Origin of the sequence: Hymenobacter sp. CRA2 (assembly GCF_002007105.1) — a bacterium.
Taxonomy (GTDB): domain Bacteria; phylum Bacteroidota; class Bacteroidia; order Cytophagales; family Hymenobacteraceae; genus Solirubrum.
Genome location: NZ_MVBC01000001.1, coordinates 461,374 through 518,150, shown reverse-complemented (window position 1 = coordinate 518,150; position 56,777 = coordinate 461,374). Strand labels below are relative to the sequence as shown.

General features: G+C 63.7%; 52 protein-coding genes (2 of these 52 only partly in view). 26 read left to right on the top strand and 26 right to left on the bottom strand.

The features are described from left to right. From B0919_RS02025 to B0919_RS02015, 3 genes are all read left to right on the top strand, one after another. Positions 1–269 carry the 3' end of a S9 family peptidase gene (locus B0919_RS02025; RefSeq protein WP_078010519.1) on the top strand. The gene continues 2,005 nt to the left of window position 1, outside the view, so the window shows 269 of its 2,274 coding nt (coding positions 2,006–2,274); its start codon lies off the left edge, out of view; its stop codon occupies positions 267–269. Positions 270–441: 172 nt separating this feature from the next. Next, a complete protein-coding gene (locus tag B0919_RS02020) occupies positions 442–1,608 on the top strand; it encodes a hypothetical protein (RefSeq protein ID WP_078010518.1) in 1,167 nt (388 codons plus the stop codon). A gap of 62 nt (positions 1,609–1,670) precedes the next feature. Continuing rightward, positions 1,671–2,948 (top strand): hypothetical protein, encoded by a 1,278-nt coding sequence (locus tag B0919_RS02015; protein WP_139361845.1) that lies wholly within the window; start codon positions 1,671–1,673, stop codon positions 2,946–2,948. A 24-nt stretch (positions 2,949–2,972) separates the two neighbouring features. Here the strand turns inward: B0919_RS02015 and B0919_RS02010 are convergent, their stop codons facing one another. Next, complete coding sequence (locus B0919_RS02010) at positions 2,973–4,415, bottom strand: aldehyde dehydrogenase (protein WP_078010516.1); 1,443 nt, start codon at positions 4,413–4,415, stop codon at positions 2,973–2,975. A gap of 458 nt (positions 4,416–4,873) precedes the next feature. Between B0919_RS02010 and B0919_RS02005 the strand changes: the two genes are divergently transcribed. Both B0919_RS02005 and B0919_RS02000 read left to right on the top strand, forming a co-directional pair. Beyond that, on the top strand, positions 4,874–5,983 hold the full coding sequence (locus tag B0919_RS02005) for a PIG-L family deacetylase (RefSeq protein ID WP_176132808.1): 1,110 nt from the start codon (positions 4,874–4,876) through the stop codon (positions 5,981–5,983). 46 nt (positions 5,984–6,029) lie between these two features. Beyond that, positions 6,030–7,895, top strand: a complete 1,866-nt coding sequence (locus tag B0919_RS02000) for a hypothetical protein (protein ID WP_078010514.1) — start codon at positions 6,030–6,032, stop codon at positions 7,893–7,895. A 12-nt stretch (positions 7,896–7,907) separates the two neighbouring features. Here B0919_RS02000 and B0919_RS01995 read toward each other — a convergent pair whose 3' ends face one another. The 4 genes from B0919_RS01995 to B0919_RS01980 form a co-directional block, all read right to left on the bottom strand. Next, the gene (locus B0919_RS01995) at positions 7,908–8,618 is read right to left on the bottom strand and encodes a glycosyltransferase (protein WP_078010513.1); all 711 of its coding nucleotides are present in this window, start codon (positions 8,616–8,618) and stop codon (positions 7,908–7,910) included. Positions 8,619–8,770: 152 nt separating this feature from the next. Further along, positions 8,771–10,315, bottom strand: coding sequence for a DUF2079 domain-containing protein (locus B0919_RS01990; protein ID WP_078010512.1), 1,545 nt, complete (start codon positions 10,313–10,315; stop codon positions 8,771–8,773). A gap of 6 nt (positions 10,316–10,321) precedes the next feature. Next, positions 10,322–11,269 (bottom strand): glycosyltransferase family 2 protein, encoded by a 948-nt coding sequence (locus B0919_RS01985; RefSeq protein ID WP_078010511.1) that lies wholly within the window; start codon positions 11,267–11,269, stop codon positions 10,322–10,324. Between the two features lie 56 nt (positions 11,270–11,325). After that, a complete protein-coding gene (locus tag B0919_RS01980) occupies positions 11,326–12,834 on the bottom strand; it encodes an ArnT family glycosyltransferase (RefSeq protein ID WP_078010510.1) in 1,509 nt (502 codons plus the stop codon). A 270-nt stretch (positions 12,835–13,104) separates the two neighbouring features. Between B0919_RS01980 and B0919_RS01975 the strand changes: the two genes are divergently transcribed. From B0919_RS01975 to B0919_RS01955, 5 genes are all read left to right on the top strand, one after another. Next, positions 13,105–14,406 (top strand): hypothetical protein, encoded by a 1,302-nt coding sequence (locus tag B0919_RS01975; RefSeq protein ID WP_078010509.1) that lies wholly within the window; start codon positions 13,105–13,107, stop codon positions 14,404–14,406. 70 nt (positions 14,407–14,476) lie between these two features. Then, on the top strand, positions 14,477–15,013 hold the full coding sequence (locus B0919_RS01970) for a hypothetical protein (RefSeq protein ID WP_078010508.1): 537 nt from the start codon (positions 14,477–14,479) through the stop codon (positions 15,011–15,013). Positions 15,014–15,119: 106 nt separating this feature from the next. After that, positions 15,120–16,982, top strand: a complete 1,863-nt coding sequence (locus tag B0919_RS01965) for a hypothetical protein (protein WP_078010507.1) — start codon at positions 15,120–15,122, stop codon at positions 16,980–16,982. A 42-nt stretch (positions 16,983–17,024) separates the two neighbouring features. Further along, entirely contained in the window at positions 17,025–18,332 is a 1,308-nt protein-coding gene (locus B0919_RS01960; RefSeq protein WP_078010506.1) for a hypothetical protein, read from the top strand. Between the two features lie 93 nt (positions 18,333–18,425). Further along, positions 18,426–19,007 carry a hypothetical protein gene (locus B0919_RS01955; protein WP_078010505.1) on the top strand — a complete coding sequence of 194 codons (582 nt, stop codon included), beginning with the start codon at positions 18,426–18,428 and terminating at the stop codon, positions 19,005–19,007. A gap of 72 nt (positions 19,008–19,079) precedes the next feature. Here the strand turns inward: B0919_RS01955 and B0919_RS01950 are convergent, their stop codons facing one another. Both B0919_RS01950 and B0919_RS01945 read right to left on the bottom strand, forming a co-directional pair. Then, complete coding sequence (locus B0919_RS01950; RefSeq protein ID WP_078010504.1) at positions 19,080–19,805, bottom strand: glycosyltransferase family 2 protein; 726 nt, start codon at positions 19,803–19,805, stop codon at positions 19,080–19,082. Between the two features lie 86 nt (positions 19,806–19,891). Beyond that, on the bottom strand, positions 19,892–20,683 hold the full coding sequence (locus tag B0919_RS01945) for an SDR family oxidoreductase (RefSeq protein ID WP_078010503.1): 792 nt from the start codon (positions 20,681–20,683) through the stop codon (positions 19,892–19,894). Positions 20,684–20,846: 163 nt separating this feature from the next. Between B0919_RS01945 and B0919_RS01940 the strand changes: the two genes are divergently transcribed. From B0919_RS01940 to B0919_RS01910, 7 genes are all read left to right on the top strand, one after another. Next, entirely contained in the window at positions 20,847–21,398 is a 552-nt protein-coding gene (locus tag B0919_RS01940) for a 3-hydroxyanthranilate 3,4-dioxygenase (protein ID WP_078010502.1), read from the top strand. A gap of 51 nt (positions 21,399–21,449) precedes the next feature. Continuing rightward, positions 21,450–21,839: a GxxExxY protein gene (locus B0919_RS01935; RefSeq protein WP_078010501.1), complete on the top strand. Its 390-nt coding sequence runs from the start codon at positions 21,450–21,452 to the stop codon at positions 21,837–21,839. A gap of 101 nt (positions 21,840–21,940) precedes the next feature. Further along, positions 21,941–22,987 carry an amidohydrolase family protein gene (locus tag B0919_RS01930; RefSeq protein ID WP_078010500.1) on the top strand — a complete coding sequence of 349 codons (1,047 nt, stop codon included), beginning with the start codon at positions 21,941–21,943 and terminating at the stop codon, positions 22,985–22,987. 126 nt (positions 22,988–23,113) lie between these two features. Further along, positions 23,114–24,397: a hypothetical protein gene (locus tag B0919_RS01925; protein ID WP_078010499.1), complete on the top strand. Its 1,284-nt coding sequence runs from the start codon at positions 23,114–23,116 to the stop codon at positions 24,395–24,397. 36 nt (positions 24,398–24,433) lie between these two features. Further along, a complete protein-coding gene (gene kynU / locus B0919_RS01920; protein ID WP_078010498.1) occupies positions 24,434–25,738 on the top strand; it encodes a kynureninase in 1,305 nt (434 codons plus the stop codon). Between the two features lie 88 nt (positions 25,739–25,826). Then, the gene (locus B0919_RS01915) at positions 25,827–26,480 is read left to right on the top strand and encodes a hypothetical protein (protein ID WP_078010497.1); all 654 of its coding nucleotides are present in this window, start codon (positions 25,827–25,829) and stop codon (positions 26,478–26,480) included. A gap of 2 nt (positions 26,481–26,482) precedes the next feature. Then, the gene (locus B0919_RS01910) at positions 26,483–27,082 is read left to right on the top strand and encodes an alpha-ketoglutarate-dependent dioxygenase AlkB family protein (RefSeq protein ID WP_078010496.1); all 600 of its coding nucleotides are present in this window, start codon (positions 26,483–26,485) and stop codon (positions 27,080–27,082) included. Between the two features lie 93 nt (positions 27,083–27,175). On the opposite strand, the gene B0919_RS01905 is transcribed toward B0919_RS01910, so the two are convergent. Further along, a complete protein-coding gene (locus B0919_RS01905) occupies positions 27,176–29,806 on the bottom strand; it encodes a TonB-dependent receptor (RefSeq protein WP_078010495.1) in 2,631 nt (876 codons plus the stop codon). A gap of 178 nt (positions 29,807–29,984) precedes the next feature. Further along, positions 29,985–30,185: a hypothetical protein gene (locus B0919_RS24530; protein ID WP_139361844.1), complete on the bottom strand. Its 201-nt coding sequence runs from the start codon at positions 30,183–30,185 to the stop codon at positions 29,985–29,987. Between the two features lie 238 nt (positions 30,186–30,423). On the opposite strand from B0919_RS24530, the gene B0919_RS01900 reads away from it, so the two are divergent. After that, positions 30,424–31,803 (top strand): FAD-dependent oxidoreductase, encoded by a 1,380-nt coding sequence (locus B0919_RS01900; RefSeq protein WP_078010494.1) that lies wholly within the window; start codon positions 30,424–30,426, stop codon positions 31,801–31,803. Between the two features lie 14 nt (positions 31,804–31,817). Here the strand turns inward: B0919_RS01900 and B0919_RS01895 are convergent, their stop codons facing one another. Both B0919_RS01895 and rpoN read right to left on the bottom strand, forming a co-directional pair. Continuing rightward, positions 31,818–32,456, bottom strand: a complete 639-nt coding sequence (locus B0919_RS01895; protein ID WP_139361843.1) for a hypothetical protein — start codon at positions 32,454–32,456, stop codon at positions 31,818–31,820. A 546-nt stretch (positions 32,457–33,002) separates the two neighbouring features. After that, positions 33,003–34,580 (bottom strand): RNA polymerase factor sigma-54, encoded by a 1,578-nt coding sequence (gene rpoN / locus B0919_RS01890; protein WP_078010492.1) that lies wholly within the window; start codon positions 34,578–34,580, stop codon positions 33,003–33,005. Between the two features lie 254 nt (positions 34,581–34,834). Between rpoN and asnS the strand changes: the two genes are divergently transcribed. After that, complete coding sequence (gene asnS / locus B0919_RS01885; RefSeq protein ID WP_078010491.1) at positions 34,835–36,229, top strand: asparagine--tRNA ligase; 1,395 nt, start codon at positions 34,835–34,837, stop codon at positions 36,227–36,229. Between the two features lie 55 nt (positions 36,230–36,284). Here the strand turns inward: asnS and B0919_RS24525 are convergent, their stop codons facing one another. Both B0919_RS24525 and B0919_RS01875 read right to left on the bottom strand, forming a co-directional pair. Beyond that, on the bottom strand, positions 36,285–36,803 hold the full coding sequence (locus B0919_RS24525; protein WP_176132807.1) for a DUF3592 domain-containing protein: 519 nt from the start codon (positions 36,801–36,803) through the stop codon (positions 36,285–36,287). A 10-nt stretch (positions 36,804–36,813) separates the two neighbouring features. After that, positions 36,814–37,059, bottom strand: a complete 246-nt coding sequence (locus tag B0919_RS01875) for a hypothetical protein (RefSeq protein ID WP_139361841.1) — start codon at positions 37,057–37,059, stop codon at positions 36,814–36,816. Positions 37,060–37,139: 80 nt separating this feature from the next. Here B0919_RS01875 and B0919_RS25095 point away from each other — a divergent pair, with 80 nt between their 5' ends. Further along, a complete protein-coding gene (locus B0919_RS25095; RefSeq protein ID WP_176132806.1) occupies positions 37,140–37,298 on the top strand; it encodes a hypothetical protein in 159 nt (52 codons plus the stop codon). An 86-nt stretch (positions 37,299–37,384) separates the two neighbouring features. On the opposite strand, the gene B0919_RS01870 is transcribed toward B0919_RS25095, so the two are convergent. From B0919_RS01870 to B0919_RS01860, 3 genes are all read right to left on the bottom strand, one after another. After that, the gene (locus B0919_RS01870; RefSeq protein WP_139361840.1) at positions 37,385–38,101 is read right to left on the bottom strand and encodes a hypothetical protein; all 717 of its coding nucleotides are present in this window, start codon (positions 38,099–38,101) and stop codon (positions 37,385–37,387) included. Between the two features lie 136 nt (positions 38,102–38,237). Continuing rightward, a complete protein-coding gene (locus tag B0919_RS01865; RefSeq protein ID WP_078010487.1) occupies positions 38,238–39,560 on the bottom strand; it encodes an alginate O-acetyltransferase AlgX-related protein in 1,323 nt (440 codons plus the stop codon). Between the two features lie 4 nt (positions 39,561–39,564). Beyond that, positions 39,565–40,986 (bottom strand): MBOAT family O-acyltransferase, encoded by a 1,422-nt coding sequence (locus tag B0919_RS01860; protein WP_078010486.1) that lies wholly within the window; start codon positions 40,984–40,986, stop codon positions 39,565–39,567. Positions 40,987–41,131: 145 nt separating this feature from the next. Here B0919_RS01860 and B0919_RS01855 point away from each other — a divergent pair, with 145 nt between their 5' ends. Continuing rightward, entirely contained in the window at positions 41,132–41,776 is a 645-nt protein-coding gene (locus B0919_RS01855; protein ID WP_139361839.1) for an SH3 domain-containing protein, read from the top strand. A gap of 75 nt (positions 41,777–41,851) precedes the next feature. Here the strand turns inward: B0919_RS01855 and B0919_RS01850 are convergent, their stop codons facing one another. Continuing rightward, positions 41,852–42,343: a hypothetical protein gene (locus B0919_RS01850; protein WP_078010484.1), complete on the bottom strand. Its 492-nt coding sequence runs from the start codon at positions 42,341–42,343 to the stop codon at positions 41,852–41,854. Positions 42,344–42,613: 270 nt separating this feature from the next. Between B0919_RS01850 and uvrA the strand changes: the two genes are divergently transcribed. After that, a complete protein-coding gene (uvrA, locus tag B0919_RS01845) occupies positions 42,614–45,679 on the top strand; it encodes an excinuclease ABC subunit UvrA (RefSeq protein WP_254846447.1) in 3,066 nt (1,021 codons plus the stop codon). A 136-nt stretch (positions 45,680–45,815) separates the two neighbouring features. Further along, positions 45,816–46,235, top strand: a complete 420-nt coding sequence (locus tag B0919_RS01840) for a hypothetical protein (protein WP_139361838.1) — start codon at positions 45,816–45,818, stop codon at positions 46,233–46,235. Between the two features lies 1 nt (position 46,236). Here the strand turns inward: B0919_RS01840 and B0919_RS01835 are convergent, their stop codons facing one another. The 5 genes from B0919_RS01835 to B0919_RS01815 all read right to left on the bottom strand — a co-directional run bounded on the left by B0919_RS01835 (position 46,237) and on the right by B0919_RS01815 (position 49,317). Next, positions 46,237–46,974, bottom strand: coding sequence for a TMEM175 family protein (locus tag B0919_RS01835; protein ID WP_078010482.1), 738 nt, complete (start codon positions 46,972–46,974; stop codon positions 46,237–46,239). A gap of 92 nt (positions 46,975–47,066) precedes the next feature. Next, a complete protein-coding gene (locus B0919_RS01830) occupies positions 47,067–47,660 on the bottom strand; it encodes a DUF4142 domain-containing protein (protein ID WP_078010481.1) in 594 nt (197 codons plus the stop codon). 55 nt (positions 47,661–47,715) lie between these two features. Continuing rightward, positions 47,716–48,405, bottom strand: a complete 690-nt coding sequence (locus B0919_RS01825; RefSeq protein WP_078010480.1) for a DUF4142 domain-containing protein — start codon at positions 48,403–48,405, stop codon at positions 47,716–47,718. Positions 48,406–48,459: 54 nt separating this feature from the next. Next, entirely contained in the window at positions 48,460–48,702 is a 243-nt protein-coding gene (locus B0919_RS01820; protein WP_078010479.1) for a hypothetical protein, read from the bottom strand. A 39-nt stretch (positions 48,703–48,741) separates the two neighbouring features. Continuing rightward, positions 48,742–49,317, bottom strand: a complete 576-nt coding sequence (locus tag B0919_RS01815; RefSeq protein WP_078010478.1) for a DUF4142 domain-containing protein — start codon at positions 49,315–49,317, stop codon at positions 48,742–48,744. 200 nt (positions 49,318–49,517) lie between these two features. On the opposite strand from B0919_RS01815, the gene B0919_RS01810 reads away from it, so the two are divergent. Then, entirely contained in the window at positions 49,518–50,363 is an 846-nt protein-coding gene (locus B0919_RS01810; protein WP_078010477.1) for a hypothetical protein, read from the top strand. Between the two features lie 281 nt (positions 50,364–50,644). Here the strand turns inward: B0919_RS01810 and B0919_RS01805 are convergent, their stop codons facing one another. Further along, complete coding sequence (locus B0919_RS01805; RefSeq protein ID WP_078010476.1) at positions 50,645–51,787, bottom strand: serine protease; 1,143 nt, start codon at positions 51,785–51,787, stop codon at positions 50,645–50,647. Between the two features lie 51 nt (positions 51,788–51,838). After that, on the bottom strand, positions 51,839–52,426 hold the full coding sequence (locus B0919_RS01800; RefSeq protein ID WP_078010475.1) for an RNA polymerase sigma factor: 588 nt from the start codon (positions 52,424–52,426) through the stop codon (positions 51,839–51,841). Positions 52,427–52,564: 138 nt separating this feature from the next. On the opposite strand from B0919_RS01800, the gene B0919_RS01795 reads away from it, so the two are divergent. Next, a complete protein-coding gene (locus B0919_RS01795) occupies positions 52,565–52,798 on the top strand; it encodes a hypothetical protein (RefSeq protein ID WP_078010474.1) in 234 nt (77 codons plus the stop codon). A gap of 152 nt (positions 52,799–52,950) precedes the next feature. Then, positions 52,951–53,151 carry a hypothetical protein gene (locus B0919_RS01790; protein ID WP_139361837.1) on the top strand — a complete coding sequence of 67 codons (201 nt, stop codon included), beginning with the start codon at positions 52,951–52,953 and terminating at the stop codon, positions 53,149–53,151. Positions 53,152–53,169: 18 nt separating this feature from the next. On the opposite strand, the gene B0919_RS01785 is transcribed toward B0919_RS01790, so the two are convergent. Continuing rightward, on the bottom strand, positions 53,170–54,975 hold the full coding sequence (locus B0919_RS01785) for a hypothetical protein (RefSeq protein WP_078010472.1): 1,806 nt from the start codon (positions 54,973–54,975) through the stop codon (positions 53,170–53,172). 1 nt (position 54,976) lies between these two features. Continuing rightward, positions 54,977–56,777, bottom strand: partial view of a hypothetical protein gene (locus B0919_RS01780; RefSeq protein ID WP_139361836.1) — the 3' portion only. The gene runs 404 nt beyond the window's last position; 1,801 of the gene's 2,205 nt are visible here — the last part of the coding sequence; its start codon lies beyond the right edge, outside the window; it ends in the stop codon at positions 54,977–54,979.

Sequence of the window (56,777 nt, the reverse complement as noted above, 5' to 3'; positions counted from 1 at the left end):
AAACCCCGCAGGAAAATGCCGCCGGCTACGACGAAAACTCGCCGGTGCAGTTTGCCAACCTGCTGAAGGGCAAGTTTCTGCTGGTGCACGGCACCGGCGACGACAACGTGCACTTCCAGAACTCGGTGGCCTTTACCGACGCGCTCATCAAGGCCAACAAGGACTTCGAGCAGCTGTACTACCCCAACCGCAACCACGGCATCTACGGCGGCAATACCCGCCTGCACCTGTTCCGGCAGATGACTAACTTCTTGCTGCAGAACTTGTAAGCCGCCGCTAAGTCAGAAAAAAGCCCGTCATTCGGTTTGAGCTTCGGAGCCGTGCGCCCAATGAGGGCCGTGGCCGGTGCCCGACCAAATGGCGGGCTTTGCTATGGTGGCGAATAAGAAAATGACCTAAGTATCGTTCAGCGAGGCTGATTCTGCGTAGAAACCCGTCGATATGCGCCCGTTCCGACTGACCCCGGTGCTGCTGGGTGGCTTGCTGCTGGCTACGGCCGGTGGCTGCCAGCGCGAAAGCGCCACCCGCACCGAAGCCGCCGCTCCGCGTCCCTCGACGCTCACCGATGAAACCGCCTGGGCGGATTCGGCCGCGCCATTGCCGGCTAGCAAGCGTGACTGGCACCGCCTCGCGCGCCGCACCAACGCCAACGCCCCACTTATTCGCTACCGCGCCGTGCGGCGGCCGGCGGCCCTGGCCGCCGAGCTGTCCGCGCCCAGCGAAGCCCGCCTGTTCGACCTTACGCTGAAAGCCAGCGAGTTTTTCCGCATCGACCCCACCCAGCCCGCCGAAGTGCGCGGGCGTGAAGGGACCGTAATTCGTTTGGCGGCCAACGCTCTGGTGGATCAGCAGCAGCGGCCGGTGCAGGAACCGGTGTGGGTCGAGCTAAAAGAGTGTTTTACGCTGCCCGAGCTGCTGCTTTCCGACTGCATCAGCGTGGGCGCCGGGGGCGAACCAATGCAAACCGGCGGCGTGCTGCTGGTACGGGCCACCACCGGCCACGGACAGGCTTTGCGGCTGGCCAGCGGCTACGCCGTGGAGCTGGAGCTGCCCGATGAGCAGCGCCGCGGCGCCCACCAGCTCTACCACAGCCCCGACCGGCAGCACTGGGCCGCATTGCCCGTGGAGGCCCAGCCGGAAAGTGGCCCAGCTTACGCGCAGGCCTCTACCGGCGGGAGCAGCATCATCGGGGCAGCAGCTGAAAGCAGTGCTACCGGCAGCTCCAACCTGTTGTCGTCGGCGGCTGGCGTGCCGGCCGAAAACGCCCTGCGCAGCGCCGAGCTGGGCTGGCTGACCTGCCTGCGCAGCTGGCATCCGGCCGGTGAAGCGGCCCTGGTGGTGCCCGCCGAGGTCGACGAGCATACGTCGGTGCGGCTGGTATACCCCGAGGCCGGCGTCATCATCCCCGGCACACCGCAGGCCGATGGCTACGCCTTTGCCGGGGTGCCGGCGCAGCTACGCGCCGTGGTGGTGGGGCTGCGCTATTTCAACGGCAGCGCCTACCTGGCCGTGCAGGAGCTGCAGCCCGGGGCTGCCGAAGTGCCCGCGCTGGAGTTTCGCGAAGCCGAGCTGGCTGACATCGAGCAGGCCCTGGAGCAGCTGCGCTAACGGCGCGGCCGTCCGCCGCAAACCGGTATTTTGCGCGCCGAACCGCACCGGTTCTGCGCGCTATGCCCATTCCCGTTTCTGCTCCTCGCCGCTGGGTACCTCTGCTGGTGTGGCTTGCTGCCGCTGCCGAGCTGTACTGGACCACGTTTGGTCGCAACAGCGCTGGACCGTACTGGAGCCCCATCTGGTTGCTGATCAGTGGCCTGCTGCTAGCCATGGGCGCGGCCGGCTACGTGCCGGGCTATCAGCTTAGGTGGCCGACGCGCCGGACGGTGCCGGCTACACGCTGGGGCCTGGCAGTGGCTGCCGTGTTGGGCAGCATAGCGCTGTCGGCGGGTGTGGTAGGGCGCACCATCGAGCGGCTGCCCGCCGCCGACCTGCTGCGCACCTCCGACATCGTGCCGGCGCTCAAGCTTTATGTGGGGCGCCTGCTGAACGGCGAACAGGTCTACGCGCCGCTGGATCTGGGCACTTACACCTCGCTGCCCAATTATCCGCCCATGCACTGGCTGCCCTTCGTGCCGGCCGAGCTGCTGGGCGTAGACTACCGCTGGTGGGCTATGGGGGCCTTTTGGCTCGCGCTGCTGCTCTACCAATTGCTGCTCGCCCGGCTGCCCATGCCGTGGCCCGAGCGGCTGCTGAAGCTGGTACTGCCCGTGCTGGCGGTGCATTTCATGGTGCTGATTGAGCGGGCCCTGGCGGGGCAGACGATTGAGCCGCTGGTATTTGGCTACTATGCGGCTCTGTGTGCAGCGCTGCTGCACCGCTCAGTACCGGCCCGCGCGCTGGCCTTGGTAGCCTGCGTACTTTCGCGCTACTCGCTGGCGCTGTGGCTGCCGCTCTACGCCGTGCTGCTGTGGCACGAAAGCCCCCGCCGGGCCGGGCAAACAGTCGCGCTGAGTATGGGGGTGGCCGTGTTGCTGCTGGTCCTGTTTCTGTGGCCCGACCCCTCTTCGTTCATCGCGGCCCAACTCGAAAATTTCAACATCGCCCACGCGGAATGGGCCGCACCCGTGGTGCCGCAGCTCGGCGGGCCGCAACACCTCTATAAGGGCGTGGGCCTAGCGCCGTGGTGGCACCGCGCCGCCGGCTCCGACATCGATGGTGCTATCCAAAGCCTGCAGTACTGGCACTTCGCCGTGTGCACGCTCGTGCCGCTGCTCTTTGGGCTGTGGTGGTGGCCCCGGCGGCTCCGGCTCGATACGCGCTTGGTGGCGCTGATCAGCCTGAAGGCCTACCTGGTCGTCTTCTATGCCTTTATCGTGGTGCCGTTTCCGTACCTGGGCCTACTGAATCTGGTGGTTTCCTGGTTTGTGCTGATGCTCATCAGCGGCCGCTAAGTAGCGGTTCGGCTGAGAACCAGGCTACAGCTTGATGGTAATGCTCTGCGGCTCGGTGAAAAAGCGCAGGGCTTCGAGGCCACCTTCGCGCCCCACGCCCGAGCTTTTCATGCCGCCGAAGGGCGTACGCAGGTCGCGGTGCAGCCAGGTGTTCACCCACACAATGCCCGATTGCAGGGCGTGAGCCACGCGGTGGGCCCGGTTCAGGTCGCGCGTCCAGATGGTGGCGGCCAGGCCGTAGTCGGTGCCGTTGGCCCAGCGCAGGGCTTCCTCCTCGGTGTCGAAAGGCGTGAGCGTCACCACCGGGCCGAAGATTTCCTCGCGGTTGACGCGGCAGTCCGGGCCGAGGCCCTCAAACACTGTGGGCTGCAGAAAATACCCGTCGGCGCAACGTCCCTCCAGCTGCACGCGCCGCCCGCCGGCCAGCAACGTGCCGCCTTCCAGGTGGGCCAGCTCGATGTAGCTCAGTACTTTCTGGAGGTGGGCCTCGCTCACTAGCGCACCCTGCCGGCTGCCGGCTGCCTGCGGGTCGCCCACGGTGAGCTGGGCTACGCCGGCCAGGAATTCCGTTTTGAACGCCTCGTAGATGCTGCGCTCCACGAAAATGCGCGAACCGCACAGGCAGATCTGGCCCTGGTTGGCGAAGGAGCTGCGCAGGCTGGTTTGCACGGCTTCGGCCAGGTTGCAGTCGGCAAAAATGATATTGGGGTTTTTGCCGCCTAGCTCCAATGACAATTTCTTGAACATCGGCGCGGCCGTGCGGGCAATATGCTCGCCGGTCTTGGTGCCGCCCGTGAAGCTGATGGCTTTGATGGCCGGGTGCTCCACAATGGCCTGCCCGGCACCCGGCCCCGTGCCGTGTACGATGTTGAGCACGCCCGCCGGTAGCCCCGCCTCGATGCACAACTCGCTGAGCAGGTAGGCCGTGTAGGGCGTGATTTCGGAGGGCTTAGCTACCACGCAGCAGCCCGCTGCCAGGGCCGGCGCAATCTTCCAGGTGAACAGGTACAGCGGCAGGTTCCAGGGCGAAATGCAGCCCACCACGCCCAGCGGGTGGCGCACCGTGTAGTTCAGCGCCACGCCTTCCTGAAAGTGCGTTTCGGACGCAAAATGCTGGGCGGCCGTGCCGAAGAAGGCGAAGTTGCTGGCCGCCCGCGGAATGTCCACCGCCTGCGCCAGGGTCACGGGCTTGCCGTTGTCCTGACTTTCCGCGGCCGCCAGCCGGTCCAGGTCCCGCTCGATCAGCTCCGCGACGCGCACCAGCAGGCGGCCCCGGTCTTCGGCGGGCAGCAAGCGCCAAGCCGGCAGTGCAGCTTCCGCCGCGGCCACGGCCCGCGCTATGTCGTTGGCGTCGGAATCGGGTATGTGGCTGAATACCTGTCCGGTAGCTGGTTCTATGTTAGGCAGGTAGCGCCCGGCGGCCGGAGCCACCAGCTCGCCGCCGATGTAGTTGCGCAAGTGAAGCATGACGCTAAAGCGGGGTAGGTGGGAAACGTAAAGCTAGAAGGCGCTGCCGCTAGTCTGGTTACTGCGGAAGGGGAATACAAGAACCAGAAGATAATTTCAGATAGGAATAAGTGTGATAAGCAGCTGAGAGAATGGGTTTAAGCAAAAATATGCAAATAGCTGCTCGACGCTTGGCCCGTTTAAGTTATATTCGCAAATGCATCTGCAAGTGCTCGGTTTCCCTGACCGAAAGTACGCCGATCTGCCAGGAGGCTTCACGGAGTCTACAGAAACGGATAGCGAATTTTAGGGAAGCCACGCTTCAGTAACGGTCTCGCCTCTTGCATTTTCGACACGCCTCCCAGGTGCCTATGGGTCAGCTTTTACTCCGTCTCTGTTTTTGCTGGGTTTTGCTAGGCAGCTGCTTTGGGCCGTTGTACGGTCAGAATGCGCCCGCCGCGACGCCGCCGCCCTCGTCAGTGTTCATCACTGCTCACCAGGACGACTGGCAGCTGTTTATGGGCAGCCGCGCCTACGACAACGTGCAGCACCAGGCCAAAGTGGTGTTTATCATCATTACGGCGGGCCAGGCCAACGAGCCCGGCGATGCATGGTGGCAGGCCCGGGAGGTGGGCTGCCTGAACTCGGTGCGCACCGCCTGCGGGCAGCAGCAGAATACCAATCTGCCGCCGGCCTGCATCACGACGGTAAACGTGCGCGGGCACCAGCTGGCCGCTTCCTACTTCCGCAACACGGTGGTGTATTTCCTGCGCCTGCCCGATGGAGGCACCAACGGCCAGGGCTTCGCCCGCTGCAACTTCCAGACGTTGCGGAAGTTCCGGGCCGGGCAGTGCAGCACGCTGTCGAGCATCGACGGCGCCACTACCTATTCGTCCTGGAATGATCTGACGAGCACCATTCGCGCCATCGTTCAGCAGGAAATACGCGCCAACAGCCCCCTGTGGGTGCACAGCCCCAATCCCGATGTGCAGCGCAACCCCTACGACCACCCCGACCACGTCACGACCGGCTCCATAACCGACGAGGCCACCCGCAACCTGGAATGCCGCCGGGTGCTGTACATGGGCTACCACAGCTCGCACAAACCCGCCAACCTGAATCCGGTCCAGACGGCCAACCAAACGGCCTTATTCGCGGCTTACTGCCGCGGGCTTACCGAATCGGGGCAGCCCTCGGCCTGGCAGCCCGACCACTTGTGCTGGCTGGGGCGGCAGTACAGCTACCTGCGCCACGAAGCGCAGCAACAGGTAACGGCCGCCAATGCCGCGCAAATGCGCATTGACAGCCTGGCCAACGCCACCAAGCAGCTCACCCTGGCTACGCCGGCGCCCAACCCGTTCGACATGTCCAGCATGCTGGCGTACGAGCTGCCGAAGGCTGGCGCCGTCACGCTGCGCCTCTACGACATGCGCGGGCAGCTGATTCAGACGCTGGTGCAGGCCGAGCAGCGCCCCGGCCACTACGAAGTCTGGCTCGATGTAAATCAGTTTCCGGCCAGCGGCACCTATATCTGCCGCCTGCAGGTGGGGCAGGAGCACCGCGAGCAGCGCGTGCAGATCGTGCGCTAGACTGGCGCCGCGCGGCGTAACTTGCAGCGGCTGTATATCTATTCGTATGCTTGAGTTTTTCCGCCGCAAGCCCAGTGCTTTCGGCCTGACGCTAACAGCGGCGCTGCTTCAGGTGGTGCTGCTGTTTCGTGCTTTCGGGCCCTTGTTCACGGCCCCCGGGCAGTACCTGTTCGTCGAAGAAGCCGACGGGGCCAAGAATTACTACACCTTCCAGGCCTACTTGCAGCAACCCTGGGAGCGGGGCCTGCGCTGGTTCGAAGGCATGAACTACCCTTTCGGGGAGTACATCTTCTACACCGATAACAGCCCCCTGCTGGCCACCGCTGTCAAGCTGTTTTCGCACTACATCTACGACGTGACGCCCTACGGGCTGGACGTGTACCACGGCCTGATTCTTAGCGGCATGGTGCTGAGCACGGTGCTGCTGATGAGCCTGCTACGGCCGCTGGTGCGCTGGTGGGGGCTGGCGCTGGTGTTCAGCGTGCTGCTGCCCTGGCTCAGCCCGCAGCTTTGCCGCCTTACCGGCGGGCACTTCAACCTGGCTCTGAGCTGGGTGGTGCTGCTGGGCATCTGGGGCACGTACCAGCTCTACACCCGCACCGAAGCCGGCCTTTCCATCCGCCAGCCGGTCGTGCTAACGGCCGTGGGGCTGACGCTGGCTGGCTTTATCCATCTGTACTACCTGCCCATTGTGGGCCTGTACACGGGGAGCTTCCTGGCGTGGTGGCTGCTGCGCAGCGGGCGGTGGCGGCAGTGGCGCCTGCTGCTGGCTTCGGCGGCCGTTACGGGGCTGCCGGTGGTCATCTGCTACGCCACGGTGCGCCTGCTCGATGGGTATTTCAAGCTGCGGCTGAGCACGCCCACCGGATTCAACTATGCCCCGTGGCGGCTGGCCCTGCCCGCGCTGGTGCAGGCCTATCCGTACGACAAGGTGCGCTTTCTGGTGGAGCCGGAAACGCCCGTTTCCTACGAATCGAAGATGTACCTCGGGGCCTTCGTGCTCTTCGGCGGATTGCTCTTGCTCGTGGCCGTGCTGAGCCGGCCGGCACGGTGGCGGCAGCGCTGGCACGACTGGCAAAGCACCACCGGCGGCCGCTGGGCCATGCGGGCCTTGGGTGCGGGGGCCGTGGGGCTGTTTGCCGCCATGGGCACGCGCTACGCCATGGGTGGCGACTGGTACTTCAACAACTACCTGAGCGCCTTCGTCTACCTGCAGAAAATCAGCGGCAGCATTGCCCACTTCCGCGCGTTTGCCCGCTTCAACTGGCCGTTTTTCTGGGCCGTGAACCTGGGCGCCGTGCTGGCCCTGGATTATTGGCTGAGCACGAGCCGCCCGTGGTGGCGCTGGGGCGTGGTAGTGGCGCTGGTGCTGCTGGCCTGGCTCGACACGCGCGACACGCTCAAGGCCTACCGCAAGGGGCTGCTGCCGAATACCATGACCAACATCAGCCGCCAGCCCGAACTCACGCAGCTGCTGCAGGCGGTGGATGCGCGTCAGTACCAGGCCATTCTGTCGATTCCTTACTTCCACGTGGGCAGCGAAGACATGGACCTGACCGTGGACGACGACAATCAGCACAGCCTGCGCAGCTACCAGCTGGCGCTGCGGACGGGCCTGCCGCTGATGGCTTCCAAAATGTCGCGCACCGCCCCGGCGCAGGCGCAGGCGCTGGCTTCGTTGTTTGAAGGCAGCGCCCCGGCGCCGGAGCTGCTGGCGAAGCTGCGGGGGCAGTCCATCCTGGTGTTCTATGACGAGGCCGCCTACAACGGCGCCCGCACGCCGGTGGCGCTGCAGACGCACGAGCGGCCGCGCCGCCTGCTGGCCGCCGCCCCTGGTTTTATCAGCCGCAATCAATTGCCTTTGGTCGCCCAGGTAGGCACGCTGCGCTTGTACCGCTGGGACGTGAAGTAAGGCCCAACTGATTTACTGCCAGACCAGGCGCCAGAGGTTGCGGCTTTCGGCCAGCAGCACCTTGGTATTGAGCGGCGAAAGCACCACGCCGGGCTTCAGCGAAACCGGAATGGGCTGAACACGCACGGCCGGCTGCCGCGAGGCCAGCAGCAGCAGCTCCAGGTCGAACAGGTAGCGGTCGGTGGTGGTGCGCAGGAACTGCTCCCGGCCGGTGGCGTCGAAGCCTTTCAGCCCGCACTGGGTATCGTCGATGGGCAGGCGCAGCAGGTGCCGGGTGAAGCGGCGCAGCAGCAGCGACACGCGCCGCCGGGCCGCGGGCACCTGGGCGTAATACGCGGCGTCGCGCACGCCCACGGCCAGGTTGCAGGCACCGGTGCGCAAGGCCGCGTAGAGCGTGGCCATGCTGTATTCCTGGTAAGGAAAGTCGATGTCGGTAAACAGGCACAACGCCTCCTGCACCTGGCTCACGCCGTGGCGCAGGGCATATCCCTTGCCGCAGTTGGTGGGGTAGGAGAGGTAGGTGAACTGCGGTACTTCCCGGCGCAGCAAGTCTATATCGGCCTCGGCAATGCCGCGGCTGGAGCCGTCGTTGACGAGGTACAGGTGCACCTGCGTGCCGTTGGGCAGCTCCTGCCGCAGGCGTTCCATACTCGCCACGACGTTGGCCGCCCAATCGGTGGGCGGATTATAACAGGGCAGCACAAGGGCCAGATCGGCGGGCATGGGTGGGAAGAAGGAACCGCGCGGCGCGGTTGGGGAGGTTGGTGTGAAGAGCCTCGGCAAAGGCTGGCGCTACTGAGCCAGCGGAGCATACCGCTGGCTCAGTAGCGGCCCCAAAGGCCAGAGCGAAAGGTCAAAAATACGCGGTCGAAGCGTTATAGTTGAAACGGCAGCACCTCGTCGGGGCGGGCGGCGGGGCGCGTGCGCTCCAGCACCAGCAGTTGCGCGTCTTCGTAGCGCACGCGGAAGTCGCCGCGGGTACGCAGCATCTCGATGGCCTGCAGGTAGCCGGCGGGCGTCATCGGCCACGGCGACTTATCGGTCTTCAGCAGGGCCACTAGCTGGGCGTCGCGCAGAATGGGGAAGTGGTAAAGCTTGGCGCGGTTGGTCAGCCACGGAGCCAGGTTGGTTTGGGCGCTCAGCGGTACGTCGGCCGGAATCCGGCGCAGGGCGGCGTGCAGGCGCGGCGCGTCGAGGCCCCAGGTCGAGCGGTAGTGCTTGCCCAGCAGGAAGTTGGTGGTTTCGCGCTGATACCATTTGCTTTGGCGCGTGTACAGCGTCGCGACGGTGACGGCCGCGGCCAGCGCCAAGGTGCCGATTAAATACAGCCGTTGCCGCTGCGCATGTAACTGCGCCGCCAGCTCGGCCACAGCCAGGGCCAGCACCGGCGCCAACTCGATGGAGTACTGCCCGTTGATGCCCCACAGGCCGTAGTCGTTGGACAGGAGCTTCTGCGCCAGAATGGGCGCCAGCATCAGGGCGTACCAGGGCCGCAGCAGCGCCGCCACGCCGCCCGAAAGCAGCAGCACGGCCCACAGCTCCAGCTTCACGTAGTTGTAGAACGCCTCGCCGGTGATGTTGAGGAACAGGCTCTGCCAGAGCAGGCTAGGGTGAGTCAGCGTATTCCAGACGGCCGCGGGCAGCGTAGACCCCAGGTGCTGATAGCGCACCACTTGCTGAAACGGGCGGTGCTCCACGTCCAGCGCCGGCATGAGGTACTTCGTGACCACCACGAAGTACAGGGCCGCCAGCACCGCGCCGAGTACCGCACGCCCTGCCACGGCGCCGTGGCGGTAGTGCTTCCAGGCCAGCGCCAACATGATGCAGATGGCCCAAAGCGCCAGGTTTTCCTTGCTGATCAGCAGTAGGCCAAAGGCCAGCGCCGCCGGCAGCCAGCGCCGCCGCTCAAACCAGTACACCAGCCACGGTAAGGCCATGGCGCCCACCACGTTGTCGTGGTAATCGAAACCGAGGGCGGAATAAATGGCCCACAAACTGAAGAAGTAGGCCAGCACCAGGTTGGCCAACCCGGGACGAAGGCCCTGCGCCCGCGCAAAGCAGTACACGCCCCAGCCGCCGAGCAGCAAGGCCCCGATTTGCACCACCAGCATCGTCCAAGAGCCCAGTAGCCAATATAAGGGCGACACCAGGGCCGGAATCAGCGTGAAGTGCGCGAAGAGGAAGTTGGTCGGCGGCGAATCCACCAGCAAGGTGCTGGTGTGCCCGCGCAGGTGGGCGTAGTCGCGCAGGGCGTGGGTGGTGAGGCCCAGATCCAGCGCGGCGGTGCGAAACAGATAGTGGTTGACGAGCGAAACGGCGCTGTAAATCAGCGCGAAGCCGGCAAACAGGCCCGCGCGCCAGCGCAGGGCCCGGCGGTTGTCGGCGGCCGAAACCGGAGTAGGGCGGAGTAGGGTACTCACTAGCCGTTAGCGCAGTTCCCGCTCCGCCGTCGTCGGAATGTTGGTTTCGGAGATGATGTAGAGCGGGCGGTGGCGCACGTTGGCACTCAGGCGGGACAGGTACTCGCCGATGATGCCGACGGCAATCAGCTGCACGCCGCCCAGAAACAGGATGCTCACCATCAGCGAAGCCCAGCCGGGCTGATAGTCGCGGGTGATAAACCGCTCGAACAGGGTGTAGAGCAGCACCAGGAAGGCAATGCCCGACACGGTAAAGCCCATGATGGTAGCGGCCTTCAGCGGCACGTCGGAGAAGGCCGTGATGCCGTCCAGCGCCAGCTTGATCATCTTGCGGTAGGTGTAGCCGGTTTCGCCGCCGGCGCGCTGGGCCCGGTCGTACTCCACGTAGGTCTGCCGGTAGCCGATCCACGAAATCTGCCCGCGCAGAAACTTGTTCTGCTCCGGCATCTGCTTCAGGGCATGCACCACCTTGCGCGAGATGATGCGGAAGTCGCCCGTGTCGACGGGGATGGAAATATTGGTGATGCTGGCCAGGATGCGGTAGAACAGCTTGGCCGTGAAGAGCTTCATGGCGCTTTCGCCCTCGCGGCGGCGGCGCTTGGCGTACACCACCTCGTAGCCGTCCTGCATTTTGCGGTACAGCTCCGGAATCAGCTCCGGCGGGTCCTGCAGGTCGGCATCGATGATGGCCACGGCCTGGCCCGTCGACAGGTCCAGCCCGGCCGTCACGGCAATCTGGTGACCAAAGTTGCGGCTGAAGTCGATGTAGCGCACGTCGTGGTGCGCCGTGGCCAGCTCGTGAATCAGCGCCAGCGACCGGTCGCGCGAACCGTCGTTGATGAAGATGTACTCGCAGCTAACGCCCATCTGATCGATGACGCCGCGCAGGCGGCTGTACAGCGTCGGGATGTTAGCCTCTTCGTTGTAAATGGGAATGATGACGGACAGGTCCACGAGCAGGCAGGGTGAGAGTAGCAAAGCTCCGAAAAAGACGCAAGACTGGCTGCGCCTCAGCGTGCGGTTTTGATGAGCACCGTGGAGCAGGGCGCATCCTCGTAGAGCGGCTCGGTCAGGTACACGCTGTCGAGCTTGGCGCGCATGGCCGGGTTGCACACCACCACCGCGTCGCCGGGCTGAAACTCCTTCACCTGCCAGGGGTAGTAGGTCGTGACCTGGTGGTCGTACTTGAGCATGGCCGCCGACTTGTGAAACTCCATGGCCGCGTTGTAATCGATGCCGGAGAGCAGAGCGTACTTATCCAGCTGCCCGAAGTCCTGCGCCTGCCGGTCGAGGTAGCGGCCGAAGAGCAAGTCGGGGTCGGAGTGGCGGGCGTCGTAGTACTGCTGGGTTTCGGTCAGCACGAACAGGAACGGGCCGATAAGCACCGCCACCAGAAACACGCCCAGCGCCCACGGCATCCGCTCGCTGCCCAGGCGCAGCACCAGCGCCTCGCCCACCAGGGCCACGCCGGCGCCGGCCAGCAGGGCACAGAAGGGGTAAATCGGTGCTTCGTACCAGTAGTACTTGGTGGTAGCCGAGCTGATGACGACCATGAAGCACACCAGAAACAGCACCGTGAGCAGCGCGAAGCGGCGGTAAACGCCCGGCACGCCCTTGTAAAGCAGGGCCACCAGCCCGATGGGCATCCAGTACAGCCAGGGTAGCAGCTCATCGTTGACGAGCATGTTGAGGTACCAGTTCCAGGGCTGCTCGCCGGTGTAGGTCAGGTCGCTGAGCAGGCGGCCGCCCAGCTCGTTTTCGTACACGGCGTGCCAGTAGCCGGGCGCGGCGTACTCGCGGGCCACGTAGTAGGCCGCCACGATGGCTACCGTCGTGCCAAGGGCCGCGTAGGCCTGGCCGCGCTTCATCAGCCACAGCAGCTTGCCGGTGGCAATGGCGTAGAGCAGCAGGCCCGGCAGGCACATGGCGCCGGCTACGCCCTTGGTGAGCACGGCCAAAGCCACGCCGAGGGCGGCCTGCCAGAGCGCGGAGCGCCGGCCGTCTTCGAGGTAGCGGAAAAAGCTGAGCGTGTACCAAGTGGTGAGCAGCACCAGCAGGGTGTCGTAGTCGCCGGTGCGCGAGACGTGCCGGTCGATGTAGCCGCTGGTGGTCAGCAGCACCAGGGCGGCGCACAGGCCCATGAGCGGGGCGTTCAGCACGCGGTTGCAGAACCACACCAGCAGCCAGGCCGTGCCCGCGGCCGCCAGCACCGAGGGCAGGCGCAGGGCCACTTCACCGGGGCCGATGATTTTGAACAGGATAGCCTGAATCCAGATCAGCAGCGGCGGCTTGGTATTCCACAAATCCACGCGGTCGGCGAAGTAGGTCACCAGCCAGTTGCCGTTGCGCAGCATTTCGGCCGCGTTGCAGGCCAGCCGCGACTCGTCCCACATCACCACCGGGTGGGAGGCCATGCGGTCGAGCAGCGAGAAATAGAGCACGGGCGCCAGGGCCAGCAGCGCTACCAGGACTTTGCGGCGGGTCGGCCAGCCCGCGTACAGGGATAGAAGAGGATGCAAGCGAAAATGCAGTTGAGGCGCCGGGAAGATGCGGGCTGAAGCGCCGGGCCAGCGACGCCAAGACCCTGCGGGCCCCGGCTGCTGCCAACGCGGCAAGCCCTCAAAGATAACGGCCGGGCCGGCCAACGCCGCGGCCGGCGGCGGGTAAATGATAGGCCGCAAATGCGTTAGGGGCGGGGAGGCGCCAGCACCGTTTCGCCGCCGCAGGAGGCAAAACCCGGGCAAAGTCAGTAATCTTGTCCTTGCATCCTTATTCCTGGCTACTCCCGCATGGCGCCACTTTCTACTCGTTCCACGGCCTTTTGGCCAGGCCTGACGCTGGCCGCCTTCGCCCTGGAGCTATTGCTGTTCAGTTACTTGCGCAACGTGGCCGGCCCTTATGTCAGCCCGGTGCTGTTCCTGGGCGCCTCGCTGCTCTTTACCTGGGCCGCCTACCGCGCCCTGCGCGCGCAGCCCTACGACCTCGCCGACCGACCCGGCCAGTCCCTGCTCGGGCGCTGGCAGTGGGCGCTGGCTGGGGTGCTGCTGCTGGCCGCGTTTTACCCGCGCCTGCGCGACATCATCAACCAGTACCCGGTGGCGGTGGAAACCTCCGACGTGATTCCGTCCATCGAAATCTACCTGCGGCGCCTGCAAAACGGCGAGACGGTGTACACCCTCATCAAGGACTTCGGCTACGACCTCTCGCCGACCTACCTGCCCATGATGTGGCTGCCCTTCCTGATTCCGGACTCGCTCAACATGGACTACCGCTGGCTGGGCTTCTGGGTGTTTGCCGTGGGCGTGGCGCTGTACGCGCGCCGCCTGGCCGCCACCCGCCCCGACCTGTTCGAAGGCAGCTTCAAGCTGCTGGTGCCCATCCTGGTGGTGCTACCCCTGCTGGCCGGCGATACCCATATCCTGGGCCTTTCCATCGAAAGCCTGGTCATCGGCTACTACTTCATCCTGGTGGCGGGCATCTTCAGTAAGTCGCCGGTGCTGCGAGCCATCGGGCTGGTGCTGTGTTTGTTGTCGCGCTTCTCGCTGGTGTTCTGGGCGCCGTTTTACCTGCTGCTGATTTACCGGCACGAGGGCCGCAAGGCCGCGCTGTGGGTGGCCGCGCTGGTGCTGGTGGGCATCCTCGGGCTGTACGTCATCCCGTTCCTGTCGGCCGACTGGTCGTCCTTCCTCAAGGGGCAGGGCTACTACACGGCCGCTGCGCTGGGCGAGTGGGAGTCGAACCTCAATGAGCAGGGCCTGCCCAACCAGCTGTACCGCGGGCTGGGGCTGGCCGCGCTCTACTACCACTACCTGCCCGGCGAGCTGCTGGACCGCCTGAACGTGCTGCGCCTCTCGCACCTGCTGGCTTCGGTTGGCTCGGTGGCCGTGGTGGTGCTGGTGTACTGGCTGCGCCGCCACCGCCTGCGCCTCGACTACCGCTACCTCGCCCTGCTGGCCCTGAAGCTGAACCTCACCCTGTTCTACGCCTTCATTCAGGTGCCCTACGACAACCTGCTGCTGCTGGTCATCTTCCTTTCGGCCTGGGTGATTCTGTGCCTGCGCCGCCCGGCCGAAACGCCCGCCGCAAACTGAATTTAACCGCTTCACGCTGTTGATTTTCCCCTAATTTTGCCGGGCACAATTATTCTCTGCCTTCACCTTTATGAAAAAACTGCTTTACGCAATGCTCGCGTTTGGCATGGTCGCCTGCGGTAAAAAAGACTCGGAAGTGCCGGCCAACCAATTGACTAGCAACGATTTTGAATCGTTCGAAGGCTGGTTGGGCGACATGAACGTTCCCTCGCTGAACAAGGACAAAGCCCACTCCGGGCGTTGGTCCCTGAAGGTCGGGCCGAACATCGAGTTTGCCATGGGCTACAACATCCTGCTCGGTAAGCTCAGCCCCAGCAAGCTCAAGAAAATCAAAGTGAAGGCCTGGGCTTACCTGCCCAACGGCAAGGCGCAGGCCGTGCTGGTGACGCAGCTCACCCGCCCCGTGGAAGGCAACAAGCAGATGATGTGGGAAGGTCTGGATTTGGCCAAAGACGTCAAAACGTACAACAAGTGGGTGGAAGTGGAGAAAACCATTACCCTGCCCGCCGACGCCAACTACGCCGACAAGCTCAGCATGTACCTGTGGCGCACCAACGAGAACGAGACGGCGTACATCGACGACCTCAGCATCGAAAAAGCCGAATAGGTTCGCCTTACTTACACTGCGGCTCTCCGGGGAACGACGACCGACCCTGGGGAGCCGCTGGTGTACCCGCCCTTTCCGCCGCTAGCCTTATCCCGTTTCGCAGCCTATGATCCGGCGCATCGCCCAGCCTTACTCGCTCATTACCATCCTGGTGCTCTTCGTGCTGATGGTGCAGGCCCGTCTCTGGGCGCCCTACTGGGATACCCACAACGTGGTAGCCATCCTCACCTGGGATGCCATGGGCTACTACCTGTACCTGCCGGCCAAGTTCATTTACAACGACCTCTCGTACCTGCGCTTTATTCCCGACATCATGCGGGAGTACTCGCCCACGGGCAGCTTCTACCAAGCTTTCCAAGTGCCCGGCGGGCCCGAGGGTGCCATGGTGATGAAGTACCCCGTGGGCCTGGCCATTCTGCAGACGCCGTTCTTTTTCCTCGGGCACTGGGCCGCCGGCTGGCTGCACTACCCGCAGGATGGTTTTTCGGCGCCGTACCAGGTAGCCATTGCTTTCGGCGGCATGGTTTACGGGCTGCTGGGGCTGGGCATTCTGCGCCGGGTGCTGTTGCGCTTCTATTCCGACGTCATCACGGCCGTGACGCTGGCCTTGCTGGTGCTCGGCACCAACTACCTGCAGTACGCCGTGTTCGATGCGGCCATGCCGCACACCTACGACTTCACCCTGTACGCCCTGCTCATCTGGGCTACCATTCACTGGCACGAGCGGCCGCGCCGCTGGGTGGCCGCCGCCATCGGCCTGCTGCTGGGCCTGCTCATCCTCACGCGCCCCTCCGAAGCCGTGGCCGTGCTGATTCCGCTGCTCTGGGGCGTGTCGTCGAAGCAGACGGCGCGCGAGAAGCTGCAGCTGGTGCTGCGGCGCTGGCCCGATGTGCTGCTGCTGGGCCTGTTCCTGTTCCTTGGGGTGCTGCCGCAGCTGCTGTACTGGAAGTGGGCTACGGGCTCGTTTATCGTGTACAGCTACCAGGAGCAGACGTTTAGCTTCCTGAAGCCGCACACTTGGCCGGTGCTCTTCAGCTTCCGCAAGGGCTGGCTGATTTACACCCCGCTGATGCTGCTGACCATCGTTGGCATCGGCCTGCTCTGGCGCCGGCACCGGAGCATTGCGCTGTCCGTTACAGCATACTTTATCATCAACCTCTGGGTGGTATCGGCGTGGGACGTGTGGTGGTACGGCGGCAGCATCGGGCAGCGTGCCCTGGTGCAGTCCTACGCTGCCCTGAGCCTGGGCCTGGCCGCCCTGCTGGCCTGGGCCGCCGAACCGCAACGCCGCACCGTGGCCGCCTGGCTGCTGGCTCCGCTCATTGTGCTGCTGGTCGATCTGAACCTATTTCAGCACTGGCAGTACATGTACGGCTACATCCACGCCGAGGAAATGACCAAGCGCTACTACTGGGCCATCTTCAACAAGACCAAGCCCACGCAGGAGGACTTCGCTCTGCTCGACGTGAAAACGCGCATCCGCCAAGTCACCAAGAACTACGAGCGGCGCACCTTGGGCAACCTCGACTTCGAAAACCAGCCCGTTTCCGACAGCACCGGCATCACCAACGAGCGGGGCTTCGAGAGCGGGCAGGCCTTCCGCACCACGCCGCAGCGCCAATACGGCCCAGCTCTGTCGCTGAAGCTCAGCGACGCCGGTCTGCAGCCCGGCCAGTGGGTGCGCGCCTCCTGCCAGGTATACTCCGACTGGGGTGCCTGGGGCAGCAAGCTGGTCATGTCCATCGAGCGGGCCGGCAAGGCCGTGCAGTGGAACGCGGTGAAGCTGCAGAACCCCCTGAGTGTGAGCAAGGCCTGGAACGAGGTGTACTTCGACGTGCCGCTGGCCCCCGAGGTGGAGCCCGGCGACGAACTACGCATCTACGTGCTGAACGAAGGCGGCTCGCCGGCCCTCATCGATAACATCCGCGCCGAGCTGCTTACCCCCACCGACGACGTAGCCGCTCACTAAGCGCGGCCTTACCTGCTGCCCGGCCGGCGCCGGGGCCTGCTTATGAAGTCCATTGCCAGTTTTCTGCTGATCGCGGCCGTAGTGCTCGGCGCCCTCTTCCAGCACCACCGCTGGGATGGCCACGACGTCGTCATCTGGGACGTGGCCGGCTACTACCAGTACCTGACCAGCCACTTCATCTACGACGACGTGGGCGACGGTTCCTACACCGCCGCCGTGCGCCGGCAATACCGCCCCGAGATGGACGGGCGCTACGGCCTGGTGCCCGCCCCCAACGGCCAGCAAGTGATGAAGTACCCCATGGGCATGGCCGTGTTCTACGCCCCGGGCTTTTTCGCCGCCGATGCCTTCACCAAGGCCAAGGGCGAATACCAGCCCGACGGCTACACGGCCGGTTACCAACGCGCCCTGGCCCTGATCGGCGTAGCCTACGCCCTGCTCGGCCTGTGGGTGCTACGCCGCGTGCTGCTGCGCTTCTTCGACGACAGCACTACCGCCCTGGCGCTGCTGGCCATCGGCTTGGCTACTAATTACTTCTGTTACACGGCCTACGAGCCGGCTATGAGCCATGGTACTCTGTTCCTGCTCAACGCCCTGCTGATCTGGACCACGGTGCGCTGGTTCGACACCTTCCGCTGGGGCTACGCCGTGGTCCTGGGCCTGGTGATGGGCCTGATGGTGCTGGTGCGCCCCACCGAGGCCTGGATGGCGCTGGTGCCCGCCCTCTGGGGCCTGACTTCCGCGGAAGCCGTGCGCCAGCGCGTAGCCGCCCTGTGGCAGCACCGAGCGCAGCTGCTGGTGGCCGTGGTTGTTGCCGCTGCCATCGTGAGTGTGCAGCCGCTGTTCTGGCACCAGGTCGGCGGCGCGTGGTTTATCGATTCCTACCCCGGCGAGAAGTTCGACTTCCGCCACCCGCACATCCTCGACGGCTTGTTCAGCCCTCGCAAGGGCTGGCTGGTGTACACGCCCATCATGGCCCTGGCTTTGATTGGTATCCTGCTGCTGCGCCGCCAGGCCAGGGCCGCGCTGCCGGTGCTGCTGCCGCTGCTGCCGCTAGTGCTCTACGTCACGTATTCGTGGTGGGACTGGGGCTACGGCGGCTCGTTCAGCGCCCGGCCGCTCATCAGCCTCTACCCGCTGCTGGCCTTCCCGCTGGCCGCCCTCATCGACCGTTGCCGCCGCTCGCCGTGGCTGCTACACGGCTTTGCCCTGGTGCTGGTGCTCTGCGTGGTACTGAACCTGTACCAGACCTGGCAGTACTACCGCGGCATCCTGCACTGCTGCGATACCACCTGGGCCATGTACAAGGAACATTTCTTCTGGTTTGAGTGGCCGCAGCCGGGTAGCTGAGCGCGGTGCGTTTTAGCTCTGCTGCCGCAGCTTCTTTCAGTACCCGGATTAGCCTTGGGCTGGTCCGCTGAGTTTATATTTTACCATCTGGATATGAACAATTGGCCTATTCTGATTGGAGTTGCCGTGGCGCTGGCTGGCGGCATTTACCTGCTCGCGCAGCCCTTACCTGACAACTGGCGCGACGGGGAGTACCGCCGGCACCTGACGAAAGCGGAGAAAAACACCTTGAAAGCTGGTGGCACCGTCGATAAAGTGCACAAGGCCTATCAAACCGTGTGGCGCGACTACTACGACCAAGGCCCGCTGCGCGTCAGCATGGGGGCCGACGGCAAGTATAAGTTCAGCCCCTACGGCGAATGGAAGCGCCAGACCAACAAGGGACGATTGATGGCTGAGTTTAACCCCAGCGCCGATTACAAAGTCGGTTACTGGCGGGAGTTGTGGGCCGATGGCTCAGTGCAGTTTTACTCCTACACCCTGCCGCAGGTGGTAGCCGGCGACACCATCGACTACACGCGCTCCGTCAACTTTGCCCCCGGCTCCCGCGACACGGCGTACGTGCAGCACCATTTTCATAACAAGCGCACCAACAAGGACGCGAAGCCCAGCTACATTTCCTTCGATACGCAGGGCAAACGGCCGGTGCCAGAAGGCTGGAAACCGCAGTTTTAGCCTCAAACAACACCGCCGGCCCAATGATAGTATTGGGCCGGCGGTGTTGTTTGAGGCTGTTTCTAAGCGTCTCTACGCCCGGAACAGTCCGTATTTCAGGATGCAGTAGATGGCACGGAACCCGTCGCGCCAGCCGATTTTCTTGCCCTCGGCGTAGGTGCGGCCGTAGTAGCTGATGCCCACTTCGTAAATGCGCACGTTGGGCACGCGGGCCACCTTGGCCGTTACCTCCGGCTCGAAGCCGAAGCGCTTTTCTTCCAGCTTCAGGCCCTGAATGATGTCGCGGCGGAACATTTTATAGCAGGTTTCCATGTCCGTCAGGTTCAGATCGGTGAACATGTTGGAGAGGAAGGTGAGCATCTTGTTGCCGATGCTGTGCCAGAAGAACAGGATGCGGTGCGGGTTGCCACCCATGAAGCGCGAGCCGTACACCACGTCGGCAAAGCCCTTCAGAATGGGCTTAAGCAGCAGGTTGTACTCCTCCGGGTCGTACTCCAGGTCGGCGTCCTGAATGATAACGTACTCGCCCGTGGCCTGGCGGATGCCGGTGTGCAGCGCGGCGCCCTTGCCCTGGTTTACCTCGTGGCGCAGCAGGCGCAGCTGCATCTCGGGGAAGCGGGCGGCGTACTGGTTGATGGCTTCACTCGACCCGTCGCGGGAGCAGTCGTCGACGAGGATGATTTCCTTGCCGATGCCGTTGGCCAGCTCCAGCTCGCGCAGCCGGTCCAGGATTTCGTGAATGGTCCGGGCCTCGTTATAAACTGGAATAACGATGGAAAGGGTGGAGAAAGAAGCCAATGGAAGCCGGATAGAACGGGTGAAGGGCTTGGCACACCGCGGCAAGCAAGTGCAAGTTTCGCGCTTTTTTCTCAGGTTATAAACCCCTACAGGCTACCGGTGCGCCCGCCGTCTACCGGCAGGTTGATGCCGTTGATGTAGCTCGCCAGCGGCGAGGCCAGGAATGCCACCGCCGCGGCCACTTCTTCGGCCTCGCCGAAGCGGCCCGCCGGAATCAGCCGGCGCATCTGCGCTTCCAGCTCATCAACGGCCTGTCCGGTGCTGGCCGAGCGGGCCTCCAGCAGGCTGTGGTGGCGCTGGGTGAGCGTGGCGCCGGGCAGCACGTTGTTGACGGTGATGCCGTGCGGGCCCAGCTCGTTGGCCAGCGTTTTGGCCCAGCTGGCCACCGCCCCGCGCGTGGTGTTCGACACGCCCAGGTTGGGCAACGGCTGCTTCACGGAGGTGCTGATGATGTTGATAATGCGCCCGTAGCCAGCAGCTTTCATGCCCGGCACCAGCGCCTGCGCCAGCAAATGGTTGCAGATCAGGTGTTGCTCCAGGGCCGCGCGCAGCTGGTCGATGGAGGCGCTGAGCAACGGGCCGCCGGCCGGGCCGCCGGTGTTGTTGACCAGGATGTGCACGGCCGGGTGCGCCGCCACATACTCCGCGAGTTTGGCCTGCAGCTCATCGGGGCGGCTGAAGTCGGCTACCACGTAGTCGTGCTGTTGGCCGTGCTCGGCGGGCAGGGCCGCGGCAGCTTCCCGCAGGGCATCTTCGTTGCGGGCAATCAGGGTGACGTGGGCCCCGCGGGCGGCCAGCAGCTCGGCCGCGGCCCGGCCGATGCCCTGGGTGCTGCCGCACACCACGGCCCGGCGGTCGGTAAGTTGGTCGGTAAGCATGCCCGAAAGGTAGTCAGGTGTCTGGTAACGCGTGACACGTGTGCCGTCCTGCAATGGGGAAGGGCCTCGCCGCCGGACTATTCGGGCCAGAGCCCACCGGTTCCGCCTGCAGTTTCTAACTTGTCACGAGTTACTTGTTCCGTGTCACCCAACGCCACCCGCCATGCCCGTTACGCGTCCCTTCAACTTCCAGCAGTGGATTGACGAACACCGCCACTTGCTCAAGCCGCCCGTCGGCAACCAACAAGTATTCAAAGGCAACGACGACTTCATCGTGATGGTGGTGGGCGGCCCCAACGCCCGCAAGGACTACCACGTGGACGACAGCGAGGAGTTTTTTTTCCAGCTCGAGGGCGACATCACGCTGAAAATCATTGAGGACGGCAAGCCCGTGGACCTGCCCATCCGCGCCGGCGAGATTTTCCTGCTGCCCGCCGGCGTGCCCCACTCGCCGCAGCGCCCGGCCAACACGGTAGGGCTGGTGGTGGAGCGCTACCGCAAGCCCGGCGAGCTGGACGGCTTTCAGTGGTACTGCGAGAACTGCGGCACCAAGCTGCACGAGGAATTCACCGAAGTCACCGACATCGTGAAGCAGCTGCCCGTCATCATGGGCGCCTTTTGGCAGAGCGAAGAGAAGCGCACCTGCAAGAACTGCGGCACCGTAATGGAAAAACCACAGATGGCAACGGATGAAAAGACAGATAAAAACGGATAAGACCTTTGACGTCTTTCCGTGGGAGATTCAGTGCCTGAAGTCCCTCTGCTTATGATCAACCTGGATGAGTATGACGCGCTGACCCACCAGATTATCGGAGCCGCTATGCGGGTGCAGCGCACCATGAGCAACGGCTTCCCGGAGGTGATTTACCAGCGGGCCCTGTTGATTGAGCTGCAGCGCCTGGGCCTTGCTGCCGAGCGGGAAATCGAGCTGCCCGTGTATTATGCCGGCGAGAAAGTAGGCGCCCGGCGAGCCGATTTTCTTGTGGGCGGCTGCGTGTTGCTCGAGTTGAAAGCAGTCGGGGTGCTGACCCCGGCGCACCACGCGCAGCTGCTGGGCTACCTCGAAGCCTTTCGCATCCCGGTAGGCTTGCTGCTGAACTTTGGAGCTCCACGGTTGGAGTACAAGCGCCTACTAAAAAACATCAGGCAAGACTGAGCCCGCGTGTCCTCCTGAGAGTTTCCGGTTGCAGTTGAGTCTCCAGATTCAGTCTGGGTAAACCCATCCGTTTCATCCGTTAAAAACATCCGTTCCTATCTGTGGTCATCGACATTCACACCCATATCCTGCCCAAAGAGTGGCCCGACCTGCGCGAGCGGTACGGCTACGGCGGCTTCATCCGGCTGGAGCACCACAAGCCCTGCTGCGCCCGCATGATGCAGGACGACAAGTTCTTCCGCGAAATTCAGGACAACTGCTGGGACCCTGACGTGCGCCTGCGCGAGTGCCGCCACTTCGGCGTCGATGTGCAGGTGCTGAGCACGGTGCCGGTCATGTTCAGTTACTGGGCCAAGCCCCACGACGCGCTGGACCTCAGCATGCTGCTCAACGACCACCTGGCCGGTGTGGTGGCCGATTACCCCGACCGGTTCGTGGGCCTGGGCACCATCCCAATGCAGGCGCCTGATCTGGCCATCAAGGAACTGGAGCGCTGCGTAAAGGAGCTGGGCCTGATCGGCGTGCAGATCGGCTCCCACGTCAACGACTGGAACCTCGACGCGCCGGAGCTTTTTGAGGTGTTTGCCGCGGCCGAGGAGCTGGGCGCGGCCGTCTTCGTGCATCCCTGGGACATGATGGCCCAGCAGAAAATGCCCAAGTACTGGCTGCCCTGGCTGGTGGGCATGCCGGCCGAAAGCACCCTGGCGCTCTGCTCGCTCATCTTCGGCGGGGTGCTGGAGCGCCTGCCCAAGCTGCGCGTGGCCGTGGCCCACGGCGGGGGCACCTTTGCCGCCACCATCGGCCGCATCGAGCACGGCTTTCAGGTGCGCCCCGACCTGTGCGCCGTCGACAACCCCGTGAACCCACGCGAGTACCTGGGTAAGTTCTGGGTTGACTCGCTGGTGCACGACCCGATGATGCTCGACTACCTCGTCAAGACCCTCGGCGCCGACAAAATCACGCTGGGCACGGATTATCCGTTCCCGCTCGGCGAGCTGGAGCCTGGTCAGCTCATTCGCTCCATGCCTTACAGCGAAGACGTGAAAGCGCGCATGCTGGGCCAGAACGCGCTGGACTGGATGGGCCCCATGCACGCGCAGGTAGCCCGGCTGATGTCGGGAGCGGTGGCCCAGCGTCCGGTGCTGTAGCGCCGGCGCTGCGGATGCCGGGCCAGCCGTGGAAATGCCGTATTTTGCAGCTGGTTCGTTGAGCCTGGGCCGCAAAGGCCGCTGATTAGCTTGTTTTGCCTGGCCTTAGGGCCTTCTATTCGCTGTATGCTGGAGTATTCTCCCGTTCGCCAATCGGCCTACTACTTTTTACTCTTCGTTCTGCTGGTGCTGCTGGTGCCCCAGGTGGGCCACCCCGGCGACGTGGGCTGCTGGTCGTTCTGGGCCTGCTACATGGCCGAACACGGCTTGGGCAATGTGTACGAAGACCCGGGCAACATCTACAACCCGGTTTACCAGTACATCCTCTGGCTCTACACCCAGTTTACCGGCAACGTCGAGACCATCAAGCACTACATTCATTTTGTGAAGGCCTTTGTGCTGGTATTCGACTTTGCCGGGGCCATCTGGGCCGCCTCGCTGGTAACGGAGCGCACCCGCCGGTTCGAGCTGTCGTTGCTGCTGCTGCTCAACGTGGGCTACCTGTACAACACGCTGATCTGGCAGCAGATCGACGCCATTTATACCTTCTGGGCTTTTGGGGCGGTGGTGCTGGCCGCGCGGCAGAAAGCCGTGTGGAGTGCCCTGCTTTATACCATGGCCCTGAGCACCAAAACGCAGGCCATCATCTTCCTGCCGCCGCTGCTGCTGCTCTGGGCTCCGCTGTGGTGGCAGCGTCCGCGGCGGCTGCTGGAAGCGGTAGGCGCTTCGGCCCTGCTGCTGCTGGCGCTGCTGGTGCCCTTTATCTGGGGTGCCGAGCGCAGCCAGCTGCCGCGCATGATCGAAATGAACTTCGGCGTGGTGGATCTGGTGCCCGTGATATCGGCTAACGCCTTCAACTTCTGGGCCCTGGTCGCTCCCGACGTGGACCTGATGAACACCATGGACTCGGAGCCCTTCCTGGGCTTGACCTACAAGCTGTGGGGGTTGCTGCTGTTCTTCTCCTTCTCGGCCGCCGTGCTCATGCCCCTGCTGGTGCACGCCGTGCGCAGCATTCTGCGGCTGCGCCGCGAAGGCCGCAGCGCAGCCGTGGCCCCGTCGTTGCCGCTGGCGCTGCTCAGCACCGGAATGGTGCCCCTGCTCTTTGCCTTCTTTAACACGCAGATGCACGAGCGGTACTGGCACGCCTGCATCCTGTTTCTGGCGGCCTACGGCTTCCTGACCCGGCGCTACTGGCCCTACGTCGTGGCCTCGGTGGCGTACTTCCTCAACCTGGAGGCCGTGCTGCGCTTCCTGCAGCTGAAGAAATACAGCGTGCTGATTTTTCACCCCGCCTTTGTGGGCGGGCTGTTCGGCATCGTCATCGTGCTCGGGCTGGTGTACTTGTACCGTCCTGTGCGCTGGCGTCGGGAGCCCGCACTGGCCGAAGCCCCGCTGGTGGAGGTAGCCTGAGTGGGCGCTTCGCCGCGGTGCCTATCTTTGCCCGCTATGACGGCTGCCTTCCAGAATACCCGCGACTTCGCCCGCCAACTCGACGCCAAGGACCCGCTGCGCGCTTTCCGTGACCGGTTTCATCTGCCCGCTGGGCCCGATGGGCAGCCGGGCGTGTACTGCTGCGGCAACTCCCTGGGGCTGATGCCCAAAGCGGCCCGCGCTGCCGTCGAGGCCGAGTTCCAGAGCTGGGAGGAGCACGCCGTCGAGGGCCACTTCCACGGCGTAGCGCCCTGGATGCACTACCACGAGCTGCTGACCGACGCCACCGCCCGCCTGGTGGGGGCCAAGCCGGTGGAAGTGGTAGTGATGAACAGCCTCACCGTCAACCTGCACCTGCTGCTCATCAGCTTCTACCGCCCCGCCGGCCGCCGCTACAAAGTGCTGATGGAAGGCGGCGCTTTCCCATCCGACCAATACGCGCTGGAAAGCCAGGTGAAGCTGCACGGCTACGCCCCCGACGACGCCATCGTGGAACTGGTGCCGCGCCTCGGCGAGCATACCCTGCGCACCGCTGATATCGAGGCCAAAATCCAGGAGCTGGGCGAAGAGCTGGCCGTGGTCATTCTCGGCGGCGTCAACTACTACACCGGGCAGGCCTTCGACATGCCGGCCATTACCCGCGCCGGCCACGCCGTGGGCGCCACCGTCGGCTTCGACCTGGCCCACGCCGCCGGCAACCTGCTGCTGCACCTGCACGACTGGGACGTGGACTTCGCCTGCTGGTGCTCCTACAAGTACCTGAACTCTGGGCCCGGCGGCACCTCCGGCGTGTTCGTGCACGAGCGGTTTGCCAACAGCCCCGAGCTGCCGCGCCTGGCCGGCTGGTGGGGCCACGACCCCTCCGACCGCTTCCAGATGAAGAAAGGCTTCCGACCCATGGCCGGTGCCGCCGGCTGGCAACTCTCCAACGCCCAGATTTTCCCCATGGCCATTCACCGCGCCGCCCTGGCCCTCGTCGACGAGGCCGGCGGCATGGAGGCGCTACGCCGCAAAAGCGAGCCGCTGACGGGCTACCTGGAATTTGTGCTGCGCGAGGCCGGATTGCCGGCTGAAGTGCTGGAAATTATCACGCCCACCGACCCCACTCAGCGCGGCTGCCAGCTCTCCTTGCTGGTGCACCGGCAGGGCCGGGCGCTGTTCGATTTTCTGGCTGAGCGCGGCATCATGGCCGACTGGCGCGAGCCGAACGTCATCCGGCTGGCGCCCGTGCCGCTCTACAATTCTTTCGAGGACGTGTGGCGCATTGGGCAGGCCGTGGCGCAGTGGGCCGAAGTTTTGACGCTGGCTTCGGCCAACTAATAGCCGCCCGAGCCGGTTTGTCGTATGATTACGGACGGAAACGCTGGCGGCGTAGTCAGCTCGTTTCCATCCTGTTCGCCTGACTGAAATGGAAGATTACGCGGCCAAAATGGCCGGCAAAACCGACGCGGAGCTGCAACTGTACGTAGACCGCCGCGCCGAATACCGCGAAGAAGCCGTGCTGGCCGCTCTCACGGAGCTGGAGCGGCGCGGCCACGCCGTACCCGACGCGAGCATGCTGCGGGAAAGTCTGCAAGTAGCTGCCCTCCAGGCCGCTGCCCAGGCCCCGCCCGCCCCGCCCACCTGGGCGCGTCCGGCGGAAGCGGCCGCCGTGGAAGAGGAGCCCACCGGCCCCGAGCTGTACTCGCCCGGCACCATTGCCATCTTTTCGATTGTGTTTTCGTGCATGGTGGGCGGAGTGCTGTTGCTGCTGAACTTCCTGCGCCTGCGCCGCTACGGCGGGGCCGCCCTACTCATGGCGCTGGTCATCGGCATGTTCGGGGCACAAATCTGGCTGCCTACGTACCTGGCCAAGCTCAGCGTGGATCCGCGCGCGGCGCTTATCGGCTTCAATCTGCTGATGGCGCTGCTGTACGTGTACGTGCTGTGGCCCTTGTTTATCGGGGCGCAGTCTTACCAGCCCCGCAGCTGGCTTACGCCGCTGCTGGTGATGCTCGGCCTGAGCTTTTTCGGGTTGATGCTGCTGCGAACCGTAATGGGAGCTATGCCTCCCATGCCCTGAGCATGAGCTTGGTAAGCCTGGCCTTGCCACTGGCCGACGTGCAGCTGGACGCTGCTTTCCTGCCCACTCCCACGGCCGCTGCGTTGGGGCAAGAGCTGACCGATACCATTCTTTGGCGGCACGAGCCCATCAAGCTATTTGGGCGCGAGGTGATGCAGCCGCGCCTCACTGCTTGGCACGGCGACGCAGGCGTCGCTTACCGCTATTCCGGCCTGCAATTGCAGCCCGAGCCCTGGACGCCCGCGCTGCAGATGTTGCGTGAACAGGTACAAGCCGCCACCGGCGCTGCTTTCAATAGTGTGCTGCTGAACCTCTACCGCACCGGGCAGGATAGCATGGGCTGGCACGCCGACGACGAGCCAGAATTGGGCCCGCAGCCCGTTATTGCCTCCGTAAGTCTGGGCGCCACCCGCCGCTTCCGGTTACGCCCCCGGCCGGGCAGCGGCCCCGCGCATCCGCCAATTAGCCTCGACCTCGGCAGTGGTAGCCTGCTGCTGATGCAGGGCGACACCCAACGCTACTGGCAACACGCCGTGCCCAAAACCGCCCAGCCCGTAGGCCCGCGCCTGAACCTGACGTTCCGCCGTATCGCCACCGCCTGAATGGCACAAAAAAGGCGGTACCCGCAGGTACCGCCCGTAGCCGGGAGAGTAGGCGGCAACAGCTACTCTGCCCGACCGGCCCGAAAGCCGTGCTTATTTCACGTCGACGAGCAGGCCTAGATAAGCCAACCGGCCGATGCGTGGCCCGCCGAATACCTGCACGTTGTTGGCATCGAGGATGTTGGAGGCGCCGGCCTGCAGCGTGGTAGCCAGCTTGGGCACGGTGTAGCCCACGAAGGCATCCAGCGAGCTGTAGTCGCTGAGCTGCCCCACCGCAAACGGCGTTTCGTACAGGTGGCCCTGAGCCCAGCGGTAATTCACCGAGTAGCTCAGCTTGTTGGCCTGGCCGTTGGCGCCTACGTTGTACTTGTTCTTCGGCGTGTTGAAGAACGTTTGGAAGTCACCGGGCAGCTTGCTGTTATCCAGCAGGTTCAGCGAGTAGTTGGCCGTGAGGGTCAGCGGCTTGGCCACATTGTAGCTCAGGCCCACCGAGGCACCTTGGGTGTGTACTTCCTGGTCGGCGTTGGTCCATACCTGCAGCACGCGCAGCGGCAGCGTGCGGGAGCCGTCCGGGTTGCCCAGGAAACGACGGGCACCGATAAAGTCGTTGTACTGGCTGCGGAAGTAAGTCGCGTCCACGTACAGCTTGCCGCCGAAAGTGCCGCGGTAGCCTACTTCGTACGTGCTCAGGCGCTCCAGCTGCAGCGCGGCAATGGCAACCGGGGCCGACGGCGTAGTGGCCGTGGGCAGGCTCAGGCCCTGAAAGCCGCCGCCCACGTTGCCCAGCAGGTACACCGGGCCCACATCCAGACGGATGTACTGGTCGAGCTGAGTGGGGGAGCGGAAGGCGCGGCCGTAGCTGGCGCGGAAGCTGTGCTGGCGGGCGTCGCCCACGGTGTACACGGCCGAGGCGCGGGGGGAGAAGGCCGGGTCGAAGTTCTTGAACAGGTCCAGGCGAGCGGCCAGAGCCAGCTTCAGCCGGTCGTTCAGCATCTGGTGCGAGAACTGGGTATAGGCACCCATCTCGTGGTTCTGGATGCGCTCATTGTCATCGGAGAAGAACTGCCCGTCAGAGCCCAGGCGGAACTTGCGGTACGAGGCCCCCAGGATCAGGTTGGTCTTGTCGCCGAAGCGGAAGTCGTACTGGGCGTTGCCTTCGTTCAGCAGCGAGCTAGGCTGCACCCGGGCGCCAAAGCCGGGGCGGGCGTCCTTAATGATAACCGAGCGCAGCTGCCCGAAGCGTGCACTGCCCGGATCGAGCTGGCCTTCGTTGGCCTTGGCCTGGGCCGCCACCAGCGCCTGGTCGACGGTGGCACCGGCCGCGCGGGCCTGCTTGTAGGCCACGTTGTAGGTGCCGAAGTACTGCTGGGCGTAGGTCGTGCTGTTGCCTTCGGCTGCGGGCGAGTTCTGGATGAACGCGCCCAGGAAGCCCAGGTCGTAGGAGTTGTTGCCGAAGTCCTGCGTGGAGGAGCCGCGCAAAAACCACCGCTCCCCGCGCAGCTCGCCGCGGTACTGGTTGGTGCCGAAGTCGCGCAGGCGGTAGCGGCTGGAGCTCTGGTAGCTGGCCGTGCCGCGGTTGATGCTGGCGGCCACGGTGGCCTTCAGCTTGCTGGTCAGCAGGTACGACACCGTCGGCACCACCTTGAACGCCTTGGCCTTGTTGTCGCCATCAATCAGCGTCTGCTCCGTGAAGCCGGGCATGAACACCGTCTTGCCCTCCAGCTCGGGGCTCACGCCCGTGGGGAAAGGCTGGGTTGCCGAGTAGGTGTTGGCCACGTCGCCGTAGCGGTTCACGGCGTCGTAGCCCTGGGGCGAGCCGGCGGCGTTGTTGTTCGGGGTGATGATGCGGCTGGTGGCGTCGTAGTTTTTAGCCAGCCAGTCATCGGCCGTCAGGTAGCTACCCACCAGCTTGAAAGCGAGCCGGTTGCCGATTTTGTGGGCGTAGCGCAGCTGCCCGTCGAAATAGGCGCGCTGCCCGCCGCGCACCCGCGCCGACAGCCCCTCCGTCACGAACGGGTCCTTGGAGTTCAGCAGCACCACACCGTTGAAGGCATTGGCGCCGTACAGGGCCGAGGCCGGCCCGTGAATCACTTCGATGCTGGCAATGTCCAGCTCCGGAATGCCCGTCAGGTTGCCGGAGTTGACGTTCAGCGAGGGCGACTGGGTATCGAAGTAGTCCACCAGCTGAATCACGCGCTCCGACTTGGGCGAGTTGAAGCCGCGCGTGCTGATGCTGCTCATCACCATGCTGGAGGTGTTCACGTCGATGCCCTTGAACTGGTTCAGGCTGGCCAGGGCGTCGGGCGGAGGCAGGCGCTGAATTTGTGCCGCCCCGATTTTATCGATGGTGACCGGGGCCTGCTGCAGGGATTCTTCCACGCGCGAGGCGGCCACTACCACTTCGTTCAGGGTCACGGCCTCGTTGAGGGTCACCAGCACGTCGGGCGTGGGCTTGCTCAGTTCCAGTTCGCGCGTTTCGTAGCCTACGAAGGACACCGAAATGACCACCGGGCCGTTGCTAAAATCCGCAGGCAGGGAAAATTGGCCTTCGCGGTTGGTACCGGTGCCGATCAGAGTGCCTTTCAAAAAGACTGTGGCTCCAGGAATTGGTTGGCCGGCATCGTTGCGCACGATGCCGCCAACGCCCGTTTCCGTCTGGGCCAGGGCGGGTACTGTCGCCAGTATACCGCCCAGTGCCAGAAGGCAAGGGGAAAATTGCTGCATAGGTAAGAGAGAAAAGAGGGAAGAGGCAGGGCCCTACGTTCCGGGTAGGGACTGCGCAACCACAAATTTCCTCTTTTCTAGGAAATATTCTATTGTACTGAACGGTAGATTTATATAAACTTATAAAATTAATAAATGTGTAAAAATTGAGCGGAATGCTTGAAGTGCGGCCAAATGCCTAATAACGAATGTCTGGGTGGCCCGTGAGGCTGGGGCAATCCAAGTCTCCCAACACAAAATCGCCGATTTGTAGTTGAGCTGCCGCGGCCAGGGCTTCATCGTTGGCACTGGCATTGGCAACAGTTTCTGCTGCGTAGGCGGCCGGTGCAGGTTCTGCACCTAAGGAGGCGGTAAGCAATAAGGCAGTTGGGGTGCTCATCGGGTGGGACAGCGGATAAATAAGTGTGGTATCGGTATCGGGGCACTGACAGCCGAGAATAGCACAGTGGGCCAAGGTAATGCTTATTACTGCATGTAAGTAAGATTGGTTGTGTTTATTTTATGATTTTATTGTTCAGCTCTTACACGCCTATGTACCCCATAGCCGCTGGAATCCGCATGTAGGGGGAAAGCCGTACTTTCGAAAGGCCACTTGATTCCCTCTTTACCGCTACCCCGTGTCCACAATTACCCCATCTTCCAGCGCAGCGCCTGAGCGCCTGACGGTTGCTGGAGCCGGTTTGGTTGGCTCCCTGCTCACTTTGTACCTAGCCCGCCGCGGCTACGCCGTGGAGGTGTACGAGCGGCGGCCCGACCCGCGCCGCGCGGGCAGCGACTCGGGCCGCTCCATCAACCTCGCGTTGTCGGATCGGGGATGGCGGGCCCTGGAGGGTGTGGGCGTGGCCGAAGCGGTGCGCGAAGTAGCCATTCCGATGTACGGCCGCGTGATGCACGACGCGCACGGCAACCTCAGCCAGCAGCCCTACGGCAAGCCCGGGCAGGCCATTTACTCCGTGTCGCGCGGTGGGCTGAACCGCCGTCTGCTCGATCTGGCCGAAGCCCAGCCCGGCGTGCAGCTGCACTTCGGTCAGCAGTGCCTCGACATCAACCTGCGCCAGCGCGAGCTGCACCTGCGCGACAGCGCCAGCGGGCAGGAGCAGCACGTGGCCTTCCGCCGCCTGTTCGGCACCGACGGCGCCTTTTCGGCCGTGCGCAGCGCCATGCAGCGCACCGACCGCTTTGACTATGCGCAGTCCTACCTCGAATACGGCTACAAGGAGTTGACCATCGCGCCCACGGCCGAAGGCGGCTGGGCCATGGAAAAGCACGCGCTGCACATCTGGCCGCGCGGGCGCTACATGATGATTGCCCTGCCCAACCTCGACGGCTCGTTTACCTGCACGCTGTTCTTCCCCTTCGAGGGCGAGGAGTCCTTCGCCGCGCTGCAAACGCCGGCCGACGTAACGGCCTTTTTCGAGCGGGTATTCCCAGACGCGGTGCCGCTGATGCCGGAGCTGACCGATGACTTCTTCCACAACCCCACGGCCTCGCTGGTCACGGTCAAGTGCTTCCCGTGGTCCTTCGATGACGACGTGGTGCTGCTCGGCGACGCGGCCCACGCCATCGTGCCCTTCTACGGGCAGGGCATGAACGCGGGCTTTGAGGACTGCACCGTGCTCGACGAGCTGCTGCAGCGCCACGGCGAGGACTGGCAGACCATCTTCCGCGAGTTTCAGCAGGCGCGCAAGCCCAACGCCGACGCCGTGGCCGACCTCGCGGTGTACAACTTTGTGGAAATGCGCGACAAAGTGGCCGACCCGCGCTTTCTGCTGCAAAAGAAAATCGAGAGCAAAATCTCGGCTCAGTACCCCGATCAGTGGGCGTCGCTCTACTCGCAGGTCACCTTCTCGCACCGCCCGTACGCCGAGGCCTGGGCCAACGGCCAGCGCCAGGACGCCATCATGGAGCGCCTGATGCGCCACATCGATGCTGAAACCGACTACGACAAGCCCGAAGTGCAGGAACTGGTGCAGCAGGAACTGACGCGCAGCAACTAACCCGTACCCGGCCCTTACGAAACTACCGCGGGCCAGGCGTATAAGCAGACGAACACCGACACGCCGGTACCAAGTGCTAGCCCTGCCAGCACCTGGGCCGGCGTGTGGGCTTGCAGCCGCAGCCGCGCCCAGCCCACAGCGGCCGCCAGCAGAACGGCCAGTAGCAGCCACAGCCATGCCTGCGCAAGCGGCAGCCGCGCATGTAGCAGCAGCGCCCCGAACAGCCCAATGGCTCCACCCATGCCCATCCCGTGCGCGCTGATTTTCCAGAAGAAGCTGATAATCAGCGTCAGCAGCACCGAAAGCCCCACGCCCGCCAGCATGATGGCTAAGCTACTGGCCTGGTAAAGCTGGCCGACGTGCAAGGCTGCGCCGCCGAATGCCATAGCCGCAATCAGCAGGGGCAGGGGGCGCTGCCGCCGTTCGTACAGCTCCACGGAGCTGATGCAGCCCAGCCGTTGTAAGACCCAGATTAGCAGTGCTGGCAGCCAGAAAGTAATCAGCCAGGTTCGCAGTAGTACCTGTTTACCGGCATCGATAGATAATGGCAGCAGTTCGCCAGGCAAGCTGTACGTCAGTGCCGCTATTAGATAGGTTGGGACGAGCAGCGGGTGAAGTACTACGGACAGCAGCTGGGCAAGGCGGTGGAGCACGGGGGCAAGTTACGCGGGCCAAAAAGGCTTCTTATGCTCAGTGCGGAAGATAGTGAAGCCGAAATCGGGCATCGGCACGATTTGTAGATTTACGGAAGGCGGGAATCAGATAAACACTGTCCGCATCCGGCAGTCGGTGACGCCAAGGCGGGCTGTAGGAAAGCAGGTGCAAAGTGTCACAGGTGCTTTGATCAATTAGTGTAACAAGCTGTGGGCTGACACCCAGTTGAGGGCTACTATTTGATTCGACAATAGACCAATGCCCAGTGCTCATAAGCTTCAGTCCGCTCGGCCTTGGATGATAGAGTTTGTAACTGGTTTGGGAGTCAAAATACAGATAGACGTGAATGCTGTCCTGATTCTTGCTGGGTAAATATCCGTCGTACCTACTTTCTTCGGCTACCACTGGCGGGGGTGGAGGGCTCGATTTTCCCGAAAAAGCAAAATGGGATGGAGCATTTTGCTCACATCCCATTGCTACTAACAGCAAGAGCATACCTGCAAAAACTTGCCAGTGGTGCGGCATGGTATGCTTAGCCATAAGTTTTACAGCTCCTTACGCAGGCGCGCCACCGGAATATTCAGCTGCTCGCGGTACTTGGCTACGGTGCGCCGGGCGATGTTGTAGCCGCGGGTGTTGAGCATTTTCTCCAGCTTGTCGTCGGAGAGCGGGCGGCGCTTGTCTTCGGCCTCGATGATTTCCTTCAGGATGTGTTTCACCTCGCGGCTCGACGCGTCCTCGCCCGAGTCGGTGGCAATGCCTTCGGAGAAGAAATACTTCAGTGGGTAAATGCCGAATTCCGTCTGCACCGCCTTGGAATTGGCCACGCGCGAGACGGTGCTAATGTCCATGCCGATTTCGGTGGCTATGTCCTTCAGAATCATAGGGCGCAGCTTGCTCTCGTCGCCTTCCAGGAAAAATTCGCGCTGGTAGCGCACGATAGCGTCCATGGTGCGCAGCAGGGTGTTCTGGCGCTGCTTGATGGCGTCGATAAACCACTTGGCTGCGTCCAGCTTCTGCTTCACGAAGGTGACGGCTTCCTTCAGCTTCTTGTCCTTGCGGGCGCCCTTGTCGTAGGCCTGAAACATTTCCTGGTAATCGCGGCTCACGCGCAGGTCCGGGGCATTGCGCGAGTTCAGCGTCAGGTTCAGGTCGCCGTTGTCGTTGGTGAGGATAAAGTCGGGAATGATGTACTGCACCCGGCCGCCACCCGTGGGGCCCGAGCCTCCAGGTTTAGGGTTGAGCTTGAGGATCAGATTAATAGCTTCCTTGATTTCCTCGTCGTCCAGGTCCAGCTTCTGCTGAATACGCTGGTAGTGCTTCTTGGTAAATTCCTCGAAGGTGTCCATCAGGATGTGCTGGGCGTGCTCCACCACGTCGTCGTGGGGGCGGCGGTCCAGCTGCAGCAGCAGGCACTCGCGCAGGTCGCGGGCGCCGATGCCGGGCGGGTCGAAGGTCTGGATCAGGCGCAGCACCTGCTCGATTTCCGCCTCCGAGGCGTCGATGTTCTGCGAAAACGCCAGGTCGTTGACGATGGCGCCCAGGTCGCGGCGGATGTAGCCGTCGGCGTCGATGGAGCCGATGAGCTGACGGCCGATGGCCTCCATTTTCTCGTCTAGGTCCATGAAGCGCAGCTGCTCAAACAGGGAGTCGGTGAGCGTCGAGCTGGTATCGGCCAGGGGCATGTCGCGCTCTTCCTCGTCGCCGCCCGAGTCGCCCTGCATCTTGTAGCCGGCTATTTCGTCGTCGTTGAGGTAGTCGTCGATGTCGAGGTCGTCGGAATCCTTGGCCTCGCTGGTGTCCTCGTCCTTGGGCAGCTCCAGCTCGGGCTCCGGCGTTTCGTCGAAGTCCTCGTCGAGCACGTTTTCCTCGTTGTCGTACTCTTCGCCCTCGCTGGGTTCGTCGGGCGCATCGTCCTGGTCGTCGCCAAACTCGTCGTCGGCGTCATCGTCGGCCAGGTCGGCCTCTTCGGCGTCGCCTTCTTCCAGCGCCGGATTCATCTCCAGCTCTTCTTTAATACGCATTTCGAGCTCCGCCGTAGGAATCTGGAGGAGCTTGATGAATTGTATCTGTTGGGGGGACAGCTTCTGCGAGAGAAGCTGTTTCATGTCCAGTCGTTGCATAGCTGAGGTACGCGTGCGGGTGCGCCGGGTGGAGGCACTAGCTTCTGCCAAAGATAGCCGTTTGTGTACTTGAGTTGCGGGCGAAAGGTTGACGGAATAAGTGGCGCGAAGTGGAGCTCTGCGGGTGGCCTGCGGCCGCCTTCCGGAACTGGACGGTTATGCGCGGGGCCAAACTGGCGCCTTCGTCGCCACGCGGAGTACCACTCCGCGCCACTTCTTTGTATTTTTGCCGGCTCAACTTCATTTCTAAGACGATGTCCGTCAGAAGATCAAGCGTAGAGGCACTGCTTGCCAGCCAGGAGCTGGACCGCGAGGTGCTCGTAAAAGGCTGGGTTCGTACCCGCCGCGGCAACAAATACGTGCAGTTTATCGCCGTCAACGACGGCTCGACGATTAATAATCTGCAGGTAGTAGCCGACGCTGAGAAGTTTCCGGAAGAAACGCTGAAGGATGTGGCCACCGGTGCCTGCGTGGCCGTGACGGGCAAGCTCGTCGCCTCGCAGGGCAAGGGTCAGTCGGTGGAAATTCAGGCTTCGAGCATCGAGGTGCTCGGCAAGGCCGATCCGGAAGTGTACCCGCTGCAGAAGAAAGGCCACTCGCTGGAGTTCCTGCGCGAAATTGCCCACCTGCGCCCCCGCACCAACACCTTCGGGGCGGTGCTGCGCCTGCGCCACGCGCTGGCCTTCGCCGTGCACCAGTACTTCAACGACCGCGGCTTCTTCTACGTGCACACGCCCATCATCACCGGCTCCGACGCTGAGGGCGCCGGCCAGATGTTCCGCGTGACCACGCTGCCCGACCAGAACCCGCCGCTGAACGAGGCCGGCCAGGTAGATTACTCGGAAGACTTTTTCGGCAAGGCCACGAACCTCACGGTTTCGGGGCAGCTGGAGGGCGAACTGGCCGCCATGGCCCTGGGCAAGGTGTACACCTTCGGGCCCACGTTCCGCGCCGAAAACTCCAACACGGCCCGCCACCTGGCCGAGTTCTGGATGATCGAGCCGGAAATGGCCTTCTATGACCTGCAGGACAACATGGACCTGGCGGAGGATTTCCTGCGCTACCTCGTGCGCTACGCCCTGGAGAAGTGCCCGGATGACCTGCAGTTTCTCAACGACCTGTACGACAAGGAGCTGCTGAACCGTCTGCGCTTCGTCATCGACAACGACTTCCAGCGCCTGACTTACACCGAGGCGGTGGAAATCCTGAAGTCGGCCAAGCAGAAGTTTGAATTCCCCGTGGACTGGGGCACCGACCTGCAGTCGGAGCACGAGCGGTACTTGGTGGAGAAGCACTTCAAGAAGCCGGTTATCCTGACGAACTACCCGAAGGACATCAAGGCCTTCTACATGAAACTCGACGAGGACGGCCGCACCGTGCGCGCCATGGACGTGCTGTTCCCCGGCATCGGCGAAATCATCGGCGGCTCGCAGCGCGAGGAAAGCCTGGAGAAGCTGGAGCAACGCATGCAGGAAATGCACGTGCCCACCGAAGACCTGTGGTGGTACCTCGACACGCGCCGCTTCGGCACGGCCCCGCACTCGGGCTTCGGCCTGGGCTTCGAGCGTCTGGTGCTGTTCGTGACCGGCATGACCAACATCCGCGACGTGATTCCCTTCCCGCGCTTCCCGAAGAACGCGGAGTTTTAGGATTACAGATGTTTATAACAAACAGGCCCCTGGCTGTCTGCCAGGGGCCTGTTTGTTATAAAGCGGCGTCGGCTGACGGGGAGGTTCTAAGCACTGCCTCCGTAGTAACCCGGCGCAGCCATAGCAGCGCGGCCGTCACGCCGCTGAGCACGGCAAAGCCCAGCAGCTGCAGCAAGTGCCCGTACTGCTCGGTGGTGCTGGCAATGCGGCTGTATTTCGGGTGACTTGGGACGTACACCACGGGCACCCGGCTGCCCACCGCATAATCGACGTTGGTATGGCGAAATTCGTTGACTACCTGCACCGGCTGGCCCTGGTACGTGGTCACAACGGTGTACTCCACCGGAACCGAGCCAGGCTTCGGGGCGCTAGGGCGTTTACCCTTCGGAGTGGGCGGAAGTATTGCACGCCGCTGCGCCACGGTGCCCGTAAGATGCACGCCTTCAGTACGACGAGCTAGCACCGCGCGGGCTTCGCGCGCCGCCAAATACAGGAGCACGATGCAGATGAGGGCGCCGACTACCGCTGCCAAGTAATAAGCAGCATGGGCACGACGGGCGGGCAGAGGAGGCATGCCGTCAAAGCTAGCAGTAGTTGCGCAGCTCCCGGTCATCCACGCCCACCAGCTTGTCCAGGCGCAGCTCGAAGCCGTCGGTCAGGCGCAGGTATTCCACTTTGTCGCGGATGTACAGATCCTCGATGACGCCCTCGCGGGTGCCGATCGGTGCCTCGGGCGCGTCGCGGAAGCGCAGGGTGCAGGGCTGCCGGGTGGTGGCGCGGGCTTCCAGCTCGTCGTAGAAGGAGCAGCTGATGGGGCGGTAGTCGCTCATGGCGTAGGTGTTTACCGGTTTAACCCCGATGGGCGCCAAAACGTTGGGATGAGCAGTTGTCACCGCTGCCGCCCACACCCATGCCCGAGTCCCAGGAGTGTGACCTCGCGCCCGCCGACGCGCTGCGCGACGGGGAGCTAAAAGCCTTTCCTGCTGCCGATACCCAAGTGCTGCTGGTGCGCCGCGGCGGCCAGCCAGTGGATTGGCAGGAACTTCTGCGAGCTGCGCAGGCCCGTTAGCTACTGCCTGGGCCAAATGATACGGCCCACAAAAAAGCCGCCCCGACCATAAGGGCCGGGGCGGCTTTTAAGCAGATAGCAGCTACCTAGCGGACGCGGCCGTTGCGGCTGTGCCCGCCGCCCGGGTTGCCGTAGCTCCCGTTGCCAGCGCCATTGCCGCCGAAGCCGCCTTGGCCGCGGCCGGGTTGGCCCTGACCGTAATCAGGTCGGCCACCGCCGTTGGGCTGATCGCGCCGGCCGTCGTAGCCGCCGCGGCGGTCATCGTTGCCGTAGTGCCCACCCGGGCGGTTATCGCCGGGGTAACCGTCCGGGCGGCCGTAGCCGTTTTGGGCGTAAGGGCGGTTATCGTAGTGGCCGGGCTGGGTGCGGTACTGCGGACTGTTGGAGTAGTAGCCGCGGTTCCAGTTGGGGCCGGGGGCCGAGCGGTAGTAGCCCGGGCGCCAGCCCCGCGTGTTGCAGTAGGAGCGGTGGTCATAGATGTAGCCCCAGGGCTGACGCCCGACGTACTGCACCACCACGGGGTGGAAGAAGCGCGGGTCGTAGTTAGCGTAATAAGCCGGTAGCACCGGGGTGCTTACCCAGTCGCCGTAGTACGGATCGAAGTACACGTACGCCTGCGAATACAGGTCGTAGTAGCCGTCGATTTCGGGAATGTAGTAGTACTGCACGCCGGTGGGCACGGGCGGCCCCCAGGCGGGTACTCCCACGTTCACCCGAACTTGCACCTGCGCCTGGGCCGGTGCGCTGGGCAGAGCCAACGCCAGCAGCAGCAAGGGCAAAAGAGGTTGGAGGAAGAATTTCATGAGCTGAAGCAGAAAAGTGCTGACCATCAACGCAAAAACAGCACCACAATTTAACGTGATGGTGGCGGTGCTTGGCGATAGTCGCGCCGTTAGACCAGCTCGGCCGGCTAAGGTTTAATGCAACGGCCCCAGACGGTTAGAGCTGCTGCAGCTCGTACTGCTGCACGGCTTCCGCGTGCAGCAGTCCACCGTAGTCGGTCTTGGTGCGGTTGGCGCGCTGCCAGAGCGAATCCTGCACCGCCGGAGAGCGTTGCAGCTCCTGCTCGATATCCTTGATGCGGGCTTCGGCCGCCGGCGAGTAGGGGCTCAGCAGTGAGTACATGTCGGCGCTGAAGTTGCCGTCGAAGCCGCCCAGATTGTGCTGGGTGAAGAGCACCAAGATGACGCGCTGGGCCAGTAGCTCCGCCTTGCGGTCCAGCTGGCTGACCTGAGTCTGGCCCGGCCGCGTCAGGGAGTTGCCGTAGGCTATTTCCTGGTTGTAGTACCAGAACTGAAACTTGTCAAACAGCGTGGTATAGAAGGGGTAGAACCCGATTAGGCCCCAGTTGAAACTGTCGCCTACCACCAGCAGGTTGGGCTTCACCTGCCCGGGCTTGGGCGGGTCGAAGGCGATGTGTGGGTAGGCCATGCGGAAGGGCGCGGGCGGCACCAGCAGGTTCATGGCCTTGGCCACGTCGTTGTCGGTGTCGTGGGTTTCGTCCACCACTTCGCGGCCGGTGGAGCGGAAATCGGCCAGGTCGAGGTGGCCGCGCTGCTCGATGTAGTGAAACAGCGTGTCGGCGGCCAGCGTGATGCCGTAGCCGCTCCAGTGAATGCCGCCGCGCGGAAACAGCGGGTAGGAAGCCGTGTCCTTCCACTGCTGGAAGGCCGCCGCCAGGTCAATCACGTTCACGCCGCGGGCTTTCATTTCCTGCGCGTAGGCCTGGTAGTTCGACTGCGAGCGGGGTAGCTGCTGGAAGTACGCCGGGAAGTGCTCGGGGTAAAAGTTGGCCTTGTCCGGAGCAATGGCAAACACCAGCAGCACACCGTGCCGGGCCAGCGTGTCCTGCACCACCTTGAAGCGGCGCACGTTGGGCCGGATGTTGTCCAGGCCCTTAAAGTCCTGGCCCAGGTAAGCGCGGATGGCCGTTTCGTCAAACAGCACGTCGTCGCCGCCCACCAGCACTTTGTTGGCCTTGCTCACCCGGAACACGGAGTAGGCCACTTGGTTGCGCAGACGAATCAGCACTTCCCGGAAGCCAATCTGCTCTTCCATGTACCGCTCGAAGGCCGGCTGAAAGCTGTTGTCGAGCAGGCTGGGCCAGTTGAACTCCGGCTTCGGAGCCGCTTCGGCGTAGCCGCCCAGCTCCTCGGGCGGGTCCAGCAGCTGAAACTGCGTTTGCAGGGCGGGCAGCATCAGCCCGATGAGCAGTACGCCAAACAGTAGCCGCTTGATCAACAGCGGGATGGAGAACGACACGGCCTTAGAAGCGGAAGTAGATAAACGGATTGAAAGAGCTGCCGATGATGGCCCCGGCGCTGAGCACGAGCAGCAGCAACGTAACCAGCGTGAGGCCCAGGGCGCGGGGCAGGGCCAGCTGCTCGCCGAAGTACGCGGCTACCTCCAGTCGCTCGACGCGCGGCCAAGCGGCCGCAAACGAGAACAGCGCTGCCAGCGCCAGGGTCGCCCAGAACTCCGGGCTCTGGTAGGGCAGCGACTCCCAGCCGCCCGCAAACATGCGGCGGGCCCAGGCCAGCGCCTGTGTCAGGCTCTCGGCCCGAAACAACACCCAGCCCAGCACCGTGACGATGAAAGTAGGGACGATGCTCAGCACGCCCAGGCGCTGGCTCAGGCGTAGCAGAAACAGGCGGTCCAGAATCAGGAAAAAGCCGTGGAAAGCGCCCCAGGCAATGAAGTTCCAGGCCGCGCCGTGCCAGAAGCCCGACAGGATAAACACCGTCCAGAGGTTGGCGTAGAGGCGGCCGGTTTTCACGCGGTTGCCGCCCAGCGGGATGTAGAGGTAGTCGCGCATCCAGCGGCCCAGCGTGATGTGCCAGCGCTGCCAGAACTCGGTGATGCTGCGCGAGACGTAGGGGTTGTTGAAGTTCTCGGGAAACTGAAACCCAATCATGCGCCCGATGCCGATGGCCATGTCGGAGTAGCCCGAGAAGTCGAAGTAAATCTGGAAGGTGTAGGCTACGGCCCCCAGCCAGGCCAGCGGCGCCGATACTGTCTCCGGGTTCAGGGCGAAGATGCGGTCCGCTTCCAGGCCGAGCACGTTGGCAATCAGCACCTTCTTGGCCAGCCCCACGCCGAAGCGAAACAGCCCGGCCAGCTTCTGGTCCACAGTGTCGAAGGCGCGGCGGTCGGTGAGCTGCCCGGCTATTTCGTGGAAGCGCACGATGGGCCCCGCAATCATCTTGGGAAACAGCATGATGTAGAGCATGAAGTCCCAGAACGACTTGAGCGGCCGGTTCACGCCCCGGTACACGTCGATGGTGTAGGTGAGCTTTTCGAAGGTGAAAAACGAAATGCCGATGGGCAGCACCACCCGTTCCCAGGTCAGCGGGGTGCCGCCGGCGGCCTCGTTCACGGCGCTGGCGTTTTCGAGAAAGAAGTTGGCGTACTTGAAATAGAAGAGCATGGCCACGTTGATGACGATGCTCATCGTCAGATAAATGCGCTTCTGCCAGCCCGCGGCCCGGTCCATGAAGCGGATCAGCACGAAGTTGACGACGACCGAAGCCAGAAACAGCGCCAGGAAGTTCAGCCCGCCCCAGGCGTAGAAGACCAGGCTGGCCGCCAGCGCCACGAAGTTTTTCAGGCGGGTAGTAGGGGTGAGGTAGTATAGCAGCAGAAACCCCGGCAGGAAATAGAAAAGAAAGATGGTACTGCTGAAAACCATACGCAGGCAAGTAGGCAGACTAGTGGAGGTGTCGAAAGTACTGCTTTAGCCGCTAGGAAGAAAAAAAGCCCTAACGGCCACTCAGCTCGGCCGTATGCTCATGCGCCGCGGGCACCGTGCACATCCGGGCCGCGGCCCACTACCCATGCGCACTTTCCTTACGCTCGGTTTGCTGGGGCTGCTGGCCTGCTCCCAGGAAAAGCCCGCCGAGGTAGCAGCTTCCGCGCCGCCCGCCGCTTCTGATGCCAGCGTTCAGCCATCCACGGCCGAACTGGCTACCGCCGCGTGGCCCGAAGCCTTTGTGCCCTCGGCCGACCGCCTGTGCCCGCGCACCGCTGCTCAGCCCGTTCGCATCTATCAGCGGCCCAACGCTTCGGCGACCATCTTTGGCCAACTGGCCGCCGGTGAGCGAGTAACCCTGGCCGCCCGCACCGCCGATGGCTGGGTGGGCTTTGACCCCGGCACGGCCCAGGCCGCCAACGTGGGTATCTTTCGCCTGCGCTGGGTGCGCGCCGCCGACGCTTTTGGTGGCGCCGACGGCTGCACCTTGCCGCTGGTAACCGCCCCGCCCATCGGTTGCCTGCTGATGGCGGGCCGCGCCGTGCCCGTGCGCGCCGCGGCCTCGGCCACCGCAGAGGTACTCAGCACCATTCCCGCCGGGAGCTACGCTCAGGTACTGCGGCAAGTACCCGTAGGCGCGGCGCAATGGGCGGAAGTGACTGTGCCCGGTCGTCAGGAACCCGGCTACGTTGCTCCGGACGATGTCAACCTCAGCGGCCCATGTGAGTAGGCCCGGGCCTAAAAAGGCAAGCGGCGCTGCTCCGAATGAGCAACGCCGCTTGTTTATACCGGGGAACCGGCTGGCTTAGTGCTTGCCATGTCCTTTGCCGTGGCCGTTACCATTGCCGTGCCCTTTGCCGCGGCCGGGGCCATCCTGGCCGTCCACCACGATGACGTTGCCACCGGCGGGCACTACGTAAGCGCCTTTCATCTTCTTGGCCTGGCCGGGCGGCATGCCGTGCGGGTGGCCGTACTTCACCTTGTGCGTCTTGTAGTTCACCCACGGCTGGCCCCCCACGTAGCTGATGACCACCGGGTGGAAGGAGCCCGGATTATAGCCATTCAGCGACGCCACGCGCGCCCACTGCCCGTTCTGCTGCACGATGTACTGCTGGGCCCGCAGGTCGTAGTAACCGCCGTACTCCGGCACGTAATAGTACTGAGTGCCGGCCGGAGCCGCTACGCCCCAGCTCGGTACGTTGATATTGACGTTGACCTGTGCCTGGGCGCCGGTGAAGGCACCCGCCGTGCCAACGAATAGCAAAGCCGCAAACAGGGTTTTCGAAAGCGTTTTCATGGGAATGGATTGGTTGAGGAAACTCAGCTTTGGTGCCGGGTGGCAAGAACAACGCCAAACTGTGCCGTGGCCCGTACGTACCTCAATGGCGGCGGCCGAAGCTGATTAGCATAAGCCGAAAAGGCGCCGAACGAAATTACTGCTATCGGGGTTAAAACCTTCTGCAACCTACGCGGCCCGGCTGGCTAATGCGACTAGCAATTAACCGGTACGGGCTAGCACGCGGCAGGCATTTAACGTACTTTCGCGGGCTTATCTGCTACGCACTGCATGGCTAAGAAAAAACCAGCGGCTTCGGTCGCCGCCGAGGCTCCGGCCAAGGCTCCCAAGTCTTCCCCCAAGCCCCGCAAGGCGGCCGCGCCCCAGCCGAAGCCGGCTATCGATGGCGTGGCGGCCGATGGCCACGGCCACTTGGCTACGGCTTCCGCGGTAGCCGCGCCGGCTGTGTCGGCCACGCACTCGTCGGCGGCCACCATTGAGGCGCCGTTCATCGAGGTGTACGGGGCGCGGGAGCACAACCTGAAGAACGTGTCGGTGCAGATTCCGCGCGGCAAGCTGGTGGTGTTTACCGGTATTTCGGGCTCGGGCAAGTCGTCCCTGGCCTTCGATACCATTTACGCCGAAGGGCAGCGCCGCTACATGGAAACGTTTTCGGCCTACGCCCGCTCCTTCATGGGCGGCCTGGAGCGCCCCGACGTGGACAAGATTGAGGGCCTGTCGCCGGTGATTAGCATCGAGCAGAAGACGACCTCGCGCAACCCGCGCTCCACGGTGGGCACCATCACCGAGATTTACGACTTCCTGCGCCTGTTCTACGCCCGCACCGCCGAAGCCTTCAGCTACGTGACGGGCAAGAAGATGATCCGGCAGAGCGACGACCAGATCATCAACTACATCCTCAAGCACTTCGAGGGGCGCAAGCTGGTGGTGCTGGCGCCGGTGGTGAAGGGCCGCAAGGGTCACTACCGCGAGAATTTTCAGCAGATTGCCAAGCTGGGCTTCACCAAGGTGCGCGTCGATGGCGAGCTGCTCGACATCACGCCCAAGATGCAGGTGGACCGCTACAAAATCCACGACATCGAAATCGTCATCGACCGGCTGGTGGTGAAGGAGGACGACCGGTTCCGCCTCTCCGGCTCCATGCAGTCGGCCCTCACGCACGGCAAGGGTACCGCCCTGGTGCTCGACCCGGACACGGGCAAGACGCAGTTTTTCTCGCGCTTCCTCATGGACCCGGCCACCGGCATTGCCTACGACGACCCGGCACCCAACACCTTCTCCTTCAACTCGCCCTACGGCGCCTGCCCGGTGTGCAACGGCCTGGGTGAGATTCAGCAGATTACCGAAGAATCGGTCATTCCCGACCCCAAGCTGAGCATCAGCCGCGGCGGCATTGCGCCCCTGGGCGAGTACCGCGACATCTGGGTGTTTCAGCAGATGAACCTGATTCTGAAGAAGAACAAGGCTTCGCTCACGACGCCCATCGAGAAGCTGCCGCGGGAGCTGATTGAGCGTCTGCTCAACGGCGTGCCCGAACCGGAGGAAGAGGACGACAAGAAGAAAGCCACCTACACCGAGCCGTTTGAGGGCATCATTCCCTTCCTGCGCCGGCAGATGGAGTCCGACTCGGAGAACATCCGCGAGTGGATTCAGCAGTACACCCAGGCCACTGAGTGCCCGGAGTGCCACGGCTTCCGCCTCAAGAAAGAGTCCCTGCACTTCAAGATTGCCGACCGGCACATCGGCGAGCTGTCCATCATGGACATCGGCGAGCTGAGCCGCTGGTTTGAAGGCTTGGAAGACCGGTTGTCGGAGCGCCAGAACCTGATTGCGCGCGAGCTGCTGAAGGAAATCCGCAAGCGCATTGGCTTTTTGCTGGAGGTCGGCCTGGAGTACCTGAATCTGCACCGCTCGGTTCGCACCTTGTCAGGCGGCGAGTCACAGCGCATCCGTTTGGCCACGCAGATCGGTACCCAGCTGGTGGGCGTGCTCTACATCATGGACGAGCCCAGCATCGGCCTGCACCAGCGCGACAACGAGCGACTGATCAACGCCCTGAAGCACCTGCGCGACCTGGGCAACTCGGTCATCGTGGTGGAGCACGACAAGGACATGATTGTGCACGCTGACCACGTGCTGGACATCGGTCCCGGCGCGGGCATTCACGGCGGGCACGTGGTGGCCGAGGGGAAACCCGACGCTTTCCTGCGCAGCGGCTCGCTCACGGCCCAGTACCTGAGCGGTGAAAAGCACATCGAGCTGCGCAAGAAAAAGCGCGAAGGCCACGGCACCGAGCTGGTGCTGAAAGGCGCCAAAGGTCATAACCTCAAGAATGTCACGCTGAAAGTGCCGCTGGGCAAGCTGGTGGCCGTGACGGGTGTGTCGGGCTCGGGCAAGTCGTCGCTCATCCACGACACGCTGTACCCCATTCTGAATAAGCACTTCTTCAACGCCAAGCGGGAGCCGCTGCAGTTCGGTGCCATCGAAGGCTTGGAGCACCTGGATAAGGTTATCGAGGTGGACCAGTCGCCCATCGGCCGCACACCGCGCTCCAACCCGGCCACGTACACCGGCGTGTTCACCGAAATCCGCCAGCTGTACTCCAACCTGCCCGAGGCCAAAATCCGGGGCTACGGGCCGGGGCGCTTCTCCTTCAACGTGAAGGGCGGGCGCTGCGAAACCTGCGAAGGCGCCGGCATCCGCACCATCGAAATGAACTTCCTGCCCGACGTGCACGTGCAGTGCGAAACCTGCAAGGGCCGCCGCTACAACCGCGAAACACTGGAAGTACGCTTCAAGGGCAAGAGCATCACCGACGTGCTCGACATGACCATCGAGAAGGCGGTGGAGTTCTTCGAAAATCAGCCCCGTATCCTGCGCAAGATCAAGACCCTCAACGACGTGGGCCTGGGCTACATCACCCTGGGGCAGCAGGCCACCACGCTTTCGGGCGGGGAAGCCCAGCGCGTGAAGCTGGCTACCGAGTTGAGCAAAAAGGACACCGGCCAGACCTTCTACATCCTTGACGAGCCCACCACGGGCCTGCACTTCGAGGACATCCGCCACCTCTCCGACGTGCTGCAGAAGCTCGCCGACAAAGGCAATACGGTACTTATCATCGAGCACAACCTGGACCTGATCAAGGTCGCCGACCATATCATCGACCTCGGGCCCGAGGGCGGTGCGGGCGGTGGCGCCATCGTGGCTCAGGGCACGCCCGAGCAGGTGGCCAAAGTCAAAAAGGGGCATACTGCCCGCTTCCTGGCCGAAGAGCTGAAAGTCAGTAAATACGCGGAGGAAAAGCCCGCCGCGCCGGCCACTGAAGAGGCTGCTTAGGCTGCTTTAGCCTACTGCAGAAACATTTTTAGCGCCGCCCCGCCCAACAGTAAGTTTGGGCGGGGCGGCGTTTTTTGCTTGACGCAATAGGGGGCTTCTACTATTTTGGGCACTTCGTTCCGCATCCCACCGCCCCATGAAAGTTCTCGTTTTTCCGCTATTGCTGGCCGTAGCTGTGTACGCCGGCCACGCGGCGCCGCCGCAGCCCACCCACTGGACGGGCACTATCAGCAACGGCATGAAAGGTGACAAAATCAGCTTCGACGTCGCGCCCGATGGCAAAACCGTGTCCAACGTTACGTTTCAGGGCTACTGGCGCTGCGGCGGCAAGCTGGAGCAGATGACGGCCGGGCCCACGCAGGCGTTTCCCCTACAGAACGGCAAGGTCAGCGGAGTGGCCGTGGACCCGCCCAAGGGAGGGGCTACCGCCTGGCACTACGATTTCAGGGGCAACTTCAGCGGCAAAACCGCGGCCAAGGGCACGTTTCGCATGAACATCAACGCCCTCAGCTGCGACACTTACCAGCTTCAGTGGACGGCCGCCCCGGCTAAGTAGGCTAGGCCGCTACGGGGTCGGGCTCCTGCGGCTGTTGCGCAGCCACGTACTGGCGTGCCAAGCGCCGGTAGCGGCGACCGTAGAGTGTCATGAGCGGCCAGATGAGCACCGGCGTCATGCGGCTGATCCACCACGGGGCAATAAGCGCGAGGAGGATGCCAAACACAAACGCCGTGGGAGCCACCACCGGGCGTACGATGTCCAGGTCGGGGTGCTGGGCGTCGCGCGGGTCGATGAGGCCGTGCGCGGGGTTGCGGATGTAGCGCTGCAGCAGCACCTGCATCAGCCCGGTTACGCTGACGCTCAGGCAATACACAATGAAGGGCACGTTGACCCCGTTGGGATATTCGCTGTAATAAGCCGAGGTAAACGGCATCAACACGATGCTGAGCAGAAACAGGATGTTCAACCAGGTAAGCTTGCCGTTGTAGCGGTGTAGGAAGCGGAACACGCGGTGGTGGGCCGTCCAGTACACGGCAATGACCAGGAAGCCGATAAAAAAGCCCACAAACTTCGGCGTAAGGCGCAGCAGGGCCGCCAGCGCCTCCGGGTCGGTTTGGTGGTGCAGCTCAGGCACCTTGATTTCGATGATGAGCAGGGTAATGGCAATGGCAAACACCGCGTCGGAAAACAAAATCAGCCGCTCCAGCTGAAACTCGGTACGGTCGTGGTGCTCCAGCGGAAGCAGGTCGGGGGTGTGGCTCATGGCTTCGGAGTGGCCATAATAGGGGCTGGCCATCAGCTAAATATAGAGCCCGACTGATGCTGCACACGAAAAAGCCGCCCCGGATTTTCCGGAAGCGGCTTTTTTCGGGCGAATAGCGTCGGCGCTTATTTCTTGGCCTCCACGGCCGGACGCATCTTCGTCACCATATCGAGGTGCATTTGCAGCGTGGGGAGGGTTTTGGCGGCGAAGGCCTTGATGGCCGGGTCGGAAGCTTTTGCCGAAGCCTCGGTGAATTCCTTCACGTCTTCCTGGTGGTCTTTCTCCATCTCCTGCAGGTACTTTTTGTCCATGTCGAGGCCTTTCTCCTCGGCCACGCCGTTGTACACATCCTGATGGTCGCTGGCGAGGCTGCCGGGCAGGGTAATGTTTTTCTGCGCGGCCAGGGCCTTCAGCTCTTCGTTGGCTTTGGTGTGGTCAGCTATCATGTGCTGGGCAAACTGCCTGGCCTCGGCCGAGGTGCCCCGCTGGCTGACCAGCTTGCCCAGTTCCACCTCCAGCATGCCGCCGCTGGCGGCTTTGGTAAGGAATTCGGAGTCGTAGTCCTGCGCCTTGCTCGTTTCATTGTCTGGCGCGGCGGCTGCGTGCTGGGCTTCGTTTTGGGCCTGGGCAGCTTCCTGCGGGTCCTTGTCGCCGGAGGAGCAGGCGCCTAGGCCGGTCAGCAGGGCCGCGACAATGACGGCCCGAAGGGTGGTTTTCATGGCAAATGCGGCAATGGCAAAAAAAGCCGGCCCCAGTAACGGGGCCGGCTGGGTATTACATGCTGGCGTGCTGCTTAAACATGTCCAGGTGCTTCTGCACCACGGGCGTCACCTTCGCGATGAAGCCCTGCAGGTCGGCGTCCTGGGTCATGGTGCTGTGCGCTTTCATGGTGTTCAGCGTCTTCTGGTGGTCCAGCATCATCTGCTGCAGGTAGCGCTGCTCCAGCTCCTTGCCCGACAGGTTCTTCATCTGGTCGGCAATGGTTTTGTGCTCGGCGTCCATGTCGGTGGGCAGGGTCACGCCTTTCTTCTGCGCAATGGGCTTAAGCTGCGCCGTCGAGGCCGTGTGGTCCTTGATCATCATGTTGGCGTGGTCTTTCACCATGCCCGTGGCGCCCTTGCTCAGCACCAGCTTGCTCAGCTGAATTTCGTTCTGGTCGCTGTGCGCGGCCGACATCATGAACTCCGGATCATCCTTGTGCGGGGCCGTGGCGCCGCTCGGGTCGCTGGAGTTGCCGTTCATGCCCATCGGCGCGGTGCGGTCGGTGATGGTGTCGTTCATCCCGGTCGTGTCGCCGTCGTTCGAGGCATTGACCGTGCCATCGGTGCCGTTGCGCATGGCGTTGTCGCTGGCCGTGTTATTAGCCGTTTCGGTGTTGTCGGCCTGGGTCTTGTTGTCGGTGCACGAGGCGGTGCCCATCAGCAGAGCGGCGCAGCACATCACCGGAAGCAGGATCTTTTTCATGAGGGGTGTTTTGGGAGATTTTGGAAAGGTGCGGTAATAGGAGAGCGGGAGGCGTTAGCGGGCCGAATCGGCGGCGCCGGCCTGCGAGGCCGAATCAGCATTGGCCGTCACCGTCGGACCGGCGTTGTTGTCGATAACCACGGCATCAGCCGTCGAGCCACCTTCGGCTTTGGCTTTGTCGATGTCCGTTACGGCGTCGCCGGCGGTGGCGTCGTCGCGCTTGGCGTTGTCGGAGCACGAGCTGAGAAGGAGGGCAGCCGCCAGCGGGGCAGCAAACAGAAGGGCGGAACGTTTCATGGGTAGGTGTCTTGGTTAGGTCAGGTTAAGTGGAGTGGCCTACTGCTTCGGCAGCTGATCGGTGAGCTGGTCGGCCTGCTCGTAGGTGGTTTTCAGGGTAGGCGCGTACTTGGCGGCTATGGCCCGGATGTCGCCATCGTAGGCGTCGTCGCCCATGTCGTCAAAAGCTTCCTGGGCGTCGTCGAGCTGGTCGGTAGCCTGGCTGAGCCATTCGCGGTCGAATTCCGCGCCCGACAGCCCCGCGAGCTTCTGCAGCTCTTCTTGCTGGTCCTCGCTCAGGCCCTCGGGCAGGGTCAGGCTTTTCTGCCCGGCCAAGTTGCGTAAGGCCGCGCCCAGGCTGTTCTGTTCGCGCGTTAGCTGCTGGCCGAAGTTGCGCAGCCCGGGCAAGGTGGCCCGGCGCTGAGCGAGCTGGCCCAGCTCGGCTACCAGGCGACTGCGGATAGCCGCCTCCACCATAAAGTCGGCGTCCTGCTCCTGGCGCTTGGTGATGTCTTCGCGGTTGATGCGCTGCTCGTTCTCAAACTTGGCATCGGCCACAGGGTCCCGCTCGCCGGTGCCGCAAGCCAGTAGGGCAACGGGTAAGGTTAGCAGCAGAAAACGAGCGGCGACGAGCATAAGCGAAAAAGGTAAGTCGGGCAGTCACCCCGGGCAATCAGGACTATACGGCCGACTGCTTGCGTGGTTGAGTACAAGAAGTTCCCGCTTCTAAAATTTTTTTTCAGCAGAGCTTAAACCACTTGACCACGTCGGCTTCCAAGCGAGCGAAACCCGGGAACAACACTAGTCTTCACTCCACACCTTTTCACCTTATCCGCATGAAACGCCCCTTATTCCGCGCCCTGTTGTTTTCGGCTCTGCTCACCGGCCTCGGCACCGGTCTGGGCAGCTGCAGCAAAGATGAGTTTGGCCCCGATAGCACTACTTCCGCCGAGGACAGTGCCGATGCCGAAAGAGCTGATGCCGCCGCGGCCGAATACGTCGATGCTAATGCGCCGGAAGACGTGAACCGCGGTGGTACCGCCACCTGGGCACCTGCTACCGACGCGGCCGTCATCGGCAGCGGCTGCGTCACGCGCAGCTACGATGCCGCCACCCACACGCTCACCATCACCTTCGACGCCAACGGCTGTACGGGCCGTGATGGGCGGGTGCGCCGCGGGCAACTCGTGGCCACCTTCAGCGGGCAGTATCGGCAGCCCGGCTCTATGGTCGTTATTTCGCTGGTGAACTACTCCGTCAACAACAACGCCCACACCGGCACGCGCACCATTACTTACACCGGCAACAACGTGTACACCCTCAACGTGCAGAACGCCAGCGTCACTACTTCTACGGGCACCGCGTCGTGGACCTCGCAGCGTACCTACACCCAAACAGCCGGCCAAGCTACCCGCACCATCCTCGACGATGAGTATTCCGTGACCGGATCGGCCGGTGGGACCAACCGACGCGGCGTCTCGTTCAAAGCCACTATTCAGCAGCCGCTGAAGAAAGTGTTTCAGCGCGGCTGCGCCCGGTACTTCACCGCCGGCACCGTGCAGATTGAGACGTCGAAGGAAAAGACCCTGCTGCTGAACTATGACCCCGCCGGCACTCAAGCCTGCGACAACATTGCTTCCGTGACGGTCGACGGCCGCACCCGCACCGTGCGCCTGCGCTAGTTTGAGCTAAGTCGGCGGTGTGACTCCACCCGCACCGCTTTTACCGCAAGCCCTGGCCCTGTGCCGGGGCTTGCTTGTTGCAGGCGGCCGCAAAGAGGCAAATGGGGCCGCCTGCGGCGCGGCCGGCAGTAGTTACTTGTTGCTAAAGCCGATAGGAACAGGCTGAGTCTCTCATCTGGCAATGGGCCAAGAGGCCCGCACTAGCCCGCATTTGCCCAATGGAAATGAAAAACGCCGTGGCAAATGCCACGGCGTTTCGGTTGTTTATGTGAGGCGGAGGCTTATTCGAAGACTTTCACGACGAAGACAAAGTCCTGCAGCTTGCGTACCTGCTGCGGCCGCGTCTGGCCCGTCAGCTGGTTCTGCTTCGGCAGGTTATACGTGTGCGGGTTGGGTGCGGCCGACAGCGAATCGACCAGACGCGCCAGGTACGACGATTTGGTGGCGAAGGCCGCGCTCTGCACGTCCATCTGCCGGCCACTGATGACGCCGATCAGGTTGCCTTTGTCGTCGAGCACCGGGCCGCCCGAGTTGCCGGGGTTCACCGGGATGCTGATCTGGTAGAAGCCCGTGTCGCCCTCGAAACCGGAGCGGGCGCTCAAGGAGCCGTCGTTATAGACCTGATCTTCACGCGGGTAGCCCACGGTGTAGATTTTCTCGCCGAGGTCGGCCTGGCGGCGCTTCACCGTGTAGGGCAAGCGGCCAAAACCTTTGAAGCGGCGGTCGGTGATGCGCAGAATGGTCAGGTCGTGGGCGGCGTCGGAGAAAACGGGCTCGGCGCGGAAGCGCTGCTTGTCGCGGCCTTCGATGAGCACCGAGTCAGCCCCCCGAATGACGTGGTAGCTGGTGACCAGGTAGCCGTCGGAGGTCAGGGCGAAGCCCGTACCGCTGAACTTGCCCTGCACGGGCGGCGGGGTAGCGCCGATCTGGTTAATCACTTGGTTCATCACGCGCTGGCTTTTCTTCTGCGCGTTTTTCAGCTGGGCCACTTCCAGGCGCAGCTGCTGCACGCGCGCCGGCTGCTCCAGGGTGCTCCACCACTGCAGGCCCAGCAAGGTGGCAAACACGGCCAGCACAGCTACCGAGGCGGCCACGCCCATGGTAGCGCGGTGGCCGTGCCAGAACTCGCGCAGCCACTGCTCGGTGCGCGAGATGCGCAGCACGGGCATGTCGGGCCGGCCGGTTTCCACGGTGGTTTCCTGCTCCGCATCGATTTCGGCCTGAATGGCGCGCAGCTTTTCGCTCACGCGCAGGCGCTGGCCGTAGGCGTGCAGCGTGCCGGTGACGCGCTGGTAGTCGGCCAGGCGCTCGGCCAGCACGGGGTCGGCCGCGAGGCGACGCTCCAGGTTCTCGCGCACGGGCGCGTCGAGCCGGTCGTTCAGGTAATCGTCGAAGAAGGCGTAGTAATCTGCTTCGGTCATCATAATGGTAGGGCGGGTGTTAGTCCCGCCAGGGGAGGGCGGTGCGTCCGGGTATTAGGGCAGCGGTTCTTCCTTGTATTGGGTGAAAAACAACTTCTTCAAACGCACCAAGCATTTGTATTTCTGATTCTTGGCGTTGTCGGCATTGGTGTAGCCGTGCTCCGCCGTAAGCTGCTGCATAGACTTGTCGAGCAGGTAAAACCCCTCGAGCAAGGACCGGCACGGTTCCCCGAGCCGGCCCAGCGCCTCGCTCATCAGAGCGAATTGCCGGTCGCGTTCCTCGGCGTCGGCCAGGTCGGCCTCGGCGCCGGTTTCGAGGTAGGGCTCGTGGTCGTCCAGGCGTCCGCCGTAGCGGCCCTTTTCGGCCAAGCGTTTCAGCCACAACCGGCGGCACACGGCGTACAGATAGGTCTTGATCTGGCAGCTCAGCTCGAGCGTGCCCTCGCGGACTTTCTCGTAAAACACCATCACGCCCTCCTGGTAAATGTCCTTGGCCTCGTCCTCGGTTCCGCTGTTTTGCGTGACCAAATGGATGACCGTGGGTAAATACTGGCGGTACATGTGTGCCAATGCCCGGTCGTCGCCGTGGCGGATACCCGCCAGCAGCTCCTCGTCGGTGTAGGAAGGTTGTCCCTTGCCCATGCGCAGTTACTCGTTCTTAATACTTTGGGGGGCTTCCGGTAACCCGCAAAAAAAATATTTTCTTCGACGGGTTACCTCTACGGTATTGGGGTATGAACGACGTTTTTCAGACCCAACATTTTCAAACTTACCATTCAGATGAAAAATCTGCTGAAAGTAGCTGCCCTGTTCGCCGTAGTTAGCCTCGCTTCGTGCAGCAACGACAAAGCCGCTGAGACGACGGAAGCTACCACGACCGAACCCACGACGACCGAAGCTGCTGCTCCGGCCGCAATGGATTCGACGGGCGCTGCTACCGCTGCTCCGGCCGACACCACGGCTGCTGCCGCTGGCACCACTACCACGGAGGCTTCGACCACCAACGCTCAGTAGTGAAGCTGGTCGGCCGAGCGCCGGCCCAGTAACTAGCCGCCCGAATTGCTCTGAAGAGCAGTTCGGGCGGCTTTCTTTTGGCCCAGGCCCAAAGCGTTTCGCCAACACCGCTCGATGGCTACCTTTGTGCCTGCATCAATTGCTCTCTGCGCGTGTCTGATTCTGTGTTGCCCATGCCAGCGCCCGATGCCAAGACGGCCGCTGGTTTGTTGTCCGAAGCCGTCGACCAAAGTGTGACGCCCGTTCCGGTTCTTGGCGGCCCCATTACCGAGCGGGTTCTGCAACTGGGCGAGTACGTCGTGGGCGAAGCCTACGACCCGCGGCTCTGTGGCCACCCGGCTATCCGCTACTAAAGTAGTATTTCCGGCGCGTTAGCGTTTTTCATCGAGCCACAGCCAGCCGGCTGCCACGAGAAACAGCGCAAAATACCACCCAGCCGCCAGCCACGGTGCCTCAAGCGTACGCGCGGGCGAAACCGCAGCCGACGCCTTGGATACGTGCTGCCGAGCCGCGGCCAGGCGCTGCGCGGCCAGCACGCCACGCCAATCTGCCGCTTTGAAGACGTAAAAAGCCGCCGTGTCCTGCCCCGGAGCAACGGCTGTGTGCCAGCCAGCCTGGGTGGGTTGGGCATCAGCCAGCCAGGTGCCGGGCTGCGCCGGATGCTGGTAAAAAGCTAAGCTGGTAGCCGCTGCGGCCGACGTTTCGAGGCGCGCGGAGCGGGCTGGCGGTGCAGTAGCCGCTAACGTTAGCACCAGTGGCTCGTGCGCACGCGGCCACGCGGGGCGCTGCCATTGGGCGGCGGGCTCCAGTGGCCGGGCCGCCGCAAGCAGAAGCTGGCGCCAGTAGGTGTCGTAAGTCGCTACCGCGCCGCTGAGCAACCACTGGAAAGTGTTGGTGGGCGTGGCAACTACGGTGCTGCCCCAGCCTGTGCGCCGCGCCGCTCCTACTATAGTGCTGGCAGTGGCCCCGGTGAGCAGCACGCGCTGCCGGGGCGAAGGGCGCAGCACCGCGGTGTAGAGCGCAGTGCCTTGGCCATCCGTCCAGTGGAGGGCCTGCGGGCGTTCGGCCTGCGCGACGGGGCGCGCCTGCAGGGCGAAGTCGGTGCGGCCGGGCAGGGTGCGCGGCAGCTCCGCGGCGCCGGTCAGTACCACGCCCAAGCCTTCGGCGGTGGCCGACGTTAGCTGCCGCGCTTCCTCGCCCGACAAGCTGCTCAGGCCGTCGGCGTCGGTAATGGCTACGTCGAAGGAGCGAAGCAAGGCGGGGGAAAGCCGCGTCGGGTCGGTGCCGGTCAGGTTTTGCGCGTCGGTTTGCGTCAGGCCGCGGCTTACCTGCAGGCGCAGGGCTACGTGGTGGCCACGTTCGGCGAGGTGATTTTTCAGCAGGTTCAGCTCAAAGGAAGGGCTGCCAGCCAGCAGGAGTACGCGCAGTTGCCGGGCGGCGCGCACCTGGGTCGGCACCGGCTCGGTGGCTACTACATTCCCGTTCCGCCGGGCCACCAATTGTGCCAGCAGTTGTCCGGCGCGGCGCGGCGTGTAGCGCAGCGTGAAGTGGCCGGAGCCCTGCGGCAGGTGCACCGAATCCCGGTTGCCGCCTTCGGCCACCAGACGTACCCACGTGGCCCCGGAGCCACTAGCCGCCACCGTGCCATCGACTTGTAGTGTTTGGCCCAAGGCAAGCTGCTGCTGCCAGGTAGCGGCCATAAAGGCCGAGCGTGTAGCGACGTAGGGCTGCAGCTGTACTTGAGGTGGCAACGCCGCCAAATCGGCGACGGGCAGGCCCAAACCCATGACGTGCAGCTGGCGCACAGCCGGATAGTGGGTGGCCAGCGCCCGCAGCGAGGCCAGCGGCAGGGTGTCGCCGCGCAGGGCATGGGCCGGGCGGTAGTACAGCACGGGCACCGGCCCAAGGCGTCGGAGCAGAACTCGTAGCGTATCAGGCCGGTAGCCTTCGGTAAGCAGAACGGCCGCAGCCGAGCTGGAGCCGGCTATGCGGTGCTGGGGCGGATAGGCGGTGAGCCATAGGGCCGCGGCGGCTAGCAGGCCTGCTACCATGCGCAGCACGGCGCGGCCCCCCGTGGCGCCGCGCCAGGCTTGCCAGGTGAGCCCGGCCGCTAGCAGCAGGCACAAACCCGTCAGAGCATAAAACAGGAAGTCGTCGGATGAGGCGAGAGAGGGCATGTCAGCGACTTAATTCCTGGAAATACCGCTTGGCCAGCGGGGTGGCCGCGGGGCGCTGCGGCGTAGCGGGAGGCGCGGGGAGCAGCGCCGTGAGGGCGCGCTCCACCGTGGCCAGATCCGTGGGCGCTACGGGCTGCTGGGCCCGCACCTGCGCCAATAGCCGGCGCCACGCCCGCAGAGCGGGCAGCGTGGCGCCCGGCTGGCTAAGGGCGGCTGAGCCCAGTGCCAACCCAGCGGGCTGCAGACGGGCCGCGTCGGCCGGGGCCGGGCGCTGGCCGCTTCGGTAAAGAGCCAGCTGTGCCAGCGCGCCGCGCAGCGCGGGCTGCGTGGGCGGTGCCGGTTGCTGGGCTTGGCGGCGCGGGGCACCGGCTTTGCTCAGGTCTCCGGTCAGGCGCTTTTCGGCTTCGGGCAGGGGCGGCAGCTCCACACCCGATTTGCGGACGTAGAGGCGAGTCTGTTGCTGTACTTCCTTCAGCAGGCGCAGCGCACGATATTCGTAGGGCAAGGCTTCGGAGAGCTTGGCCAGGCGCAGGCGCAGTTCGGCGTCCCACATCTGGTTGAGCACGGCGCGCAGCTTAGTCTTCACCTGGGGCTCCAGGAAATCCGCCGTTTCGCTGTCGTCGTGCAGGTGCTGATAAGGCGTCATCAGCGACTCGACGGTGGGCGAGGCGGCGTCCTCGGCCACGGGTGAGGGCGCGTGGTCATGGTCGTCGTGTCCGGCTTCGGCATGGTCGTCCCCGTCTTCGGCGGTCGGGGGGCGCGGGGCTGCCTCGTCGCCGTGGGTGTTTTCTTCGCCTAGGAACTTGCCGTAGCGCAGGCGCAGCATCTTCTGATCCTCGCCCAGCGAGTTGGCCCGGCTCTGCAGCTCGGCCGTCGACAGCTTGCGTCGCTCAGCAATGAGCTTCTCGGTATCGATGATGATCTGGCGCTGGCTGCGGAAGTAAGCGGGCATCTGGTTGACGCCGAGCGAGATGCTGGCAATGCCTTCCGTCTCAGCGGTATCAGCCCACTGCACCAGGGCGGCATCGGTGCGGGCACGGTGGCCGGCGTTGTCCCAGGTCTCGGCGTACACGTAAAGCTCGTCGCCATAGGTCAGGCCCAGGGCCCGCAGGCGCAGCGTAGCGGTGGCCGTATGCTGGCGGGGCTGCGCCCGCAGAGCGGCGCTGAGGTCGGTGACAGACTCGCGGAACTTCACGGCCTCGCCGGAGCCCTGCGCGGTGGTTACCACCAAGCGGGCGCGGCTCAGGCCGTAGTCGTCCTGTAGGGCCACGCGCACGGCTACCTCGGGGCGTTGGTGCGGCTCGATGAGCGTGTAGGCCCGCGGCGCGAGCAGGCGCACGGTGGGCGTGCGGTCGGGCTGCACCTCCACGGCGTAGTCGTCGGAAGACTGATCGGCCAGCTGCAGGCGGTACAGGCCGGAGCGGGTAAAACGGTGCTCGGCCACAAATGCCGTAGCCGAGCCGGCCACGGGCCGAAACTGAACCGGCGGTTGCCCGGCCAGCAGCAGACGTGGGGCGGCTGCGGCCTGGTTCAGGTGTACCGTCCAGCGTACCAATGCTCCTTCGGGGCAGCGGAAAGACAGCTGTTGGGCGGCGTAGGCGGGCTGGCGAGTGTAAGCCGGCGGCGCCACGCGCACCTCGGTGCTGACGATACGTGCGGCGAGCTTAGCAGCCGGGGCAGCAGATGCCGAAGTCGCTGGAAAGTACGGCTGTATTGCCACTTGGGGCGCAGGTGAGTGAGGCCAGCGCCAGCACAGCAGGCCCAGCAATGCCGCCGCGCAGGCTACCACCAGCCGCGGACGC

Excerpts from the sequence above, each read along its gene's own strand:
- B0919_RS02020 (WP_078010518.1), top strand. The coding sequence starts at position 442 with ATGCGCCCGTTCCGACTGACCCCGGTGCTGCTGGGTGGCTTGCTGCTG.
- B0919_RS02015 (WP_139361845.1), top strand. The coding sequence starts at position 1,671 with ATGCCCATTCCCGTTTCTGCTCCTCGCCGCTGGGTACCTCTGCTGGTG.
- B0919_RS02010 (WP_078010516.1), bottom strand. The coding sequence starts at position 4,415 with ATGCTTCACTTGCGCAACTACATCGGCGGCGAGCTGGTGGCTCCGGCC.
- B0919_RS02000 (WP_078010514.1), top strand. The coding sequence starts at position 6,030 with ATGCTTGAGTTTTTCCGCCGCAAGCCCAGTGCTTTCGGCCTGACGCTA.
- B0919_RS01995 (WP_078010513.1), bottom strand. The coding sequence starts at position 8,618 with ATGCCCGCCGATCTGGCCCTTGTGCTGCCCTGTTATAATCCGCCCACC.
- B0919_RS01975 (WP_078010509.1), top strand. The coding sequence starts at position 13,105 with ATGGCGCCACTTTCTACTCGTTCCACGGCCTTTTGGCCAGGCCTGACG.
- B0919_RS01970 (WP_078010508.1), top strand. The coding sequence starts at position 14,477 with ATGAAAAAACTGCTTTACGCAATGCTCGCGTTTGGCATGGTCGCCTGC.
- B0919_RS01965 (WP_078010507.1), top strand. The coding sequence starts at position 15,120 with ATGATCCGGCGCATCGCCCAGCCTTACTCGCTCATTACCATCCTGGTG.
- B0919_RS01960 (WP_078010506.1), top strand. The coding sequence starts at position 17,025 with ATGAAGTCCATTGCCAGTTTTCTGCTGATCGCGGCCGTAGTGCTCGGC.
- B0919_RS01955 (WP_078010505.1), top strand. The coding sequence starts at position 18,426 with ATGAACAATTGGCCTATTCTGATTGGAGTTGCCGTGGCGCTGGCTGGC.
- B0919_RS01945 (WP_078010503.1), bottom strand. The coding sequence starts at position 20,683 with ATGCTTACCGACCAACTTACCGACCGCCGGGCCGTGGTGTGCGGCAGC.
- B0919_RS01940 (WP_078010502.1), top strand. The coding sequence starts at position 20,847 with ATGCCCGTTACGCGTCCCTTCAACTTCCAGCAGTGGATTGACGAACAC.
- B0919_RS01935 (WP_078010501.1), top strand. The coding sequence starts at position 21,450 with ATGATCAACCTGGATGAGTATGACGCGCTGACCCACCAGATTATCGGA.
- B0919_RS01925 (WP_078010499.1), top strand. The coding sequence starts at position 23,114 with ATGCTGGAGTATTCTCCCGTTCGCCAATCGGCCTACTACTTTTTACTC.
- kynU (WP_078010498.1), top strand. The coding sequence starts at position 24,434 with ATGACGGCTGCCTTCCAGAATACCCGCGACTTCGCCCGCCAACTCGAC.
- B0919_RS01915 (WP_078010497.1), top strand. The coding sequence starts at position 25,827 with ATGGAAGATTACGCGGCCAAAATGGCCGGCAAAACCGACGCGGAGCTG.
- B0919_RS01910 (WP_078010496.1), top strand. The coding sequence starts at position 26,483 with ATGAGCTTGGTAAGCCTGGCCTTGCCACTGGCCGACGTGCAGCTGGAC.
- B0919_RS01905 (WP_078010495.1), bottom strand. The coding sequence starts at position 29,806 with ATGCAGCAATTTTCCCCTTGCCTTCTGGCACTGGGCGGTATACTGGCG.
- B0919_RS24530 (WP_139361844.1), bottom strand. The coding sequence starts at position 30,185 with ATGAGCACCCCAACTGCCTTATTGCTTACCGCCTCCTTAGGTGCAGAA.
- rpoN (WP_078010492.1), bottom strand. The coding sequence starts at position 34,580 with ATGCAACGACTGGACATGAAACAGCTTCTCTCGCAGAAGCTGTCCCCC.
- asnS (WP_078010491.1), top strand. The coding sequence starts at position 34,835 with ATGTCCGTCAGAAGATCAAGCGTAGAGGCACTGCTTGCCAGCCAGGAG.
- B0919_RS24525 (WP_176132807.1), bottom strand. The coding sequence starts at position 36,803 with ATGCCTCCTCTGCCCGCCCGTCGTGCCCATGCTGCTTATTACTTGGCA.
- B0919_RS01875 (WP_139361841.1), bottom strand. The coding sequence starts at position 37,059 with ATGAGCGACTACCGCCCCATCAGCTGCTCCTTCTACGACGAGCTGGAA.
- B0919_RS25095 (WP_176132806.1), top strand. The coding sequence starts at position 37,140 with ATGCCCGAGTCCCAGGAGTGTGACCTCGCGCCCGCCGACGCGCTGCGC.
- B0919_RS01870 (WP_139361840.1), bottom strand. The coding sequence starts at position 38,101 with ATGAAATTCTTCCTCCAACCTCTTTTGCCCTTGCTGCTGCTGGCGTTG.
- B0919_RS01860 (WP_078010486.1), bottom strand. The coding sequence starts at position 40,986 with ATGGTTTTCAGCAGTACCATCTTTCTTTTCTATTTCCTGCCGGGGTTT.
- B0919_RS01855 (WP_139361839.1), top strand. The coding sequence starts at position 41,132 with ATGCGCACTTTCCTTACGCTCGGTTTGCTGGGGCTGCTGGCCTGCTCC.
- B0919_RS01850 (WP_078010484.1), bottom strand. The coding sequence starts at position 42,343 with ATGAAAACGCTTTCGAAAACCCTGTTTGCGGCTTTGCTATTCGTTGGC.
- uvrA (WP_254846447.1), top strand. The coding sequence starts at position 42,614 with ATGGCTAAGAAAAAACCAGCGGCTTCGGTCGCCGCCGAGGCTCCGGCC.
- B0919_RS01840 (WP_139361838.1), top strand. The coding sequence starts at position 45,816 with ATGAAAGTTCTCGTTTTTCCGCTATTGCTGGCCGTAGCTGTGTACGCC.
- B0919_RS01835 (WP_078010482.1), bottom strand. The coding sequence starts at position 46,974 with ATGGCCAGCCCCTATTATGGCCACTCCGAAGCCATGAGCCACACCCCC.
- B0919_RS01830 (WP_078010481.1), bottom strand. The coding sequence starts at position 47,660 with ATGAAAACCACCCTTCGGGCCGTCATTGTCGCGGCCCTGCTGACCGGC.
- B0919_RS01825 (WP_078010480.1), bottom strand. The coding sequence starts at position 48,405 with ATGAAAAAGATCCTGCTTCCGGTGATGTGCTGCGCCGCTCTGCTGATG.
- B0919_RS01820 (WP_078010479.1), bottom strand. The coding sequence starts at position 48,702 with ATGAAACGTTCCGCCCTTCTGTTTGCTGCCCCGCTGGCGGCTGCCCTC.
- B0919_RS01815 (WP_078010478.1), bottom strand. The coding sequence starts at position 49,317 with ATGCTCGTCGCCGCTCGTTTTCTGCTGCTAACCTTACCCGTTGCCCTA.
- B0919_RS01810 (WP_078010477.1), top strand. The coding sequence starts at position 49,518 with ATGAAACGCCCCTTATTCCGCGCCCTGTTGTTTTCGGCTCTGCTCACC.
- B0919_RS01805 (WP_078010476.1), bottom strand. The coding sequence starts at position 51,787 with ATGATGACCGAAGCAGATTACTACGCCTTCTTCGACGATTACCTGAAC.
- B0919_RS01800 (WP_078010475.1), bottom strand. The coding sequence starts at position 52,426 with ATGGGCAAGGGACAACCTTCCTACACCGACGAGGAGCTGCTGGCGGGT.
- B0919_RS01795 (WP_078010474.1), top strand. The coding sequence starts at position 52,565 with ATGAAAAATCTGCTGAAAGTAGCTGCCCTGTTCGCCGTAGTTAGCCTC.
- B0919_RS01785 (WP_078010472.1), bottom strand. The coding sequence starts at position 54,975 with ATGCCCTCTCTCGCCTCATCCGACGACTTCCTGTTTTATGCTCTGACG.